This window comes from Streptomyces sp. NPDC003032 (assembly GCF_053591415.1).
The window spans coordinates 1-56301 of record NZ_JBSFTT010000007.1; the positions used below are offsets into that span (position 1 = coordinate 1).

The following is a 56301-nucleotide window of genomic DNA, read 5'->3' on the forward strand; positions in this document are numbered from 1 at the left end:
ATCAACGACGCCGAAGGCACCATCACCTACTTCGACGCCGAGAACATCGGCATCGCCGTGGACGCCGAGAAGGGCCTGATGACCCCGGTCATCAAGGGCGCGGGCGACCTCAACATCGCCGGCATCTCCAAGAAGACCGCCGAGCTGGCCGGCAAGGCCCGCGGCGGCGGCCTCACCCCGGACGACATGTCCGGCGCCACCTTCACCATCTCCAACACCGGCTCGCGCGGCGCCCTGTTCGACACGGTCATCGTGCCGCCCAACCAGGCCGCCATCCTCGGCATCGGCGCCACGGTCAAGCGCCCGGTCGTCATCAACCACCCCGACCTCGGCGAGACCATCGCCGTGCGGGACATGACGTACCTCTCGCTCTCCTACGACCACCGCCTGGTGGACGGCGCCGACGCCGCCCGCTACCTCACCGCCGTCAAGGCGATCCTGGAGGCCGGCGAGTTCGAGGTCGAGCTCGGCCTGTAGTCGCAGCGCTCTGTGCGGCTGTAACACTCGTCTCATCAGCGCGTACGCCCCCGTCCGGAGTCTTCCGGGCGGGGGCGTCGCCGTATTGTCTAGGGGTCACACGCCCTTGGGGCCCGCAGCCCCTGCCGGAGGAGCTCTCATGACCGCGCCCGTCGTTCACTCGCTGCGCGAACAGATCCGCGAGCACATCGTGGAAGGGATCGTCAGCGGGCGCTGGAAGCCGGGCGAGCGCATCGTGGAGCGGCGGATCGCCGTGGAGCTGGAGGTCTCGCAGACCCCGGTCAGGGAGGCGCTGCGGGAGCTGGAGACGCTGCGGCTCATCGAGTCCGCGCCCAACAAGGGCGTACGTGTACGGAACTTGACCGCCGCGGACCTGGAGGAGAGCTACCCGGTGCGGGCGGGGCTCGAAGCCATCGCCGCGGAGCTGGCGGCGGGGCGGCTCGCGGAGGACTGCTCGGCCCTGGAGCCCCATGTCGCCGCCCTCTACGAGGCGGACCGGGCCGCCGACGGCACCGGGCAGGTGCGGCACACCGTCGCCTTCCACCGGGAGCTGGTGCGGGCCGCGGACAACTCCGTCCTCCTCCACACCTGGGAGGGCCTGGGCATCGAGGTCTTCACCGCGCTCTCCATCCGCTGGCTGGGCACGGTGCAGCAGTCGTACGCCGAGGAGCACGAGGCGCTGGTCTCCGCCTTCCGGCGGCGGGACCCCGCGATCGCGGAGCTGGTCAAGTCGCACGTCCTCGGCTGCGCCCCGCGGGCCTGAGCCCGCGATCCTCTCGCTCGTTCTGCGGACAGTGCGCTCAGACGTGCCCCGACCTGCGCAAACCCTTCAATTCGAAGGCACCGCGTGCCCCTGCGGCTGGCACCGGATGCCGACTTTTCCGATCTGAAGAAGTTTTACCCGGAACGCTTTGATCGATCATCGATCAGGGGCTTACAGTCGACGACGGGCCGGTGCCGAGCCGCACAAACGACTCCGCGCCTGAGCCCCACGCCCTGTCCTGCCAAGACACCGGGCACCCCCACCCCTTACCGAACAGGGGACCCCCTCCGACTCAGGAAGGCGGCGCAATGACCGACCCCTCCGCAATCCAGCCGAGCGAGCTCGACCAGCTCCCGGACCGCGACCCCGAGGAGACCGCCGAATGGCAGGCCTCCCTGGACGCCGTTACACAGGCGGCCGGGCCGCACCGTGCCGCGTACCTGATGCGCCGCACGCTGGAGCGCGCCGAGGGCGCGGGCCTGGCGCTGCCGAAGCTCCTCGAGACCGACTACGTCAACACGATCCCCACCTCCGCCGAGCCGTCCATCGACGGCGACGAGGAGATGGAGCGGAAGATCACGGCGTGGAACCGCTGGAACGCCGCCGCCATGGTGACGCGCGGCTCCAAGTACGGCGTCGGCGGCCACATCGCCACCTTCGCCTCCGCCGCCTGGCTGTACGAGACCGGCTTCAACCACTTCTTCAAGGGCAAGGAGTCCGGCGAGGCCGCCGGCTCCGGTGACCAGCTCTACATCCAGGGTCACGCCTCCCCCGGCATCTACGCCCGCGCCTTCCTCGACGGCCGTCTCAACGAGGCGCAGCTCGACAACTTCCGGCGGGAGGCGGGCGGCGACGGCCTGCCCTCCTACCCCCACCCGCGCCGCCTGCCCTGGCTGTGGGAGTTCCCGACGGTGTCGATGGGCCTCGGCCCGCTGTCGGCGATATACCAGGCGCGCTTCAACCGCTACCTCACCAACCGCGGCATCAAGGACGTCTCCGCCTCGCACGTGTGGGCGTTCCTCGGTGACGGCGAGATGGACGAGCCGGAGTCGACGGCGGCCCTCGCACTGGCCGCGCGTGAGGGTCTCGACAACCTCACGTACGTCATCAACTGCAACCTGCAGCGCCTCGACGGCCCGGTCCGCGCCAACTTCCGCGTGGTCCAGGAGCTGGAGGCCCAGTTCCGCGGCGCCGGCTGGAACGTCATCAAGGTCCTGTGGGGCAACGCCTGGGACGAGCTGTTCCAGCTCGACACCACGGGCGCCCTGGTGCGCCGCCTGCGCGAGGTGCCGGACGCGCAGTTCCAGACGTACGCGACGCGCGACGCCTCGTACATCCGCGAGCACTTCTTCGGCGCCGAGCCCGCGCTCGTCGAACTCGCCAAGCTGCTGAGCGACGACAAGATCAGCGAGTGCTTCCACCTCTCGCGCGGCGGCCACGAGGCCCGCAAGGTCTACGCGGCCTACCGCGCGGCGCTCACCCACAAGGGCGCGCCGACGGTGATCCTCGCGCAGACGGTCAAGGGCTTCACGCTCGGCAAGGGCTTCGAGTCCAAGAACGCCAACCACCAGATGAAGAAGCTGACGGTGGACGAGTTCAAGGACATGCGGGACCTGCTCGGTCTCCCGATCCCGGACAGCGCGTTCACCGACGGCCAGGTGCCCTACGGCCACCCCGGCGCCGACTCCCCCGAGGTCCGCTACCTCCAGGAGCGCCGCGCGGCCCTCGGCGGCCCCGCCCCGGCCCGCCGCACGCAGCCGCTCGCCCCGCTGCCCGCCCCGGCCGACAAGTCGTTCGCGGCCTTCGACAAGGGTTCCGGTTCGCAGTCGATGGCGACGACCATGGCCTTCGTACGCCTGGTCAAGGATCTCGTACGCGACAAGGAGACCGGCAAGCGCTGGGTGCCGATCGTCCCCGACGAGGCGCGCACCTTCGGCATGGAGTCGCTCTTCCCGTCCCTCGGCATCTACTCCCCCAAGGGGCAGACGTACGAGCCGGTCGACCGCGACCAGCTGATGTACTACAAGGAGGCCAAGAACGGCCAGATCCTCAACGAGGGGATCACCGAGGCCGGTTCCATGGCGGACTTCATCGCCGCGTCCACGTCGTACGCGACGCACGGCGAAGCGATGATCCCCTTCTACATCTTCTACTCCATGTTCGGCTGGCAGCGCACCGCCGACCAGATGTGGCAGCTCGGCGACCAGCTGGGCCGCGGCTTCCTCGTCGGCGCGACGGCCGGTCGTACGACGCTGACGGGCGAGGGCCTCCAGCACGCGGACGGCCACTCTCCGGTGATCGCCGCGACGAACCCTGCCGCGCTCTCCTACGACCCGGCGTTCGCGTACGAGATCGCGGCGATCGTCAAGGACGGTCTGCGCCGGATGTACGGCGAGGCGGCCCCCGGTGAGGACCAGAACGTCTTCTACTACCTCACCGTCTACAACGAGCCGATGCCGCAGCCCGCGAAGCCCGCGGGCGTCGACGAGGGCATCCTGCGCGGCCTCTACCGCTTCAACACGGCGGAGTCGGCCGGGCTCTCCCCCGCGGCCAACGCCGCGCGCATCCAGCTGCTCGGTTCGGGCACGGCCATCCACTGGACGCTCGCCGCCCAGAAGATGCTGGCCGAGGAGTGGGGCGTGGCCGCCGACGTGTGGTCGGCGACGTCCTGGACCGAGCTGCGGCGTGACGCCCTGGAGGCGGACGAGGCGATCCTGCGCGGCGAGGAGCGTACGCCGTACGTGCGTACGGCACTTGAGGGCGCCCAGGGTCCTGTCCTCGCTGTCTCCGACTACATGCGGCAGGTGCCGGACCAGATCGCCCAGTGGGTCGAGCAGGACTACTCGTCCCTGGGCGCGGACGGCTTCGGCCTCTCCGACACGCGTGACGCGGCGCGGCGCCACTTCGGCATCGACGCGGAGTCGATCGTCGTCGCGTCCCTCGCCCAGCTCGCCCGCCGGGGCGAGGTGCCGGCCTCGGCGGTGAAGGAGGCTCGGGCCAAGTACGGTCTGTAGCCCTACGGGTCCCTGTGCCGCCGCTGCGCGGCGGATGCGTCTCCCACCCACCCATCCGTTCACCCCGCATCGAGGGGTCGACGGGTGGGTGGGCGCGTTTCAGGGGATAACGCGGGGCGCAGCGGCACGGCAGGAGCCCGGCATGATGGACGTATGCGTGCTGCACGCCTCATCAAGATGGTGCTTCTGCTCCAGGCCCGCCCCTCCATGACCGCCGCCGAACTCGCCACCGAACTGGAAGTCTCCGAGCGGACCATCACAAGGGACGCGCAGGCCCTGTCGGAGGCAGGCGTCCCCGTCTACGCCGACCGGGGCAGAACCGGCGGCTACCGCCTCATCGGCGGCTACCGCACACGCCTGACGGGCCTGGCCCGCAGCGAGGCCGAGGCCCTGTTCCTGTCCGGAGTGCCGGGCGCGCTGAGGGAGATGGGCCTGGCGGACGCGGCGTCGGCGGCCCGCCTGAAGGTGTCGGCGGCGCTCATGCCCTCCCTGAGGGACGCTCCGCGGAGCGCCGCCCAGCGTTTCCACCTGGACGCGCCGGGCTGGTTCAAGGAGATCCCCGCCCCCGAGCTGCTGCCCGCCGTCGCGGACGCGGTGTGGGACGACCGCCGGGTCACCGCCCGCTACCGCCGCGAGGAGACCGAGGTGGAGCGGGAGTTGGAGCCGTACGGGCTCGTGCTGAAGGCGGGCGTCTGGTACGTGTGCGCGCGGGTGCCCGACTCGGGAACGTACCGGGTGTACCGCATGGACCGTTTCACCGCCGTGGCCGTCGGCGAGGAACGCTTCGTACGCGACGAGGAGTTCGACCTGCCGGGCTTCTGGGAGGAGCGGGCGGCGCAGTTCGCGCGGGCGATCCTGCGGGCCGAGGTCGTGGTGCGGCTCTCGGCGACGGGCGTACGGCAGCTTCCGTACGCCACCGATCCCGCGGTCGCGCGCGAGGCGATGGAGTCGGCGGGCCGGCCGGACGCGTCGGGCAGGGTGACGGTCACCCTGCCCGTGGAGAACGAGGACGTGGCGTACACCCAGCTGATGGCGCTGGGCCCGGAGGCGGAGGTGGTGGAGCCCGCCGGGCTGCGCGAGCGGTTCGCGGAAGCGGCGGCGCGCTCAGCGGCGCTCTACGGGCGCCCGCGGAGTTCTACCGGTAGCCAGTGACGTCCGCGACCTTGCTCTCCTGGTCGACCTCCGTGATGTAACGCCACGCGTCGGGCGCCGATCCGTCCACGTCCGTGAAGCCGTACTCCTTGGCGAGTCCGCCGCTGGAGAGCGACGCGCCGTTCCAGCGGGCCACGTCGGGATCGGCGGCGAGGGCGACGAGCGCCCGGCCCACGAAGGTGGGCGTCTCGGAGATGGCGAAGTGCGGGTTCTGCCCGCAGCCCGCCGTCCAGTTCTCCTCGGTCACCTTGAAGTGGGTGTCGAGCATGGCCTCGGAGCGCAGCCAGCCGGGGGTGAGACAGAGCGCCGTACAGCCGTACTCCTCGACCTCCTCGGCGAGGTCGCGCGCCATGCGCAGGGGGGCGGCCTTGGCGAGGTCGTAGTAGAAGGGCTTGCGGTAGTTCGGACCGTTGTACTCCTCGGTGCCGTCGGTGACCTCGACGACCAGGCCGCCGGGGTTCTTGAGGAGGAGCGGCAGCGCGTAGCGGCTCGTGATGATATGTGTCTCGATGCCCAGGCGCAGGATGCGCAGCCCTTTGCGGAGGTCGTGCTCCCACATCTTCCTGTCCCACTCGACGTGGATGTCACCGCCCCAGATGTCGTTGACGAGGATGTCCAGGCGGCCCTGCTCGCGGTCGATCCGCTCGACGAGGGCCTCGACCTGCTCGGGTTCCAGGTGGTCGGTGGGTACGGCGATGCCCGTGCCGCCCGCCGCGTCGACCAGCTCGGCGGTCCCCTCGATGGTCTCGGTGGTCCGGCCGGTCTCGCTGACGTGCTCGCGCGTGGTGCGTCCGGTCACGTACACGGTGGCTCCGGCGCGGCCCAGTTCCACGGCCATGGCGCGGCCCGCGCCCCGGGTGGCACCTGCGACGAGTGCGATCTTCCCGGTCAGGCTCCCGGTCGTCCTGCCGGTGAGAGGCGGTGCGGTGGCGGTCGCGTGCTCTGTGGTGTCCATGTCTTTGAGGTTTCCACCGAAAGACGACAACCCCTGTCGGTTTTTCCATCGGCATGTGCGCGCATAACGAGACAGTCGCATTCCGGCGCACTCCGCGTGCGCCCCCACTCCGCAGGACCGATGCTGGACCCGTGATGGACGAGACGGAGTTCTGGGAGATCGTGGACAGCACCCGTGAGGCCGCCGGGGGCGACCCCGAGGACCACGCCGAGCTGCTGGTCGAGAGACTGCTCCGGTCCGACCCGGACGCCGTCCTCGACTTCGCCCGCCACTTCGAGGCCCGCTACAACCGCGCCTACCGCTGGGACCTGTGGGGCGCGGCCTGGGTGCTGCTCGGCGGCGCGAGCGACGACGCCTTCGACTACTTCCGGTGCTGGCTGATCGGCCAGGGCCGGGAGGTCTTCGAGGGCGCGGTGCACGACCCCGACGCGCTCGCCGATCTCCTGGACGACTTCGACGAGGAGCTCGACGGCGACGGCGAGGAGCTGGGTTACGCCGCGGACGAGGCGTACGAGCAGCTCACCGGCGTCGTCGCACCGGACCTCGGCATCCTTCCCGCCCCACCGGAGCCGGAGGGCACGCCGCTCGACTTCGAGGACGACGCGGTGATGGCGCAGCGCTACCCGAAGCTGTGGGACCGCTTCATGGCGGACTGAGGACCAGGGACCGGACGACCAGGGACCAAGGGACGGGCGCGACCCGCCCGACTTCGGCGCCTCAGCCGCCGCGTGCCGCCTCGCTCGGTGGGTGGCCGTGGGCCCGGCGGAAGGCGGTGCTGAACGCGAACGGGTCCTGGTAGCCGACCCGCCGCGCGACCCCCTCGACCGTCGCCCCCGGGTCGCGCAGCAGCCCGGCGGCGCGGCTCATGCGCAGCTCCGAGAGGTACGTCAGCGGAGGCTGCCCCACCCGTTCCCTGAAGTGGCGGTAGAACGTCGCCCGTGACACCCCGGCCAGCGCGGCGAGGGCGTCCGCCGTCCAGGCGCGGGCCGGGTCCGCGTGGACGGCGCGCAGGGCCGGGCCCGCGACGGGGTCGCCGAGCGCCCCGTACCAGCCGGGGGCGGCGGTGCCCGGCCCGTCGAACCAGGCCTTGAGCGTGCGTACGAGCAGCAGGTCGAGCAGCCGGTCGACGCCGGGCCGCCGGCCTGCCGCGCCCGCGTCGGTCCGGTCGGCCGGAGCCGCCTCGGTCTCCTCGTCGAGCAGCCCGAGGACGGCGGGCGACGCGCCCGTCGGCGCGGGGACGGTGAGCAGCGCGGGCAGGGCGTCGAGGAGGCTGCCGCCGATCTCGTCCCTGGCCTGGTAGGCCCCGGCGAAGAGAACCGTCCCGTCGCCGGCCCGCGGCGCGGGGAGTGCCGTCCGCGGCGGGCGCAGCGGCACGCAGTGGCGGGCGGCGTGGATGCGGACCTGCGGCGGCGTGTGCGGGGCGTCGGAGACGGTGTGCGGGTGCGGGCCGCGCACCAGCGCGGTGTCGCCGGGCCGCAGCCACGCGGACAGCACGGCGTGGGCGGAACCGTCCGCGGGGTCTTCCAGCGCGTCCCGCACCGCGAGCGAGGCAGAGCCGCGCAGCACCGCGTAGAGAGTCAGCGGGGCGGCCTCATCACTCACCCACGACCACGGAGGCACCCGGTCGGCCCGCCACAGCACGGCACCCCGCGCGCGGACGCTCCCCAGCAGCCCGTCGAGCACCTCGTCCTGCCCTTCCATCCCCGCCTGCCGCCTTCCGCTCCGTACGCCTTCGCCCCGCCGCCCCGTGAGACGGGCGCGAAGGGACATGATCCGCCGGCCCATGGAGCATGCGCCCGGCACGGGCTTGGCTTGCGGACATGACACCTGCAGACCCGGCTACAGACCCGGCACCTTCGGATACGGCACCTACAGACATGCCGCCCGCACACACGACACACACCTGCGCCGCATCCGCATCCCCGCACGCCTCCCCTCTCGTACTCGTCCTCGGCGCCACCGGCAAGACCGGCTCCCTGGTCGCCGACGGCCTCCGCGCTCGCGGCGTCGCCGTGCGGCGCGCGGCCCGGTCGCTGCCCGACGGCCCCGGCACCGCCCGCTTCGACTGGCATCGCCCCGCCACCTGGGGCCCGGCGTTGGCGGGCGCCACCGCGCTGTACGTCGTCACGCCGATGGAACCCGCCTTCCCCGCCCGCCTCGTCGACGGTCTGGTCGACCGGGCGACGGCCGAGGGCGTGCGCCGCGTCGTCCTGCTCTCCGGCCTCAGCGCGGGCTACGGGAGCCCCGTGCTGCTCGACCGCGAACGCCCCGTCCGCGCCTCGGCGCTGGAGTGGACCGTGCTGCGCCCTGGCGGCTTCAGCCAGAACTTCTCCGCGGAGCCGCATGTCTCGGCCGTGCTCGGCGGCGAGCTGCGGCTCCCGCTGGGGCCCGGACCGGGCGCCGCCAGCGCCTTCATCGACGTACGCGATATCGCCGATGTCGCCGTCGCAACGCTCGTCGAGCCGGGCCACAACGGGCTGACGCACCTGCTGACGGGCCCGCGCGCCCTCACCTTCGGCGCGGCGATGTCCCTGATCGGCGAGGCGACGGGGCGCCATGTCCGGTACGTGGACGTCCCCTTGGGGCTGTGGACGGCCGAACAGCGGGCCGCCGGCGTGCCCGACGATGCCGTGGCCTGGTCCCTGGAGACCTTCGCTGCGATGCGGCGCGGCGCGTACGCCGAGGTCCATGACGGCGTGCGTCGTGTGCTCGGCCGGGAGCCGCGCGGCTTCGAGGCCTATGTGCGGGACGGGGTCCGGACCGCCGGGCAGGACGCCTAAACCGCTCGGGACGCGTCGGGGGCGGCTCATCGGGGGGCGGCTCAGAAGTGCGTGCCGCCGTCCACGCGGACCTCCGTGCCCGTGATGAAGCGGCCGTCGTCCGAGGCGAGCATCGCGACGACGGACGCGACGGTCTCGGGGCCGGCGAAGCCCTGGCCGAGGGCGGGCGCGAGCTTCACGAACAGGCTCATGTCGGCGTCCTCGGGCAGGCCGGGACCGACGCTCCGCCTGCTCGCGCCGGAGCCGTCGGTCATCCCGGAGGAGATGGAGCCGGGCTGCACGGCGGTGAACCGGATGCCCTGCTTGCCGTACTCACTGGCCAGCGCGTGCGTCATGGACTGGATGCCGCCCTTGCTCGCCGCGTACGCCGCCATGTACGGGTGGGCGAACATCGCGGAGGTGGAGCTGAAGTTGACGACGGCGGCGCCCTCGCCCCGGAGCAGCGCCGGTATCGCCTCGCGGATCATCAGGAAGGTGCCGGTGAGGTTGACGGCGATGACCTGGTTGAAGGCGTCGAGGGTGGTCTCGTGGGTGTGTGAGGAGCGCAGGATGCCCGCGGCGTTCACCAGGACGTCCAGGCCGCCGAGCGCCGTCGTGGCGGCGGCGACGCCCGCGCGGACCGAGGCCTCGTCGGCGATGTCCACGATGACGGTGGTGAGGCGCTCCGCGTCCGCGCCCGCCTTGGTGACGGTGTCCTTCAGGCCGTCCTCGCTGACGTCGGCGGCGACGACCCGGCCGCCCTCCGCCAGCATGCGCAGCACGGTGGCCTGCCCGATGCCGGAGCCACCGCCGGTGACCAGGGCGCGGCGTCCCTCGTAACGGTTCAGGGTCTGCATGACGTACTCCCGCTCTGAAGATCTCGATCGGCGCTTGTTTCGTTTGTTTCCCAAGCGTGGATTACACAGTATGCCCAGCTGGCACAATGTGCCAGCCAGGCTGGGCATGCCATTTGAACCGCGCGGGCCGCGTAGGCTGCGGCGAGTGAGCACCGAGTCGTCCACCCCGCCCTTGACGCTGACCGAGCGCCGCAAGCTCGCCACCCAGCTGGAGATCGCGCGCGCAGCGGCCGAGCTCTTCGTCGCGCACGGGCCCGACGGCACCACGGCCGAGGCCATCGCGAGCCGGGCCGGCGTCGCGCTGCGCACCTTCTACCGGTACTTCCGCGGCAAGCAGGACGCCGTCGCCCCGCTGCTCGCCGTCGGCGGCCGGCGCTGGCGCGCGCTGCTGGCGGCGACGGAGCCGGGGGCCGACCTGCACGAGACCCTGCGGGACGCGGTCCAAGAGGCGCTCGCCGCCCCGGACGAGGCCGCGGCGGACGGCCTGCGCCAGGCCCGCGGCCTGCTGCGCGCCGCCGCCGGGGACGCGGCGCTGCGTGCGGTCTGGTACCGCGTGAACCAGGAGTCCGAGGAGAAACTGCGGCCCGTCGTGGCCGAACTCGCCGGCGAGGGAGCGGAGCCCCTTCGCGTCCGCCTCGCCGCGGCCGCCGCGACCGACGCGATCCGGATCGCCCTGGAGACCTGGGCGGAGACGGACGCGGACGTCACGGGCCCCGGCTCACCGGCGGACCTCGCGGTGCGGTGCCTGGCGGAGCTCATGGGCGGGGCGCGAACACCATCATCGTCACGTCGTCCCGCACCGTCCCCGCGTACCGCACCAGATCCGCCCACAGCCGCTCCGTGAGCTCCGCCGGGTCGTCCAGAATCCCCGGGGCGGACTTGATCAGCTCGGTGAGCCGGTCGGCCAGCGGGTAGAACGTGCCGGACGCGTCCCGCGCCTCGCTCACCCCGTCGGTCAGGCCGAGCACCCGGTCCCCGGCGAGCAGCGGCACCGTCAGCTGCTCGGGCGGGGTCACGCCCGCGATGCCGAGGCCTAGCGGGGCGCCCGCCGTCACCGCCAGCTCGGTGACCTCGGGGCCGCGCAGCAGCAGCGGCGGCGGATGGCCGCAGGAGACGACGCGCACGGAGTCGTGGTCGTCGGGGAACTCCAGGAGCACCGCCGTGGCGAACAGCTCGGCGTTCTCGTCGTCCGCCGAGTCCACGACGAGCCTGCGGTCCAGGCGCGCCGCGACGCCCACCAGGTCGGGCTGGTCGAGGACCGCCTCGCGGAAGGCGCCGAGCAGCGCGGTGACCGTGCCGACGGCCGCGAGCCCGTGCCCCTGCACATCGCCGATCAGGGCGCGTACGGCTCCCGGCGCCCTGCGTACGTCGAAGAAGTCGCCGCCGACCAGCGACTCGTGCTCGGCCGCCTGGTACAGGCCGGCGAACCGCACCCGGCCGACCCGTTCCGGCAGCGGGGGCAGCACCGCGAGCTGGGCCGCCTCGGCGACGGTGCGGACCGTGACGAGCTGGGCCTCTCGGCGGCCGCGCACCCACGCGAAGACCACGCTGAGCAGCGCGACGAAGGCGATCGTCAGTTCGTCGCTGCTGCCGCGGTGGCCGAGCCCGAAGTCCGGCAGGACGAGCAGCGTGACCACGACGCCGCCGAACAGCGCGGTGGCGGCCGGCCCGTACGACAGGGCGGCCAGCGGCGGGACGGCCGCGACGAGGAAGCTGAGGTCCAGCGTCTTCGGCGTGATCAGCTGGACGAGGACGATCGCGAGGAGGAGCAGCGCCGGGGGCCAGCGCACCCACGGCGGAGGCGGCGTGCCGCGCAGCAGCCAGTCGCGCTGCTCCGCGTCGCGACGCCTGGCCGCACCCCTGATCATCCCTTCACGCTCCTACGCGCGCGGGGACACCGCACGCCGGGCCGGTCCGTCGGGTGCCGGGTCCCCGCCTGCCGTGCGGAGACGAGGGGAGTTCACAGGAGGCGGCCCATGAGTACGTCGTCGACGTACGCGCCGTCCAGCAGGAACTCGCCGGGCAGCACGCCCTCGATCACGAAGCCCTCCGCTTCGTAGAGCTTGCGGGCCGGCGTGTTGTGCCCGAGGACCCGCAGGGTGATGCGGACCGCGCCCTGGCGGCGCGCCTCGTCCATGGCCGCCCTCAGCAGCCGCTTGCCGATCCCCTTGCCGCGCGCCTCCTCGGCGACGACGAAGCCCTGGATCTGGCGTACGTGCGCGTTGGCGAGGAGCGGGGTGGGGTAACCGAGCTTCACATAGCCGACCATGCGCCCGTCCGACTCGGCGAGGAGGTGGTCGCGGGGGCCGAAACGGTCGTCGAAGAAGGGGTCGTAGGGAGGCTGGGGGCGGGGCTGGACCGCGTGCAGCGTGGACCACGTGGCGCGGTCGAGACGGGCGAGGGCGTCGTCGTCCTCCGGGAGCGCGATACGTATGTGCAGGTCCGTCATGGCGCCACTGTACGGCGATCACACCACCTCGCCGGGGCATTTCACCCCAGGCCGCCGCCGGGCACGGGGCAGGATGGACCCCATGGAACCGGACCCGATGGAACCCACCCGGCCGAAGCGCTCCCCGCACCCCTCCCGCGTGGCCGTCGCCGGCGCCTCCGGGCTCATCGGCACGGCGCTCACGCGCTCCCTCACCGAGGACGGGTACGAGGTGCTGCGGCTGGTGCGCGGAGCACCCCGCGCCAGGGACGAGGTGCGCTGGGATCCCAAGGAGGGGTACGTCGACACGGCGGGCCTCGCGGGCTGCTCCGCGGTCGTCAACCTCGCGGGCGCGGGCATCGGCGACCACCGCTGGACGGCGGCGTACAAGCGGGAGCTGCGCGACAGCCGGGTCCTCGGCACCGCCGCGCTCGCCGCCGCCGCGGCCTCGCTCGACGAACCGCCGCGGGTCTTCCTGAACGCGAGCGCGATCGGCTACTACGGAGACACCGGTCAGCGGGCGGTGGACGAGAGCGCCCCCGCGGGCCGCGGCTTCCTGCCGTCGCTGTGCGTCGAGTGGGAGGAGGCCACCGCCGCCGCCGAGGAGGCGGGCATCCGCACCGTCATCGCCCGCACCGGCCTCGTGGTGGCCCGCGGGGGCGGCGCCTGGGGGCGCCTCTTCCCGCTCTTCAAGGCGGGGCTCGGCGGCCGCCTCGGCGACGGCCGGCAGTACTGGAGCCACATCTCCCTGCACGACGAGGTGGCCGCGCTGCGTCATCTCCTGGACACGGAGACGCTGTCGGGCCCGTACAACCTCACGGCGCCCGATCCGTCCACCAACCGTGAGGTGACGGCCGCGATGGGGCGGGTCCTGAAGCGGCCCACGCTCCTGACGGCACCCGCGCCCGCGCTCCGTGTGGTTCTCGGCGAGATGGCCGGTGACGTCCTCGCCAGCCAGCGGGTACTGCCGAGGCGCCTCTTGGAGTCCGGCTTCGCCTTCGCGTTCCCGGGCATCGAGGAGACGGTCAGGGCGGCCCTGAGGTAACGGGCCGCCCGCGTGCGACCCGTGTGCGACCGTGCCCGGTCCATGCGCGACTGTCTCCGACCGGCCACACTCCTACCCTCGTGCCGAATCGGGGATTCCGTGGCCCCGTCGGGGGCATCAGCCCCCCAGCAGCCGCCCGACCTCTGGGAGGGGCACGTGTCAGAGCCTGCGCACCATGCGGATGTCGTCATCGTGGGGGCCGGGGCCGCGGGGCTCTCGGCCGCGCATCGGCTGACCAGCGCCGGTGTAACGACCGTTGTCCTGGAAGCCGCCCCTTACGTCGGCGGACGCATGTCGACCGAGAAGGTCGACGGGTTCCGGCTCGACAGGATCGGCCAACTGCTCACCACCTCCTACCCGGAGCTGCGCCGCACGCCGGGCCTCGACTCGCTCGTCCTGCGTCCCTTCGCGGCCGGCCTGCTGGTGCACAGAGATGGTCGCCACCATCGCGCCGCGGAGCCCACGGCCGGACGGAGCGCGAGGGGCGCACTCACTGCCGCACGCGCCCTCGCGAGCGCCCCCCGTGCCCCCCGGGGGCCGCGGCCCGCGCGCACCGCCCCCGGTGCCGCCCCGCGCGGCACCGCTCCCCTCGGCGCTCCCCTGGGCGGCCCGATCGACCAGGCCCGGCTCGGCGCCGCGCTGGCCCGCATCGCCGCGACCCCCGTCGAGCGGCTCCTGGCCCGCCCCGAACTCCCGGCGGCGCACGCCCTCTTCGCGCGCGGGCTGCCCTCCCGCACCGTCGAGGGCTTCGTACGCCCCCTGCTCGCCGCGCTGCTCTGCGACCCCGGCCTGACCACCTCCAGCCGGTGCGCGGACCTGGCCCTGCACGCCTTCGCGCGCGGGCGGCTCTGCTTACCGCAGGGCGGCGCCGAGGTCCTTCCCGAGCTGCTCGCCGCCGCGCTGCCGCCGGGCACGGTCCGCACCGGCGTCCGTGTCACGGCGGTCTCCACCACGTCCGTCACCACCGCCGACCACGGCGAGATCACCTGCCGTGCCGTGCTGCTCGCCACCGACGCCCGCGCCGCCGCCGAACTGCTCCCCGGCCTGCGCGTCCCGCCGTTCCACGAGCTGACGGTGGTCCACCACACCGCTCCCGAACCGCCCCTCGACGGACCCGCGCTGCTCCTGGACGCCGACCGCGCGGGCCCGGTCGCCCACACGGCCGTCATCAGCCACGTCGACCCGTCGCGCGCGCCCGTCGGCGGCATCCTGGTCTCCTCGACAGTCCTCGGCCCTCCGCCGGACGAGCGGACCGTCCGCGCGCACCTCGCCACGCTGTACGGCACGCCGACCGACCGCTGGGAACTCCTCGCCGTCCACCACACCCGCGAGGCCGTGCCCGCCATGCCGCCGCCGCACGACCTGCGCCGCCCGGTCCGTCTGCTCTCCGGGCTCTACGTCTGCGGGGACCACCGGGACACCAGCACCGTGCAGGGCGCGCTGCACTCGGGGCGGCGCGCGGCGCACGCGGTGCTCACGGACTTCGGCATCGCACCGGCGTACGCCCAGGAGTCACTGCCCGCCGCGGCGTGACCCCCGGCCCGGCCGTCCGTTCCACCACGACCCATCCGCCCCCTGGTCCAGCTCCCCCAGGAGCCCCCGCGCCCCCCACGCGGGGGCTCCCTCCACACGGCGCCGCCGAGGTCAGCCGAGAGCCGCCACCTTGTCCCGGTAACCCCGTACCGGCGCCGCGTCCCGGTACGGTTCGAGGCGGCGCTCGAATTCGCGTACGTACTCGTGGGCCCGGACCGACCGCATCTCACCCGCCGCCTGCGCCGCCTCGGCACCGAGCTGGCAGGCCTGCTCCAGTTCGCCGAGGCCCAGCCGCGCCGTGGCGAGCACCACCCGGCAGAACAGGCGGCTGCGCGCGAACCCGGGGGCGCGCAGCTGCAGGGAGCGCTCGGCGTGCTGGGCGGCGACGCGGTACTGCTGGAGGTCGCGGTAGCTGTGCCCGAACTCGTCCGCCAGCTGCGCCTCGTCGAAGAACCGTGCCCAGTACGGCACTTCGTCCCCGGGCCGCGCCGATTCGAGCGACCGCTCGGCCCGCACCAGGGAGGCCGCGCAGGCCCGCGCCTCACCGAGCACCCCGTGCCCGCGCGCCTCGGCGGCGTACAGCAGCGACTGCACTACGGGCGGCGCCGAGGAGCCGACGCCCTGCTGGGCGACGCGAGCCAGCTGCACGGCCTCGCGACCGTGCCCGAGGTAGACGGCCTGGCGGCTCATGGTGACCAGGACGTAGGAGCCGTACGCGCGGTCGCCCGCCGCCTGCGAGAGGCGCAGCGCCTGCACGTAGTACCGCTGGGCGAGCCCGTGGGCCGCGATGTCGTACGACGTCCAGCCCGCGAGCCGGGTCAGGTCGGCGGCGGCCGCGAAGAGCCGCCGCCCGGCCTGCTCGCCGTAGGTGCCGCGGAGCATCGGCTCGGCCTCGTGCTCCAGATAGCGGACGAGGGCCTGCCGGGCGTGCCCGCCCCCGTAGGCGTTGTCGAGGGCGCGGAACAGCTCGCCGACGGAGCGCAGCGCCGCGATGTCGCCGTTGGTGACGCGCTGCCCGGGGCCGCGGTCGGACTCCCTGCGCTGGCGGGGCACCGCGGGACGCCCCTGGGTGGGCACGCGCGGGTGCCCGGGATCGGTCTCGCCGCGCCCCACGCGTTCGTCGGGCCGGCCGATCAGCCAGTCCCGGCTCGGCACGACGAGCCCGGCCGGGGTGAACGCGATCTTCCGCAGCTCCGCGTGGCTGCCGGAGTCCTTGCGCCACAGGCCGCCGACGATGTCGACGGCTTCCTCGGGCGTGGCCGCGAATTCGAGCCCCGCGTACACCGGCGCGCAGGCGTCGAGCCCTAGATCCTGGGCCGAGAGACGCCGCCCGAGCCGTCTGGTGAAGACCTCGGCGATCAGTGCGGGTGTGGTGCCTCTGGGCTGCTGGCCGCGCAGCCAGCGGGTCACGGACGTCTTGTCGTAGCGCAGATCGAGGCCGTGTTCGAGCCCGAGCTGATCGACACGGCGCGCGAGGCCCGCATTGGAGAACCCGGCTTCCGAGATGAGCGCGGCTAGCTGGCGGTTGGGAGTGCGCTGCGGGGGTCGTTCCGTCATCGGCTGTGCGGTCTCCTGCCTTCCGGGCCTGCCTTGAGCAGCCCTTATGGCCTCGTGAACGGCGCGAATGTAACGGCCATCACAGCTCGCGGACGTACCTTCCCCCAGCATTCATCCGATCGTGTGAGGAACCCGGGCCGAGGTTGCCGGTCCAGGGGGCCCGTACAGTGGCAGGGGCGCGATATGTGCACGGTGAACGTTCAGGGAGGCACCTGCCGTGAGTAAGTTTCGGTTCGTCCGACTGGGCTTCGGCCCGGACGCCGTGGAGTACCAGGAGGCGTGGGACGAGCAGCGCCGCGTACACGCCGCCCGCTTCGCCGACGAGGTCCCGGACACCTGCCTGCTCCTGGAGCATCCGCCGGTCTACACCGCGGGCCGCCGGACCGAGGACAGCGAGCGCCCGCTGGACGGCACGCCCGTCGTCGACGTGGACCGCGGTGGCAAGATCACCTGGCACGGTCCCGGTCAGCTCGTGGGCTATCCGATCCAGAAGCTGCCGCGTCCGGTGGACGTCGTAGCACATGTGCGGCGCCTGGAAGAGGCTCTTATCCGTACGTGTGCGGAGTTCGGTCTGGAGACCTCGCGCGTCGAGGGCCGCAGCGGGGTGTGGGTCCTCGGCGACCCGGTGGAGCAGCGCCCGGCGCTCGGCGGCCTGTCGCTGGACTTCGACCCGCGTCTCCGGGACGACGAGTTCGACGCCCGGTTCAACGGTCCGGAGTACGCCCCGTCCAACGCGGGCCAGCGCCGCGAGGACCGCAAGATCGCCGCGATCGGCATCCGCGTCGCCAAGGGCGTGACGATGCACGGCTTCTCGTTCAACGTGAACCCGGACAACACCTGGTTCGACCGGATCATCCCGTGCGGCATCCGCGACGCGGGCGTCACGTCCCTCGCGTACGAGCTGGACCGCGAGGTCACCATCGCGGACGTACTGCCGGTCGCCGAGCGGCATCTGCGGGACGTGCTGGAGAACGCGGAGCTGAAGCCGCGGATCGTCGAGAAGCCGGTCACCGAACCGGCCGCCGAGCCCGTCACCGAACCGGTCACCGCCTAGCGGCACCGCCGACTGGCGACAACCGGGGCCCGGTCGGGGGAATGCACCCCGTTGGCCAGAGGTTGGCCGGAAGTAAGCCCAACGACATCACGGGCGTACCCTGGTGTGCGCCGAAGAATCGAAGCTACAGGGAGCCGATGTGTCCGCAGTCGCACCCGACGGACGCAAGATGCTGCGCCTGGAGGTCCGGAACGCCCAGACCCCCATCGAGCGCAAGCCCGAGTGGATCAAGACTCGGGCGAAAATGGGCCCCGAGTACAACGCCCTGCAGAAGCTCGTGAAGAGCGAGGGCCTGCACACGGTCTGCCAGGAGGCGGGCTGTCCGAACATCTACGAGTGCTGGGAAGACCGCGAGGCCACGTTCCTCATCGGCGGCGACCAGTGCACGCGGCGCTGCGACTTCTGCCAGATCGACACCGGCAAGCCGCAGGCCCTCGACCGCGACGAGCCGCGCCGCGTCGGCGAGTCCGTCGTCACGATGGACCTGAACTACGCCACGATCACCGGCGTCGCCCGCGACGACCTGGACGACGGCGGCGCCTGGCTGTACGCGGAGACCGTGCGCCGGATCCACGCCATGACGGCGGACCGCGCCGAGGGCCAGACCAAGGTCGAGCTGCTCATCCCGGACTTCAACGCCGACCCCGACCAGCTGGCCGAGGTCTTCTCCTCGCGCCCCGAGGTCCTCGGGCACAACGTGGAGACCGTGCCGCGCATCTTCAAGCGGATCCGTCCCGGCTTCCGCTTCGAGCGCTCGCTGGAGGTCATCACGCGGGCGCGTGAGGCGGGCCTGGTCACGAAGTCCAACCTCATCCTCGGCATGGGCGAGGAGCGCGAGGAGATCAGCGAGGCGCTGCACGCGCTGCACGAGGCGGGCTGCGAACTCATCACGATCACGCAGTACCTGCGTCCGACGCCGCGGCACCACCCCGTGGAACGCTGGGCCAAGCCCGCGGAGTTCGTGGAGCTGAAGGAGGAGGCCGAGGAGATCGGCTTCTCGGGCGTCATGTCCGGCCCGCTGGTCCGCTCCTCGTACCGCGCCGGCCGCCTCTACCAGATGGCGATCGAGAAGCGTGGCGCGTACGTCGCCTCGCAGGCCGTGTGAGTCAGCGTGTGAATCGGCGCACAAGCAGCTACTAGCCAGTACTGGCCGTGATGGCGCGGTCCGTGCGATCCCCGCAGGTGAAAGGGGCCGTACGGGCCGCGTCGGCGTTTTAGGCCAAAGCGTCAAGGTTTCACCGGCGTTTGACCGCCGAGTCACGTCCTGGTAACACCAATCAGTGACCCTGGAATTACGGCACGTACAGCCGTACCCAGAGCCTTACCCGGTCTTACCCCCCGCATTACCCAGCCTTACCCACCAGCCGCTCCTCCCCCGAGTCGCTCCCCAGGAGGGCCCCATCATGCAGGCCGCGCCCGTACGCGCCACCGCCATCCCGTCCGTCACCGACGCCCTGCGCGCCGTCGAGTCGCTGTTGATGAGCGGCGGCCAGCGCACCGCACGCCGTAACGCCTGGACCTCCGTGCTGGAGGACCGGCGCCGCGCCAAGGACCGGGTCGAGGCGCTGCGGGTCTTCGAGGAGACCGTGGCAACCCGCACGTCGTAGTCGCTTCCGGGGCCACGTAGACTTCACACATGGCGAGGAAGGAATCCACCGCGGCGGATACGGCCGCGGAGCCAGGGCGACTCAAGCAGATCGCTCTGACCTACAAGATGACCCGACGGGCCGACTCAAAAATCGGCCTGATCATCGCGGCAGTGGGAATCGTCACCTTTGGTGTCGTCCTCGCGATCGGCTTCTTGATCGGTCACCCGGTCTATCTGGGCATTCTCGGCTTCCTGCTCGCCTTCCTCGCGATGGCGATCGTCTTCGGACGCAGGGCCGAGCGTGCCGCCTTCGGACAGATGGAGGGCCAGCCCGGTGCGGCGGCCGCGGTGCTCGACAAGATCGGCCGCGGCTGGACGACGACCCCCGCGGTCGCGATGAACCGCAGCCAGGACGTGGTGCACCGCACCGTCGGCAAGGCCGGCATCGTCCTGGTGGCCGAGGGCAACCCGAACCGCGTGAAGGGCCTGCTGGCCGCCGAGAAGAAGAAGATGGCGCGCATCGTGGCGGACGTTCCCGTCCACGACGTCATCGTCGGCACCACCGAGGACACGGTGTCCCTGAAGAAGCTGCGCACGACGCTTCTGAAACTGCCCCGCGTCCTCACCGGCCCGCAGGTCACGGCGACGAACGACCGGTTGCGGGCGATGGGTGACCTTATGTCCAATATGCCACTGCCCAAGGGGCCGATGCCCAAGGGCATGCGGATGCCGCGCGGCGGCCCGAAGGCGAAGTAGCCCTTCTCTCCCACCTACGAGGTTGAAGGGCCCCGGAACCGATTCGGTTCCGGGGCCCTTCAACGTCGTAGGCCAGGATCCAAAGGCCAGGATCCGAATCCGAGCTAGATCCGAATCTGGACGGCGCGGGCGAGGCGGTCGTGGAGGCCGCGGCCGTCACGGTCCCAGATCAGGGCGGGGAGGGCGACACACAGCAGGACACTGCGGGCCAGCACGCGCCCGATGCCGAGCCGGCCGCCGCCCTCCGCGACGACGCGCAGCCTGAAGAGCGCCTTGCCCGGCGTGCAGCCGACCGTGCCGACGGTGAGCACGCTCAGGACGAAGAAGATGCCGAGGGACCAGTTGCCCATCGCCTGCTGGTCACCGCGGGCGAACAGGCCGTATGCGATCAGCAGGCACAGGCCCCAGTCCACGGCGATGGCGCCGATGCGGCGGCCCGGACGCGCGATCGATCCCGGCCCCTCCTCGGGCAGGCCGAGCTGCTCGCCCCGGTATCCGAAGTCGACACCGGCGTCCTCCGCGGCCGCGCGCGGGCCGGACAGCCACGATCCGATTACTTGCCTGTTGTCCACCCGTCCACGGTACTGCGCCCCGTTCCGTACGGAGGCGGGCGGGGTCGGCCCGTACAGGGGCGGGCGGGGTCGGTCGCACCCGGGCCGGTTAACTTCGGCGAAACAAATGGGTCACGCTTGAGAAATCCCCCGTCCCTATGGTCGGGTCCCAGCGTGTGCCACCGCACTGGCCGCACCACGAGTCACAACCCCGTCCCGCCCCGGGCGGGAGTAGGAGGAGTTGGATGTTGTTCCAGAACGCCGACGACGCGAAGAAGTACATCGCGGACGAGGACGTCAAGTTCATCGACGTCCGATTCTGCGACCTGCCCGGTGTCATGCAGCACTTCACGATCCCGGCGGCGGCGTTCGACCCGGACGAGGAGCTGGCCTTCGACGGTTCGTCGATCCGTGGCTTCCAGGCCATCCACGAGTCCGACATGGCACTGCGCGCGGACCTGTCGACGGCTCGCGTGGACCCCTTCCGCCGCGACAAGACCGTCAACATCAACTTCTTCATCCACGACCCGATCACGGGCGAGCAGTACAGCCGTGACCCGCGGAACGTCGCGAAGAAGGCGGAGGCCTACCTGGCCTCGACCGGCATCGCGGACACGGCCTACTTCGGCCCCGAGGCGGAGTTCTACGTCTTCGACAACGTCCGCTTCCAGACGTCGGCGAACGAGAGCTTCTACCACATCGACTCCGAGGCCGGCGCCTGGAACACCGGTGCGGTCGAGAACAACCGCGGCTACAAGGTCCGCTACAAGGGCGGCTACTTCCCGGCCCCGCCGGTCGACCACTTCGCGGACCTCCGCGCGGAGATCTCCCTCGAACTGGACAAGAACGGCCTCCAGGTCGAGCGCCAGCACCACGAGGTGGGCACGGCGGGCCAGGCCGAGATCAACTACAAGTTCAACACGCTGCTGGCCGCGGCCGACGACCTGATGCTCTTCAAGTACATCGTGAAGAACGTCGCCTGGCGCAACGAGAAGACCGCGACCTTCATGCCGAAGCCGATCTTCGGCGACAACGGCTCGGGCATGCACGTCCACCAGTCCCTCTGGTCCAACGGCGTCCCGCTCTTCTACGACGAGCAGGGCTACGCGGGCCTCTCGGACACCGCGCGCTACTACATCGGCGGCATCCTCAAGCACGCGCCGTCGCTCCTCGCCTTCACCAACCCGACGGTGAACTCCTACCACCGCCTGGTCCCCGGCTTCGAGGCCCCGGTCAACCTGGTCTACTCCCAGCGCAACCGCTCCGCGGCGATGCGTATCCCGATCACGGGCTCGAACCCGAAGGCCAAGCGGGTCGAGTTCCGCGCGCCGGACCCGTCCTCGAACCCGTACCTGGCGTTCTCGGCGCTCCTCCTCGCGGGCCTCGACGGCGTCAAGAACAAGATCGAGCCGGCCGAGCCGATCGACAAGGACCTCTACGAGCTGGCCCCCGAGGAGCACGCGAGCGTCCCCCAGGTCCCGACCTCCCTCCCCGCGGTCCTCGAAGCCCTGGAAGCGGACAACGAGTACCTCCAGGCGGGCGGCGTCTTCACGTCCGACCTGATCGAGACGTGGATCGACTACAAGCGGACGCACGAGATCGCCCCGATCCAGCTGCGGCCGCATCCGCATGAGTTCGAGCTGTACTTCGACATCTAAGAGGCCGGTCGGGTGACATGACCGACCGTCGCTTCGACAATGAGGGCCGCCATCTTCCACGGAGGAGATGGCGGCCCTCACTTGTACAGCGCCCGATCCCGACGGTCAGGGCTCCGAGGAGCTCCTTAACGCGCCACGCGGTAGCGGACGTAGACGACTCTCGAGTTGAAGGTGCGGGTCTCGACGAGTTCGAGATCCAGTCGGCGCTCGCGCTGGGGAAAGAACGGAATACCACCGCCGACCAGCACCGGATAGACCCTGGCCCGGTACTCGTCGATCAGACCCGACGCGGCCGCCTCGGCGGCAAGAGTCGCGCCGCCGATCGCGATGTCGCCCTCGCCCGGCTCGGCCCGCAACCGCTCGATCTCCTCCGCCAAGCTGCGGGAGGCCAGGCGGGCCCATCGCTCGACTACTCAACGCTTGAGTTTGCCGAGGGCTGGTCGGCGGTCTCCCAGTACAGCATCGTCTCGTACAGCCGTCGTCCCAACAGGTGGACGCCGAGCCCTCGCACCTCGTCGGTGGCGAGGCGAAAGACGTCCTCGTCGGGCGCCGTCCAGTCGAAGTCGTCGTCCGGCCCGACGATGTAACCGTCAAGTGAGACGCTCATCGAATAGGTCACGCTGCGCATCAGAAGTCCTCCTCGGGCCGAGTCATCTCACGAGATCATTTCGTTGAGAGGGTGGTTGTGGTGTGAGTGGAGGGAGAGGTGCGTGGTGCTGTGGGTGGCCTTGGAACCGGGTGGGCAGGGGTGGGTGCAGGCCGGGGAGTTCGGGGTGGCTTTTCTGTTGTCCAGTGTCATCGGGCTGGAACGGGAGATCCGGCAGAAGGCCGCGGGGCTGCGGACGTACACGATTGTCGGGGTCGGTGCCGCTCTGTTCACGCTCGTGAGCAAGTACGGGTTCAGTGATGTGCTGCACTCCGGGACCGTCGCCCTGGATCCCTCCCGTATGGCCGCGCAGATCGTCTCCGGGCTCGGCTTCATCGGGGCCGGTGTCATCTTCGTGCAGCGCGGGTCGGTGCAGGGGCTCACCACCGCGGCGACCATCTGGCTCACGGCCGCGGTGGGGTCGGCGGCCGCCGCGGGGCTGCCGTTGCTCGCGGTTCTCGCGACCGCCGCCTACTTTCTCGTCTCCTATGGAGTGCGGCCCCTGGCCCACCGGCTGCCCGCGCTGCGGTCCGTGCCCGCCGGCTATCGGATCACCTATGTGCAGCGCCCCCGGCTCCTGCATGACCTACTCGAACAGTGCGAAGCCGCCGGGTTCGTCGTCGACGGGCTGCGGACCGTCGCCTCGGACGGCGCGAGCGGCGGTCCGCAGGCCACTGCCGATGTGCTCATCTCCGTCGTGGGGCGCGGGGACCTCGGGGGCCTGACCGTTCGGTTCGCCGATGTTCCCGGCGTGGTGGCCTGCCGGCGCGACAGCTCCGGGGAGGAGTGACGGGTCAGGGGCCTCAGTCGAGGGGGACGAGGACTGGGCGGTAGTGCGTTGTCAGGCGGCCCTCGGGGGTCAGGGCGTGGAAGGCCAGCGCCGGGGGCAGGTCCCTGTGTACGTGGTGGGTCGCGGTGATTTGGGGTTCCCAGGGGAGGCGGAGAGTCGAGACCACGCCGGGGGCGACCAGGAGGGGCCTTCCCGCGAACGTGGTCGCCGCGGGCGTGTGGGCGTGGCCGGCCAGGAACGCCGTCACGTTCGGGTGGCGGGCCGTCAGTTCGGCCAGGCGGTCCTCGTCGAACTGGCGGATCTCGTCGACGTACGGCGTGTGCAGGGGCACGGGCGGGTGGTGGAAGGCGATCAACGCGGGCAGCTCGGGCGGGGCCTCCGCCAGGGTGTCCTCCAGCCAGGTCAGGGTCTCTTCGTCGAGTCTGCCGTGGTGCTTGCCGGGGACCGACGTGTCGCACAGCGCCAGCGTGAAGCGGTCCGTCCTGTACGACTGGTTGATCGGGGCCGTTCCCGGGGCGTCGCCCAGCAGGTGCTCGCGGAACGCGGCGCGATCGTCGTGGTTGCCGGGGCAGGCCAGCAGTGGGTGGCGGGACGTGAGGAGCTTGCGGGCCTCCTCGTACTCCGCCGGGGCCGCGTGGTCGGCTATGTCGCCCGTGACGATGACCGCGTCCAGGTCGTACGGGAGGTCGTTCAGGTACTCCATGACGGCGCGGGTGCGGTCGATGCTGCGGCCGCCGTCCTCCTCGCGCGTGACGATGTGGGTGTCACTCACGTGGGCGATCAGTGATGTTGGCGCTGGCGCTGACGTTGTCTGTGTCTGTGACTGTGACTGTGACTTCGGCGGGTTCGGTGAGTTCGGGCGGTTCGGGCGGTTCGGTGGCATCTGTGTGTGGCTCTCCTTGCGCGCTCACGATCTTCCGGTGCGAACCTACGGCCGCGGGCAGCCGTGCGTTAAGAGCCAGTCGTACGTGTCTGGACTGGTGCGGCGAGGCTTCGCAGGAAGCGGACCGACAGTGTCGGTGGGCGGCCGCCGTCCAGGTGGTCCGGCTCCCCCGGTGTGACCACCGCTCGTACCCCGTAGACCTCCGCGATCAGTTCCTCCGTGATCACTTCGGCCGGGGCGCCCGCCGCGTACGCCGTGCCCTCCTTCAGGATCAGCACGTGGTCGCAGAACATCGCCGCCAGGTTGAGGTCGTGCAGGGCGATGACGCTGGTGACGGGGAGTTCGGCGACCAGGGAGAGGAGGTCCAGCTGGTGCTGGATGTCCAGGTGGTTGGTGGGCTCGTCCAGGAGGAGTTCGCGGGGGTCCTGCGCCAGAGCGCGGGCGATCTGGACGCGCTGGCGTTCGCCGCCGGAGAGCGTGTGCCAGGACTGGGCGGCGCGCTCGGTGAGGCCGGTGCGCTCCAGGGCCTCGCGTACGGCACGTTCGTCGTGGGGCGTGGGCGGCGACCATGCGCGACGGTACGGGATGCGACCCAGGCGTACGACATCTCGTACGGTCAACTCGACCTGTGTGTCGGCGTGTTGGTCGACCACGGCGATGCGGCGCGCCACCTCGCGGCGGGGCGTGTCGGCGAGCGGGCGGCCGTCCAGGGTGACCACCCCGGCGGCGGGGGCGAGGACGCCCGCGAGGATGCGCAGGAGCGTGGACTTGCCGGAGCCGTTGGGGCCGAGCAGGCCGACGGTGGCGCCGGGCGGCGGGGCGAGGCTGACGCCGTCCACGATGAGACGGCCGCCGGCCTCACGGGCGACCCGCTCGGCGCGCAGGCCGTCCTTGGCTCCGGCCACTTCTTCGCGGCGCCTCGTCTGGTACGTCATGTCATCGCTCTCCGCGTCCGGTACAGCACCGCCACGAACGCCGGTACGCCGATGAGTGACGTCACCACGCCCACCGGGACCTCCTGGGGGTCCAGGGCCGTGCGGGCCAAGGTGTCGACCCAGATCAGGAAGACCGCCCCGGCGAGCGCCGTGACGGGGAGGAGCCGGGCGTGGCCCGAGCCGACGAACGCGCGGGCCGCGTGCGGCAGGACCAGGCCCACGAAGCCGATCGCGCCCGCCGAGCTGACCAGCGCGGCCGTCAGCAGCGCCGTCACGCAGAGCAGGACGAGCCGGGTGCGCGCCACCCGTACGCCCAGTGTCGCCGCCGCCTCCTGGCCGAACGCGAAGGCGTCGAGCGTACGGGCGTGGCCGAGGCATACCGTCAGCGTCACGGCGAGGACCGCGGCGCACAGCCATACGTCCGTCCAGCCCGCCCCGCTCAGCGAGCCGAGCAGCCAGAACAGCACGCCTCGGGCGGTCTCCGCGTCGCCCGCGGTGAGGACCACGAAGGAGGTCAGGGCGGAGAAGAGCTGCATCGCGGCGACCCCGGACAGCACCACCCGGTCCGTCGTGCCGCCGAGCGTGTGGCTCAGGAACAGGACGAGGGCGAACGAGCAGAGCGCGCCCACGAAGGCGCCCGCCGAGACCGACAGCGCTCCGCCGCCGACGCCGAGAACGAGGACCGCGACCGCTCCCGTGGACGCCCCGGACGACACCCCGAGGACGAAGGGGTCCGCGAGGGGGTTGCGGAGCAGGGACTGCATGACCGCGCCGCAGACCGCGAGGCCCGCGCCGCAGACGGCGGCTAGCAGGGTGCGGGGCATCCGCAGGTTCCAGACGATGCCGTCCCTGAGAGGGGTGAGCCGTGGCTCGCCCCAGCCGAGGTGCGCGGCGAGCGCCGACCACACGTCGGGGACCGAGATGTCGGCGGGGCCGATGGTGACGGCGACCGCGACGGAGAGCGCGAGCGCGGCGCCTGCCGCCAGCCACCGCAGCCCCTGCCGGGCGGGGGCGGCCAGGCTCACTTGGCGAGCCCGAACTTCCGCAGTCCGGCGGCCACTTGCTCGATGCCGTCGACCGTGCGGATCGTCGGGTTCATGGCCTGGCCGCTGAGCAGGACGTACCGCTTCTTCTTCACGGCGGTCAGGTTCTTGGTCGCCGGGTTCGACTCCAGGAACCTGATCTTCGCCGCGGCGCTCTCGGCGGACTGCGACTTGCGGGTGAGGTCGCCGATGACGAGGACGTCGGGGTCGCGGTCGGCGACGGTCTCCCAGTTGATCTGGGGCCACTCCTCGCGGGTGTCGTCGAAGACGTTCTTCGCGCCGAGTTCACGGGTGATGATGCCGGGGGCGCCGCAGCAGCCCGCCATGTACGGGGCGTCGGAGTTGGCGAACCAGTACAGGAGCGTGGTGTCGGAGGCGGCGGCCTTGTCGATGTCCTTGGTGGCGTTCGTGACCCGGCGCTTCATGTCGGCGATCAGTTTCTCGCCGCGCTGCTCGACGTCGAACACCTTCGCCAGGTCGCGTACCTCGCCGTAGACGGTGTCCATGGTGAGGGTCTTGACGCGCTTGCCGTCGCCGCCGCCGTCGTTGTCCTTGCCCGCGCAGTCGGTGGGCGAGACGTAGACGGGGACGCCGAGTTCGGTGAACTCCGTACGGTCGGCGACGCCGCCCTTGCCGACGGTGTAGAGGAAGGAGGCGCTGACGAAGTCCGGTTCCTTGGCGAGGACCTTCTCCATGGACGGGTAGCGGTCGGCCAGCCGCTCCACCTTCGCGTTGTCCTTCTTCAGGTTCTTCAGGACCGGGTCGGTCCAGGTGCCGGTGCCGACCATGCGGTCGGCGAGGCCGAGGGAGAGCAGGATCTCCGTGGAGCCCTGGTCGAGCGAGACGGCCCGCCGGGGCGGGGCCTCGGCCTTCGCCTCCTTGCCGCAGGAGGCGACCGTCACCGGGTAGCCGCCGGTGCTCTTGCCCGCGGGGGCGGCGGACTTCTGGGCGGAGCCGTCGCCGCAGGCGGTGAGCGTGAGCGCTCCGGCCGCGAGTGCTCCGGCCGCGAGCATTGCGGTACGGCGCGGGACGGGTGTGCGGCGCGGGGCAGGCAGGGACGGGGCGGGTGTGCGGCGCGGGGCGGATATACGGACTGTCGAGGACACGCGATCCCTTGAGTGTCACGGCTCATACGCGGAGCCTGGTCTGCGTCACGACCTCCGCCGCCCGGTGTGCGAGCGGAGGCGCCAGCAGGTCTTCGGACTCGGGATCGGCCGGGCGGGGCGCCTTCCCGGGCGTCGCGAGACGCCCAGTGGCCGTGGCCCCGCCCGTCCCCCTCACCGCTGCGCGTCAGTTCCGGATTCGCACCGGATTCCCTGGCCCAGGTGTGGGTTTGACTGGCTTGCGCAAGTTATCACGCGGCGTTTTTTCGGCGCCTGCCGCTTGCCGGCCGCCGGGCGTGGGGCTCGCGGTGCCTTCAGGCTCCGCCCGGCCCCGGGCCTACGTTGCCTTCAGGCCACCGCCTGGCCTCGGGCTTGTCGTGCTCTCAGGCTCCGTCCGGCCCCGGCTCGCGTGCCCTCGGGCTTACGTTGCCTTCAGGCCGCCGCCCGGCCTCGGGCTCGCGTCACTTTCGGGCCCCGCCCGGCCCCGGGCTTACGTTGCCTTCAGCTCCGCCCGGCCTCGGGCTCGCGGTGGCCTCAGCTCCGCCCGGCCTCGGGCTCGCCGTGCCCTCGGGCTTACCTTGCCTTCAGGCTCCCCCCGGCCCTGGGCTCGCGTACCCTCAGGCCCCGCCCCGCCCCGCCCCGCCCCGGGCTCACCGTGCCCTCAGGCCCCGCCCGGCCTCCGCTCGCCGCGATAGGTTCCGAAGAACCAGCGGTTTCCCTCGGGGTCCGCGATGCCGAACTCGCGGCTGCCGTACGGCTTGTCCTCGATTTCGCCGATGATCTTTACGCCGGCCGCGGTGAGACGGGCGTACAGGGCGTCGACCTGGTCGGTCACGACGTAGGCGCCGGAGGTGCCCGGCTCTCCGCAGGTATCGGCGCCGGCCGACGACTCGGGGTCGTACGAGCCGAGCATGATGCCGCCGCCCTCGGGCCAGTCGAGCTGGGCGTGGGCGACGCGGTCACCGTCCTCGTGGACGGCGGTGCGCAGGAAGCCGACGGTGCCGACGAGGAAGTCGATCAGCGCGGGAGCGTCCTGGGCCTGCAGGGCCGGCCAGACGGCGGGCTCCCGCAGGGTCGAAGGGGTGCTGGTGCTGAGCTGCTGCTTCTCGGTGGTGTTCATGCCTCCCACTCTTCGCCCCCGCCGTGCGCCCCGGCTTGGATATTCCGGCACTCCTCGGCCAGCCAGCGGGTGGGGCTCGCCCCCGTGTACTGCCGGAAGTCGCGTACGAGGTGCGAGTGGTCGTAGTAACCGGTGTCGGCGGCGACCCGGGCGAGGTCCGGCGGGCCGCCCGCCGCGACCGCGCGGACCACGGCGGCCTTGGCGTGCTGGAAGCGCATGAGGCGCGCCGCCTGCTTGGGGCTCAGCCCGGTCTCGGCGCGGAAGAGCGCGGTCAGGCGGCGCTCGCTCAGCGCGACGTGCCGGGACAGGCCGCCCAGGGTACCCGCGCCGCGGTGCCGCGCCAGCCAGGCCCAGGCCTCGGCGACCTCGGGGCGTACGGGACCCGGGGTCCGGTCCGCGTCCGCGCACCGCCGCCGCAGGTAGGCGGACAGGGCCGCGAAGCGGTCCTCCCAGCGGTCCAGCTCGCACAGCCGCTCGCGGACCTCGGCGGCGCGGGCGCCGAACACGTCCGTGCCGCCGGTGACGAGCTGCCCGCTCAGCGCGCCGGCGTGCAGGCCGAGCAGGGCGCGGGCCGCCAGCGGGTGCACGGCCAGCTGGATGCCCGCCTCGTGCTCGGGCTGGACGACGTACGCGGGGCTCTGGTGCAGGCCGCCCACGACGATGTCGGTGCGGACCGCGTCCGCGCCGGTCGCCTGGGCGGGCGTGCCGCCGCTGGCGATGGGCCCGTCCAGCGAGAAGATCACCGTCAGATACGGCGAAGGCAGACCCCGGTGCAGAGCGGGCCGCTGCCCTGCGGTGCGGTAACCGACCGCGGACACGACCATGCCGTCGAGCCGGGGAACGGCCCGGACGAACTCACGGGAGCCCATGCAGTCCAGTATGCGCGCGGTGGGCGCGGGCGGGCCGCCGGGGCGAGGGGCGGCGTCCCGCTCTCCGCTACCCGCGTCCGCCTCCCCCACACCCCCCGGGCACGGTGACTTCGATCATGGGAAACGGGCGCCCCTGCCCATAGCATTGCGCGCCGCTCCGGATGGGGCCGCGCATCGCTATCAGGAACGGCGGGACACGAAAGACATGGCAGCAGTACGAGAGAAGAAGAAGCTGGGCCTCATCGGCGCCACGGGGGCCCTCGCCGCCGCCGTCCTCGCGGGCGGCGCGCTGTGGCCGACGAGTGAGGCGACCGCCGCCGACACCTCGGTCGCCACCGCCCGCGAGCTGTCGCACTGGCCGAAGCCGGTCGCGAAGAAGCTCGGCAAGGTCATCGCCGCCAACGACCACAAGGGCGCGTACGCCGTCTTCGACGCGGACAACACGACGTACCGCAACGACCTGGAGGAGTCGCTGCTGCCCTTCCTGGAGATGAAGGGCGTACTGACCCGCAAGACCATGGACCCGTCCCTGAAGACCATCCCCTTCAAGGACACGGCCACGCACAAGGAGAGCCTCTACAGCTACTACAACCGGCTCTGCGAGGTGGACGACCAGCTCTGTTACCCCTGGGTCGCGCAGATCTTCTCCGGCTTCACGCTGAAGGAGCTCAAGGGGTACGTCGATGAGCTGCTGGCGTACAAGAAGCCGATACCCGCCGAGTACTACGAGGACGGGAAGCTCACCAAGACCGAGGTGAAGCCGCCCGAGTTCTCCGACGGCATGCGCCAGCTCTACAAGACGCTGCGCTCCCACGGCATCGAGGTGTACGTCGTCAGCGCGGCCAGCGAGGACCTGGTGCGCATGGTCCTCGCCGACCCGAAGTACGGGTACGGCGTGAAGCCGCAGAACGTCATCGGCGTATCCATGCAGCTCAAGGACCGCAAGACCGGTGAGGTGACCAGTTCCCGCAAGGAGATCGCCGAGGGCCGCTTCGGCGAGAAGGACCGCGAGAGGCTCGCGGGGCGGGAGCTGACGCCGAACCTGTGGGCGCCGCTCACCTGGTACGAGGGCAAGCCCGCGGCGATCAACACGTACATCGACGAGTGGAGGAAGCCGGTCCTCGTGGCCGGTGACACGCCGGTCAGCGACGGGCCGATGCTGTTCCACTCCGCCGATGTGGAGCACGGCGGCGTACGGGTCTGGGTCAACCGCAAGGACTCGTACATGAAGCAGCTCGACGGGATGAAGAAGAAGAACGCCGACCGGCAGCGCGAGCTGGGCCAGAAGGTGACCGCCGACAAGCGGTGGCTGACGGTCACCCCGGACCAGATCCGCTGACCCGGATCCGCTGACCCGGAACCCGCTGACCCGGAACCCGCTGGCCCGAATCCGCTAGCCGGTCGGCCGACGACCGGTCAGCCGGCCGTCGTCCACGCCGCCACCTGCTTGGCGAGCGCGCCGCCCGCCTTCGTCCACGCGAAGTGGTCGAGGCGGCCGCCCGCCTCCCGTTCGGTGTAGTGGCGCCGGGTGAGGCGGGCCCGGGGCACCTTGCCGAGCAGGTGGTCGAGGGCGGAGGCGGGGGCGAGGGTGTCGTGGTCGACGGAGACCGCGAGCACGGGCAGCTCCAGGGCGGCGAGGGCCGCTTCGTAGTCGAGCGTGGAGCCCTTGGCGGTGTAGCGGCCCGTACGCCCCTGCCGCGCCCAGTCCCGCATGACGCCCTTGGGCTGGTCGCCGCCGAAGCCGAGCCGGGTGCCGGGCCAGCGGCCGAGCACGGTCGCCGTCGCGGCGATGAGCAGCTCGCCGATGAGCAGACCGGGGGCGCGCAGTGGGCCGTACGCGCGGAACCAGACGGATCCCGTGGCGACGAGCGCCACGCCGTCGACGCCGGGGCCCGCCCTCAAAGCCGCGTACAGCAGGCCGAGTTGGCCGCCGAGGCTGTGGCCCAGGAGATACAGGGGCGGCTCGGAGCCCAGCTCGGCGCGGATCGCCGCGAGGACCGCGGGGAGGTCCTCCTCGACGATCGCGCGGTAGCCGTGGTCGTGCGCCTGGCGGTCGGTGGCGCGCGGCGTCGCCTCGCCCTGCCCGCGCAGGTCGGCGGTGAGCACGGTGAGGCCCTCGTCGTGCAGCCGGCGCGCGAAGTGGCGGTAGAAGCGGGCGGGAGTACCCATGGCCGGGAGGATGAGCACCGCGGGCGCCGGGGGCGGTCCAGGCGCCGGCCCGGAACCGGACGGAAGGAAGCGTTCGGGCACGGGGGCGCGCAGAGCACGCACCGGCACGCGGGCGCCGTCCGGGAGTTCCGCGGTCGTCAGAAGTGGCAGTTCGTCGGCGGGGCCGGCCTTGGCCATGCCGACGGGTTCCGGCTGGGTCATGGTGCACAGCATGTCTCATCGCACATGTGACCGCACGGGATCGCGCGGGATCGCGCGGGATCGTGAGACCCCCCGGAGTGAGCGCGGGGCCCGCAAGGCCACGAAAACGCCCTGCGGGCCCCGCACTTCCGCTCTCCGGCCGCTCAGCGGCTGTACCGCATCAGCGCACGCACCATGTGACAGGTGACGTCGGACGGTGGGTGGATCCCGATCTCCTCCGCCATCGCCCGTATCGTGCTGTTCTTCGCCTGGTTCGGCAGCCAGACGCCCGAGTCGAGCAGGGCGATGGCCAGGCGCATGGCCTTGAGGCGGCGGTTGTGGTTGACGTACCACTCGCGCGGCCGGCCGGCGGGCAGCGCCTTCTTCTCCAGCGGTGCGTACGGCAGGTCAAAAAGGACGGGCTTGGACACGGGCTTTGTTGTCAGTGCGGCAGCGGGCACAGGCATCCTCCTGTCGCGGTCAGGACCCCCCGTCGGGCGCCCTCGAACACTACTGTGATTCTACTGCGAGGCACTGACAATCGCCGCTGGCCAGAGGGGCTTTGGGGTGTTCGAACAGGGCCGCACCACACACCCTGGGACGGGTGTTTCGGAGGTAGCGTGTGCGGCATGGAGATCTGGATCAACCCCGCCTGTTCGAAGTGCCGCAGCGCCCTCACGCTGCTCGACGCGGAGGGCGCCGACTACACCGTGCGCCGCTACCTGGACGACGTACCGACCGAGGACGAGATCCGTGCCGTGCTGGAGCGTCTCGGCCTCGAACCCTGGGACATCACCAGGACCCAGGAGCAGGCCGCCAAGGACCTGAACCTCAAGGACCGCGAGGCCTGGCCACGCGACGCCTCGGGCCGCGCCCGCTGGATCAAGGCCCTCGCCGAGCACCCGAAGCTGATCCAGCGCCCCATCATCACGGCGGACGACGGCACGGCCGTCGTGGCTCGGACCGAGGAGGCGGTACGGGACGCGGTGTCCCGCGGATGACCGCCGCGGCATGACGTAAGGCGTATGACGTACGGCGTATGACGTACGGCGTATGACGTATGACGTATGACGTATACGGAACGTGGCCGTGACGTGAACCACACCCGGCCCAGGTAACACGGGGTTCACACAAGAGCAACGGTCGGGAAATCGCCGGTTGCGAGGCTGCCGCTCATCACCACGGCACCGCAGCACCCGCACGTTCTGCGCCGTACCGAACGTTTTAAGGATGAGGCCCCGTGACCTTCAAGGCTGAGTACATCTGGATCGACGGCACCGCGCCGACCGCCAAGCTCCGTTCGAAGACGAAGATCCTCGCCGACGACGCGAAGGGCGCCGAGCTGCCGCTCTGGGGCTTCGACGGATCCAGCACGAACCAGGCCAAGGGTCACGCCTCGGACCGCGTACTGAAGCCCGTCTTCACCTGCCCGGACCCGCTCCGCGGCGGCGACGACGTGCTCGTGCTGTGCGAGGTCCTCAACACGGACATGACGCCGCACGAGTCCAACACCCGCGCCGAGCTGGCCGAGGTCGAGGCCCGCTTCGGCGCGCAGGAGCCGATCTTCGGCATCGAGCAGGAGTACACCTTCTTCGAGGGCGACCGCCCGCTCGGCTTCCCCGTCGGCGGTTTCCCCGCCGCGCAGGGCGGCTACTACTGCGGCGTCGGCTCGGACGAGATCTTCGGCCGTGACGTCGTCGAGGCGCACCTGGAGAACTGTCTCAAGGCGGGCCTCGGCATCTCCGGCATCAACGCCGAGGTCATGCCCGGCCAGTGGGAGTTCCAGGTCGGCCCGCTCGCCCCGCTGGAGGTCTCCGACCAGCTGTGGATCGCCCGCTGGCTGCTCTACCGCACCGCCGAGGACTTCAAGGTCTCCGCGACCCTGGACCCGAAGCCGGTCAAGGGCGACTGGAACGGCGCGGGCGCGCACACCAACTTCTCCACCAAGGCGATGCGCGAGGGCTACGCGCCGATCATCACCGCCTGCGAGGCCCTCGGTGAGGGCTCGAAGCCGCTGGACCACGTCAAGAACTACGGCGCCGGCATCGACGACCGGCTGACCGGTCTGCACGAGACCGCCCCGTGGGACGAGTACAAGTACGGCGTCTCCGACCGCGGCGCGTCGGTCCGCATCCCGTGGCAGGTCGAGGTGGAGCAGAAGGGCTACATCGAGGACCGCCGCCCGAACGCGAACGTCGACCCGTACGTCGTGACGCGGCTGCTCGTCGACACGTGCTGCACCGCCCTGGAGAAGGCCGGGCAGGTCTGATTCCGCCTGGTTCATCCGCATGACGACGGGGGCGCCCACCGATCTCGCGGTGGGCGTCCCCGTCGTCGTCGGCGTCCCGTCTGCTTCAATGGGGGCATGGGCAGCAGCTACCGGAACACCGCGACGGGTCGTCATGACCTCGAGCCTTTCTGGCCCTCCCGGCAGCATCACGACTTCGACCGGATGTGTTGCCGCGCGATGAACGCGCGGGCCCTTTAAAGCCGTTCACCCGGCCTTCGCCTGACGCGCACGACGTACGTCTCGTTCTCGACGACTCCTTCTTCGCGCGAAAGAGCTGACTTCACATGGCGAACTCCCGTACCTTCACTGCCGCTTCCGCTGCGGCCTCCGTCTCCGCCGCCCGGGGGCGCCTGCGGGCCGTCGACCCGGACGAGGTGGTGCAGATCGCCGACTTCCTGCCGCCGGGCGCCCAGTGGCTGCCCGCGCCGCAGCACACCCTGCCGAGCCTGCCGGGGCAGCCACCGATGGTCGGCTATCTCGTCCTCGTACCGGCCGGGCAGCAGTCGGTCGAGCCCGAGGCACCGACCACGGGGCCGGTCAGGGTCGACGCCGTACAGCGCTCCGCCGAGGTCGACGGGCGGCCGCTCGACCTCACGTACCTGGAGTTCGAACTGCTCGCGCACCTCGTCGCGCACCCTCACCGGGTGCACACCCGGGACCAGTTGGTGACCACGGTGTGGGGGTACGGGCATGTGGGCGACGGGCGCACCGTGGACGTCCATGTCGCGCGGCTGCGGCGCAAGCTCGGCGCCGAGCACCGCGGGACGATCCAGACGGTGCGGCGGGTCGGCTACAAGTACGTCCCGCCGGCGCCTCGCTGAGCGTCGGCTCCCCCACCCCGGCGCTCGCGCTCTCTGCTTGGAGCAGAAGGCAGTTCCCCTGACCCCCCTCACCAAGGCAGAGTCGTCCCCATGAGACTTCTGATACTGGGTGGTACTGAGTTCGTGGGCCGCGCCGTCACCGAGGCGGCGCTCGCCCGGGGCTGGGAGGTGACCGTCTTCCACCGCGGCCGCCACGCGGCGCCCGAGGGGGCCCGCGCCATCCACGGTGACCGCACGGCCGAGGGCGGCCTCGCGGGGCTCGCCGAGGGCGAGTGGGACGTGGTGGTCGACACCTGGTCGGCCGCGCCGCACGTCGTACGGGACGCGGCGCGGCTGCTCGCCGGGCGGGCCGGGCGGTACGTCTATGTGTCCAGCGGTTCCGTGTACCGCTACCCGGGCGAGGCGGGGTCCGACGAGAGCTTCCCCGTGGTGGACGGCGACCCGGACGCGGAGGCGACGGCGTACGCGCAGGACAAGCGGGGCGGGGAGCTGGCCGCGATCGCCGGGTTCGGGGCCGAGCGGACGGTGCTCGCGCGGGCGGGGCTGATCCTCGGCCCCTACGAGAACATCGGCCGGCTGCCGTGGTGGCTGAACCGGGTCGCGCGGGGCGGTCCCGTCCTCGCCCCCGGGCCGCGGGACCTGGAGATCCAGTACGTCGACGTGCGGGACCTCGCGGAGTGGGTGCTCGACGCGGCCGTGGCGGAACTGCACGGTGCGTACAACCTGATCAGCCCCATGGGGCAGTTCACGATGGGCGAGCTGCTCGACGCGTGCGTCGAGGTGGCGGGCGGCAATGACGTGTCGCTCCGCTGGACGGCGCCCGAGGTGGTGCTTGAGGCGGGCATCGAGCAGTGGATGGAGCTGCCGGTGTGGCTGGCGCCCGGGGAGCTGTACGACACGATGCACCGGACCTCTTCGGAGAAGGCCGTCGCCGCGGGGCTGGGGACCCGGCCCGTCGCGGCCACGGTCCGCGACACGTGGGAGTGGCTCCAGTCCATCGGCGGTACACCGCCGCAGCGCCCCGACCGCCCGGTGGTGGGGCTCGCCCCCGAGAAGGAGGCGAAGGCGCTCGGCCTGTGACGTGACGTGACGTGGCCCCGGCGCGTTTTCCCTCTCGCGCCGGGGCCACGTCACGTATACGGGCGTCTCGTCAACGTCCCGTATACGAGCGTCTCGTCAACGCCCGCTCGACACCGGGACGTCGTGCCGTCCGGCCCGGGGCGGGGTGGCGGGCCCCTCCTCCTCGTGGGAGATCCGCGGCAGCCACCTCAGATACCGCGGCGTGTGCCAGTTCCGCTCCCCCAGCAGCGTCATCACGGACGGCAGCAGGATCATGCGGACCACCGTGGCGTCCAGCAGGACCGCGACACCGAGGCCCACGCCCATCTGCTGCATGTCCTGCATGGACAGCGTCCCGAAGACCGCGAAGACCGCCACCATGATCACGGCCGCGCCCGTCACCGCGCCCGCCGTGCGCGTGATGCCCTCATGGATCGCCGAGCGGTTGTCCATGCCCCTGTCCCGGGCCTCCCGGATCCGGGAGACCACGAACACGTGGTAGTCCATCGACAGGCCGAAGAGGACGACGAGGACGAACAGCGGCATCCAGTTCTCGATCGCGCCGACCTGCTCCGAGCCGATCAGCTCCGCGCCCCAGCCGTGCTGGAAGACGGCGGTCATGACGCCGTAGGCCGCGCCCACCGACAGGAGGTTGAGGAGGATCGACGTCACCGCGACGACCACGGAGCGGAAGCTGAAGAGCATCAGCAGGAAGGTCACGGCGGCGATGAAGCCGAAGACGGGCACGATGCCCTTGGCGAGCTGGTCGCCGAAGTCCTCGGAGGAGGCCAGGTCGCCGCCCACGTACGCCGTCGCTTCCACGCCCTCGAAGGCCGCGGGAACCGTGTCGTCGCGCAGCTCGCCGAGCGCCTTCTTGGCCTCGGCGTCGGTGCCGTCGCCCGGCAGCGGCACCGCGATCTCGGCGACGCCGGCCGCCCGGTGGACGGTGAGTTCGGCGCCGTCGCCCGCCTTCTTCGTCAGGGTGTCCAGGGCGTCCCGCACCTGCCGCGCGTCGATGTCGTCCGCCTCGACGACGATCCGGGCCGGGGCGGGGCCGCCGGGGAACTCCTCGGTGATCTTCTTGTACGAGATGGAGAGCGGGGCGTCGGAGCCGAACTGCTTCTCCAGGCCGAGCTGTTCGGTCTTCATGCCGAGCGCGGGCGCGGCCAGCGCGAGGAGCAGGACCGCCGCGCCGACGGCGAAGAACTTCGGGCGGGCGAGTACGGGCCGCAGGAGCTTGCCCGCGATGCCGCCGCTCGGTCGCGTGCCCCTCTTCGAGGTCTTCGAAGCGCGGTTCAGGAACGGGACGCGGCCCGCGTCGATCCGGTCGCCGAGCCCCGCGAGCAGCGCCGGCAGGACCGTGACGGAGCCGATCATCGCCACGCACACGACCAGGATCGTGGCGACGGCGAAGCCCTTGAAGAGGAGCAGCCCGGACAGGAACATGCCCGCCATCGCGACCATCACCGTCAGACCGGAGACCAGGACGGCGCGCCCGCTGGTGGCCGCGGCGATCCGCAGCGCGGTCTCCGCGTCCCGGCCGGCCGCCCGCTCGTCGCGCTCGCGGCGCAGATAGAACAGGCAGTAGTCGACGCCGACCGCGAGGCCCATCAGGAACATCACGGAGTACGTCGTGTCGAAGAGGTGCAGCTGATGGCTGGCGAGGGAGAGCAGCCCGAACGCCGCCACGCACGCCGTGAGCGCGAGGCCGACCGGAAGGAGGGCCGCGACCACGGCGCCGAAGGCGACCAGGAGGATGCCGAGCGCGAGCGGCACCGCGGTGAACTCGGCCTTCTTCAAGTCGTCGGAGAGCAGGTCGGACAGTTGCTTCTCGGAGCTGGCGTCGCCGAACTGGTGGAGGGTGATGCCATGCGCCGCGCCGTCCTCCCGCGCCTTCGCCACGGCGTCGAGCACCGGCTGGACGCGGTCGGCCGCCTCGTCCGACGCGCCCTTGATCTCGAAGCGGAGCAGCGCGTCCTTGCCGTCCTCGGAGGGCAGCGGCGCCTGGACGTCCCGCACGTCGCCGGTCGCGGTCAGCGCCTTCGACAGGTCGGCCGCCGCGTCGCGCCAGCCGTCGGCGGTCCGCGCGGTGACCATGACGAGTTCGCCCGCGGGCTCGTCGACGCCGGCGTTTTTGAGGATCTCGGCGGCCCTGCCCGAGTCGCCGACCCCCATTTCGTCGTCGGACGCGGTGACCATGCCGCAGGCCCCGCCGAGGACCGTGGCGAGGACCACGAAGACGAGCCAGCCGAGTACGGCCGTCTTGCGGTGGTGTGCGCTCCACACCCCGAGTCGTGCCGCGAGGTTCCGCCTCATGGCGATTTCGCCCCCATCAGTCTGCGTGAGTGAACGTCGAACAAGACGTGACCACGCTAGAAATCGGGGAGTTGCCGCCCCAGCCGTCGAGCACCCCTCCGTGTGAAGCACAGGGCGAGGTCAGGGGGTGTCGTCAGGTACACCCCCCGCTCGGGTGGAGGACCCAATGACCTGGGCCCGCGCCACCCGCGAGACTGTGACGGTGCCGTACGCACGGAACGCGGCGGGCCACCCGTGCACCGCCCGTGCTCGACGAGAGGGATGGATGACCATGACGAGGCTGAAGGACGCACTGATCGCGGGGGCCCGGGGCCTCTATCTGGCGATCGTCTCGTTGGTGGGCTCGATCGTCCTCTTCGTGTTCTCGGTCGTCTCGATCGCGTTGATCCTGGTCGGGATCGGCGTCTTCACCACGCCGGCCGTCCTGATGGGCGTACGCAAGTACGCCGACGCGCAGCGCATACGGGCCGGTGAGTGGTCCGGCGTACAGATCCCGGTTCCGTACCGCACTCCGCCGGCCGGTGGGCGGTCCGGTGTCGCCGGGCAGGTGGAGCGCTGCTCGCTGATGCTGAAGGACCCGGCGACCTGGCGCGACCTCCAGTGGCTCCTGGTGAACATGACGGCGGGCTTCGTCGTCGCGATCTTCGCCCCGGCGCTGCCGCTCTACATGCTGTACGGCTGGGTTCTCGCCTTCGGCGTATGGGAGCCGATCCACAACGCGGGCGGCGGCGAGTGGTACGCCTTCATCCACGTCACCTCGCAGTCCACCGCCAACCAGGCGGCCGCGCTCGGCGTGGGCTTCTTCGCGCTGGGCGTCCTCGTCAACACCTCGCTCGTACGCGCCCACTTCCTCCTCGCCCGTACGTTCCTGGCGCCCACTTCGGCCATGCGGGAGCGCGAACTGGCCCACCGAGTCGACCGGTTGACCGAGACGCGGCACGACGCCGTGGACAACTCCGCCGCCGAGCTGCGCCGCATCGAGCGCGATCTGCACGACGGCGCGCAGGCCCGCCTGGTGGCCATGGGCATGGACCTCGGCACCATCGAGGCGCTCGTCGAGACGGACCCGGCCAAGGCCAAGCAGCTGCTCGCCAAGGCCCGGCAGAACTCCGGCGAGGCGCTGACGGAGCTGCGCGACCTGGTCCGCGGCATCCACCCGCCGGTCCTCGCCGAGCGCGGCCTCGGGGACGCGGTGAAGGCCCTCGCGCTGCGCCTGCCGATCTCCACCGAGGTCGATGTGGAGCTGCCGGGCCGGGCCGAGGCCCCGGTCGAGTCGGCGGCGTACTTCGCGGTGAGCGAGTCGCTGACCAACGCTATCAAGCACTCGGGCGCCGACCGCCTCTGGGTGGACATGCACCACGGCGACGGCATGCTGCGCATCGCCGTCACCGACAACGGCAAGGGCGGCGCGGCCGTCGGCGCGGGGTCCGGACTGAGCGGAATCGAACGCCGACTCGGTACATTCGACGGCGTACTGGCCGTCAGCAGTCCCGCGGGCGGCCCGACCATGGTGACCATGGAGATCCCTTGCGCGTTGTCCTAGCCGAAGACCTCTTCCTGCTGCGCGACGGTCTGGTGCGGATGCTGGAGGCATTCGACTTCGAGATCGCGGCGGCCGTGGAGAGCGGGCCGGAACTGACCAAGGCCCTCGCCGAGTTGCGGCCGGACGTCGCCGTCGTCGACGTCCGGCTTCCGCCGTCCCACACCGACGAGGGCCTCCAGTGCGCGCTGGCGGCCCGCCGCGCCAGGCCGGGGCTGCCCGTGCTCGTCCTCTCGCAGCATGTGGAGCAGTTGTACGCGCGTGAGCTGCTGGCCGACGGCACCGGCGGCGTCGGGTATCTCCTCAAGGACCGGGTGTTCGACGCCGCGCAGTTCATCGACGCCGTACGCAGGGTCGCGGCGGGCGGGACCGCCATGGACCCGCAGGTGATCCAGCAGCTCCTCTCGCGGCGCTCCAGCGACCAGCCGCTCGGCGCGCTCACCCCGCGCGAGCGGGAGGTGCTCGAACTCATGGCGCAGGGAAGGTCGAACGCGGCGATCGCGTCCCAACTCGTGGTCACGGAGCGGGCGATCGCCAAGCACACGTCCAATATCTTCGGAAAACTCGATCTTCCGGTCTCCGACGACGACAATCGGCGCGTGCTCGCGGTATTGGCGTATCTCGACCGAGGGCGCTGAACACGCCGGGCGGTTGATGCGTATGTAGCCCCATGGGACGCACATCACGAAAACGATCAAAGCTGGCCGGACGGATGATCGCCGCGTCGGCGGCCCTGCTCATGGGCGGCGGCGGTCTCGTCGCGGTGAATGTCTACGCGAACGCCGAAGAAGGCACGGATCAGCCCCCTCCACAGAGCGCCGGGCAACAGGCATCGACCATCAGCTGCCCGGACGTGGCCAATCAGCTGCCCGAGGTGCCCGAACCGGCGCGCGGCACGGTGGACCGCCGGCTCGCCGAACTGGACAGCCAGATCACCCGTGCCTACGCGGAGTTCACCGAGGCCGAGGAGAAGGAATCCGTGCTCGGCCCGCTGGAGGAGCGGCGGCGCGGCACGCTCGGTGAGATCGCGGACGCCATGGACCGGGCCGGTGGGCGGCCGGAGGGAATCGACGGCATGGCGCCCTGTACGTTACGGGCCGACGACCAGGCACAGGGCGAGGGACAGGGCGAGGAGCAGGGCGAAGGGCGGGACGGGGGGCAGAGCAGTAATGGGCCCGAAGCCGGTGACTTCGTCGAGATCGAGTCCGTACGGCCCAACGTCAACCGCCCCCGCAATCAGCGCGGCGCCTCCCGCGGGACCTTCACCACGAAGTGCGGGCGGAACGAGAACGGCAAGTTCAATCCCGACAATGTCATCGTCGCACCCGGTGTGAGCAATGGCGCTCACCATATGCACGATTACGTGGGCAATCAGGCGACGGACGCGTTCTCCAGCGATGACGATCTCGCCGACGGCGAGACCAGTTGCCGCAATCAGGGCGACAAGTCGACGTATTACTGGCCCGTGCTGCGCCTCCAGAACGGAAAGGACGAGAACGACGCCCAGGCGGACGGCGGCGGCAAGGACCAGAACGTCGGCGAGATCCAGACACCGGCCTCCGTCACCCTGAAATTCGCCGGGAATCCGACGGGCAAGGTCGTCGCGATGCCGCGCTTCCTGCGCGTCATCACCGGCGACGCCAAGGCGTTCACGAACGGCGACGCCAATGCCAACGCCTCCTGGAGCTGCACCGGATTCGAGAACCGCCAGCTCAGGGACAAGTACCCGATCTGCCCCGAGGGCAGCAAGGTCGTCCGGACGTTCAACTTCCAGAGCTGCTGGGACGGGCGCAACACCGACAGCGCCAACCACCGCACCCATGTCGCCTTCGCCGATCAGCGGACCGGCGCCTGCCCCCGGGGCTTCCGGGCCATCCCGCAGCTGGTGCAGCGCGTGGTGTACGACGTACCGCCGGGGCCCGGCTTCGCCGTCGACTCGTTCCCCGAACAGCTGCACAAACCCGTCACCGACCACGGTGACTTCATCAACGTATTCGACGAGCGGCTGATGCGGCGCGTGACGAGCTGCGTCAACTCCGGGCAGCGCTGCACCTGACCCCCCCCGGCCCGCTCAGCCCCCGTGGCGGACCCGTCCGTTCATCCCCCGTGGCGGCCGTGGTGGCTCCCGCCGTGCCTCCCCGCGGCGTCCACCACGGTCCCGCCGAGCCGCTCGCGCAGCGCCGAGATGTCGGCGGGGCCGCCGACCGCGACCCAGCTGCCGCCGACGAGGTACGTGCCGCCGTAGTCGTCCGCCTCGTCGAGCCATTCGGCCTGGCCACGCGCGTTTGTAAAGGTTACGAGGATGTAGCGCCGGGCACCGTTCTCACAGGTGGCCTGGCGCAGGTCGGCCGCGTCCGTCTGGATGTCGGCCCTGCATCTCGCCCTGGCCGCCAGCTGCTCCAGGCTGCCGCTCGCCGTGCTCGGTGTGTCGTCACCCCCCGAGCCGCATCCCACGATCACCGAGCCGCATCCCACCATCGCGAGCAGAAGGCCCACGCCCCTGCCCGAAAGCACGATCCGTGCTGCCTTCATCGCCCCACCAACCTCTTCCGGCGAGCCGAACCCGCCTGTCTCGTATGCACCTTTGAGGGGAGTCGGCCGCGCGGATACCGTGCGCCGCAGCCTTCACCTCAGGGGGTACACATGTCCGAACCGTCCCGTCGTACCGTGCTCGGCACCGCCGGTGCCCTCGGCCTCGGCGCCGCCATCGGCGCAGTGCCGCTGCCGGCCCGCGCCGCCGAGGGGTCCGAGAAGGCCCCCGCCTTCGATACGGATTCCGCGCGCTCGGCGCTCAACAGACTTCTGCCGCGTCACGCGGAGCAGATCCGGCTCAGACTCCTGCCCGCGCGGGGCCGCGAGGACCGCTTCCGGGTCACCGGGGCCACCGGGCGGATCGAGGTGTCCGGCACGACACCCGCGGTGCTCCTCACCGGCGTCCACTGGTACCTGAAGTACGTGTGCGGCGCCCACATCACCTGGAACGGCGACCAGCTGGACCTGCCACGCAGACTGCCCGCGCCCGCCAGGCCGCTGGAGCGGTCCACCGGGCTCCCCCACCGGTTCGCCCTGAACGACACCAACGACGGGTACACCGCGCCGTACGCCGACTGGACGTACTGGGAGCGGATGATCGACGTACTCGCCCTGCACGGCTGCAACGAAGTCCTCGTGGTGGCGGGCGCCGAGGCCGTCTACCACCGGGTCCTCCAGGAGTTCGGCTACTCCGACGCCGAGGCCAGGGCGTGGCTGCCCGCGCCCTCGCACCAGCCGTGGTGGCTGCTGCAGAACCTCTCCGGGTACGGAGGTCCGCTCACCGCCGAACTCATTGCGGACCGCGCCGCGTTGGGGCGCAAGATCACCGACCGGCTGCGCGCGCTCGGCATCGCGCCCGTGCTGCCCGGCTACTACGGGCACGTGCCCGACGGGTTCGTCGAGCGCAACGGCGGCGACGCGCGGGTCGTACCGCAGGGCGTCTGGCACGGCTTCGAGCGGCCCGACTGGCTCGATCCGCGCACCTCGGCCTTCGCGAAGGTCGCCGCGTCCTTCTACCGGCACCAGGAGCGGCTCCTCGGCCCCGCCGACCTGTTCAAGATGGACCTGCTGCACGAGGGCGGCACCGCCGGTGACGTGCCCGTGCCCGCCGCCGCCCGGGGCGTGGAAGCCGCCCTGCGCACGGCGCGGCCCGGCGCGACGTGGGTGATCCTCGGCTGGGAGGCCAATCCGCTGCCCGCGCTGCTCGACGCCGTCGACAAGAAGCGGATGCTGATCGTCGACGGCGTCTCGGACCGGTACACGAGCGTCACCGACCGGGAGAGGGACTGGGGCGGCACGCCGTACGCCTTCGGCACCATCCCCAACTTCGGCGGGCGCACGACGATCGGTGCCCGCACGCACCTGTGGAACGAGAAGTTCTTCGCCTGGCGTGACAAGCCGAACAGCGCGCTGGTGGGCACCGCCTTCATGCCGGAGGCCACGGACCGCGACCCGGCCGCCTTCGAGCTGTTCTCCGAGCTGGCCTGGGCCGAGGGGCCGGTGGACCGGGCTTCGTGGTTCTCCTCGTACGCCGACTTCCGGTACGGCGGGCGCGACCGCGACGCGCGGGCCGCCTGGCGGGCGCTGCACGACACCGCCTACCGGCACACCGCCGTGGAGCGCAGCGACCCCCACGACTCCCTGTTCGCCGCCCGCCCCGACCTCGCGGCCGGCCGCGCCGCCGAGTACGCGCCGCGCGCCCTGACCTATGACCCGGCCCGCTTCGACGCCGCGCTCACCGGGCTGCTGGGGGTGGCGGGCGGGCTGCGGGGCAGCGCCGCCTACCGCTACGACCTGGTGGACGTGGCACGCCAGGCCCTCGCACACCGCAGCCGGCAGCTCCTGCCGCAGCTGCGGGCGGCGTACCGGCGCGGTGACCAGGCAGCCTTCCGGGCCCTTTCCACGCTGTGGCTGCGGCTGATGCGGCTCTCGGACGAGGTCACCGGGACCGACCCCGCGTTCCTGCTCGGGCCCTGGGTCGAGGCGGCCCGGCGCATGGCGACGACCGAGGCCGAGCGCGCCGAGTTCGAGCGGACCGCCAAGGTACTGATCACCGTCTGGGGCGACCGCGCCACCGCCGACGGCGGCAGGCTCCACGAGTACGGCAACCGCGAGTGGCACGGGCTGATGAGCGACTTCTACGTGCCCCGCTGGCAGCGGTGGCTCGACGAGCTCGCGGACGCGATGGCGGCGGGGCGCGAGCCGAAGCCGGTGGACTGGTACGCGGTGGAGGAGCCGTGGACGCGGTCGCGCGAGGACTATCCACTGCGGCCGGTCGGCGACCCGTACCGCACCGCCTCGCGGGTGCGGGGCGTCCTCGCGCGGGCGCCCTACCAGGGTCTGGTGGAGGTCACCGCGGAACCGCCCGCCTTCCCGCCGGGCGGCCACGCGCGCGTGACGGCCGTCTTCCGCAACGTCAACGGGCTGCGTGCCACGGGCCGCGTCGACTTCGCGTTGACCGGCATCGAGGCGGAGCCGACGGGACCGGTGTCCCTGCCGAGGGTCGGGCCCGGGGGCACGGGCCAGGTGACGTGGCGGGCCAGTGCGCCGGACACGCCGCTGGACCGGCCGCTGCGTCCGCTGCCGTACGAGATCGCCGTGCGGTACGGGCCGGCCGGCGAGCGGCGGGTGCGGCACGTCCACGAAGGGACGCTGTTCGAGGCGGGGCCGGTGGGCGGCGACTGGAAGACGTACTCCAACAACGGCGCCGTCTTCGGCGAGTTGGAGGGGCGGTACGCGATCGACGGGGGCGGGGCCGACCTGTGGAAGGGCACCACCGAGTTCGGCACGCTCTACCGTGCCGGGGCGTTGCGCGACGGGGTCTCGGTGACGGTCCGGGTCGACGCGCAGGCGGCGACGGGGCCGTGGGCGCGGGCGGGGATCATCGCCCGCAACTCGATGGCCACGGTGGGCTCTCCTGGCATCGTGAACCTCGCCGTCACTCCGGGGAACGGGGTCGTGCTGTCTTACGACACGAACGGGGACGGCACGTTGGACACGTACAAGCGGGTTACGGGGGTCAGGGCGCCGGTGCTGCTGCGGCTCGCTCGGGTCGGGGGTGCGGTTACGGGGGCCCTTTCCACGGACGGGGGTGGTGCTTGGCGGGAGGTGGCGACGGTCGGCGTGCCGCCGGGCGCTGCGGCTGTGCAGGACGTGGGGATGTTCATGAGCGCCACTCATGGGGGTGACGGCGCGCGGGGGACGGTGTCGTTCAGTGGGTGGCACCTGGGGTAACGGTCGCTGGCGGGGGCGCCTTGCACTGGCGGGGCGCCTTGAGCGGGGTCTCGCCTTCTCTCCGTCTGTGGGGCGGGGCCGCGGGGGTATGTGCGTGCTCGCCATCTTGGTGCGGGCGTTGATTTGCTGCTGGGCCAGTTGCCCTACTGTGCTCCGCTCGCACATACCCCCACGTCCCCTCGGGAGCGCTCGCGACTGCGGGTGGGTGGGGGTGGCCCGCCCGGGGCCGCGTAGGCCCATGTCCTCTCGGAAGCGCTCGCGGCTGCGGGCCGTCGCGGCTTCCCAACTCCCACGCCCACCTCAACAGCTCCGGGGTCCCCGCCCGCCCTGTGTTCCCACACCCACCCTCGCAGCGCGGGAGTTCCCCACCTGCCCGCCCTGTGTTCCTACGCCCACCCCGCAACGCGGGGTAAACGGGCGGGTGGGTGGGAGACATCCGCCGCGGAGCGGCGGGGCAGGGGTTATGCGGGGCAACGCATATACGGGGAGGGGAAGTTGGCGGTGGCCGCATCTGCCGCGCTACCAGCGAGCCATGGGCGCTTACGCCCGCGCACTCGTGGAGCCCGGCCAGTCATGAGGTGACCAACCGACGATTCGCTCGTTTTGCTGAACGTGTCGTCGAATGTGCAGTCCCCGCAGTCGCAGTCCCCGAGCGTCACCGGCCCCGCCCCCGTCGTCGACGTGGAGCAGGCCGAGGCCGCCCTCGTCGAGCACTACCCGCGGCTCGTCCGGCTCGCCTACCTGGTGCTGCCACCCAGCCTCGGCCGCAACCGCCGCGTCCTGACCGCCCACTCCCTCACCCAGCGTGCCCTGCCGCGCCGCCGCACGTCCGGCGCGGCGGCCGTCATCCCCGCGCAGCAGGGCGGCGGGGGCGGTGGTCATCAGCGGGGGCCCGGATACGCGTACGTACGTCTCCAGGTTCTGCGCGGCGCGCTCGACGCCGGGCTCCCCCTGACGTGGCGTGCCTGGCCCAGGAGGGCGCAGCTTCCGCCGCTGCTGCCGCAGGTCAGAGGGCTGCGGCTCTTCCCGCGTTCCGGTGGCGCCGACGAACTCGCCCTGGACCAGCGGCTGGCCCAGCTCTCCGGCGCCGCCCGTGCCGCGTATGTGCTGCGCGGCCTGGAGGCGCTCGACGACTCCGGGGTGCGCACGGTGCTGGCGGGCGCCGGCTGCGTCGACCCGGGCGCCGCCCTCGACGAGGCGGACGACGTCGAGGCGCGCTACGCCCTGCTCGCCTCCTCCGAGTTCGACCCGTGCTCCCTGCAGGCCAGACCCCCCGACCTGATGCGGCGCAGGCAGCACATGAAGGCCGCGGGCGTCGCCGCCGTCGCCACGCTGGTGTGCGGGGCGCTCCTCGGTCTGCCGGGCGGCGGCTGGGGGCCCGACGGCGCCGCCGCTCCCCCGTACGCGCAGAACCCGGCCGGGCAGGCCGCCCTCGACCCGGAGCAGTTGACGGTGATCGGCGCCGGGGCGTGGAAACGTTCCGCCCGTACCGACTTCTCCGTCTGGCCCGCGCGCGGCAACCTCACCGGGGACAAGGAGCTGCTGCGCCGCGCCCTCGCCGTCTGGGCGCGGCCCGGCGAATCCGTCCAGGTCTCCGCCACCCCGGGCACCGCCGCCGGGGCGCCCCCCGGGCCCGCCCAGCTCCTCTTCGCCGGGGACATCGACGACGCCCGCGTGGTGCTGCTCCACGACGGTCTGCGCGTCGTGCGCTACGCCGAGCCGAGGGAGGGCACGAGCGGCGCCGCGCTGGACCTCGCGCGCGTGGACGGCGCCACCGGCCCCGAGGCGAACGCCGTCGTCGTCAACCGCGCGGACGGCAACATCCGCTACTTGACGGCCCCCTGGGTCCGCGCCGCCGCGGTCCACGACCTGGTCAAGCCCGCTGGTAAGGCCCTCCCCCTGGACCGCGACGAGGAAGGCGTCACCGACCCCTTCGCCGGTCCCGCGCAGACCGGCCGGTGCACGTCGTGGAACGCGCTGCGGCTGCGCGACAACTCCGGTGCCGTGCGGATGTCGACCGACCTCGGTGAGCTGACCCCCGCCCGGCTGACCGCGGGCCGCCCCGAGGCGCCGCGCGAGGCCGCCCCCGCCGACTGGGCCAAGTCCGCCTGCTCCCTCGCGTCGGTGCGCTCCCACGGCGTGCGGTCCGTGAACTCCTGGGCGTACGCCCGTCAGGCCCTCCCCGAGGTCAACGGCGTCGCCCAGTGGGTCTGCACGCGCGCCGAGACCTGGCGGGGCGGCGGCAGCAGGACCCTCGCCCAGTTCCAGACCGCGGGCGGCCCCGCGGGCGCGGTGGCCGCCAAGGCCGAGGACTCCCCCGCGTGCGGCGCCCGCGACCCCCGGATCCTCGCGGGCGTCCTGTGGAAGTCCCGGGCCGGGAACTGGTACCTCCTCGGCGCGGGCAGCAAGAACGTCACGTCCCTGACCACGTCCGGCGGCCACCGGGTCCAGGGCAACGTCCTCGCGCTCAGGACGGAGCGCACCGCCCGCGCCCGCCTGACCGGCACCCTTGCGGACGGCACGAAGGTGACGACGTTGCGGTAGGGGGATCCCCCTGCCACTGCGGCAGGGGGTTCTCGGCCGACCTGATTTTCGTCGCCCACCCCTGTACCGCCCCACCTACCCATCAGTACATTGACGCCATGTCTAATACGCAGAGCCGGGGGCCCGAGCCCGTCGCGTCCGAGCACACGGCGCTCAAGGCACGCAACGTCTCCTTCTCCTGGGAGAACACCCCGCTCCACTGGCTCCCGAACGACCCGTTCACCACGCACACCATCAACGTGCTGCATCTGCTGCTGCCCGCCGGTGAGCGGTGGTTCGTACACGTCTACAAGCAGGTCCTGCCGCACATACGTGACGAGCGGCTGCGCGAGGACGTCATCGGGTTCATCGGCCAGGAGGCGATGCACTCGCAGGCCCACGACGAGGTCCTGCCGCACCTCAGGGAGCAGGGGCTCGACCCGACGCCGTACACCGCCCAGGTCGACTGGCTCTTCGAGAAGCTGCTCGGGGACCGGACGCTGCCGCCGGGCAGGCCCCGCCACTGGTGGCTGATGGAGCGCGTCGCGATGATCGCGGCCATCGAGCACTACACCGCCTTCCTCGGCGACTGGGTCCTCAACGCCGAGGAGCTGGACCTCAGGGGCGCCGACCCGACCATGCTGGACCTGCTGCGCTGGCACGGCGCCGAGGAGGTCGAGCACCGGTCCGTGGCCTTCGACCTCTTCATGCACGTCGACGGCGGCTACGGGCGCCGCGCGCGGACCTGGGCGACCGCCTTCACCGCCCTGGTCTTCCTCTGGCAGCGCGGGGCGCGGTTCTTCATGGAGAACGACCCGACGCTCGTCGGCGGCAAGGCGAGCTTCAAGGACTTCCACCGCAGCGGACGCGCGGGCACGCTGCCCTCCACGGGCGACATGATCCGCTCCATCCCCCGCTACCTGAGCCGCACTTACCACCCTTCGCAGGAGGGCAGCACGGCACAGGCCGTCGCCTATCTCGCCTCCTCGCCGGCCGCCGTCGCCGCCGCCGCCGAGAAGGCCGGTGCCCAGCAGTCGAACGGGGGTGTCTGACATGCCCCGCGTCCGCACCCTCGCCCTCGTCGCGGGCGGCGCCCTGCTCGCCCGGCGGGCCATGCGCCGCCGCATCGCCGCCTCCCCGCTGTGGCCACTGCCCGCCCTGGAGGAGCCGGTGTCCGGGCAGCCGCGCTCCCGGGCGCTGCGGCTGCGCGTGACGCGGCACGAGCGCGTGGCCGACGGTGTGGTCCAAGTGCGTTTGGAGGGCGTGGACTTGCCTCCGTGGCGGCCCGGCGCCCATCTCGATCTGGTGCTCCCCTCGGGGCTGGTACGCCAGTACTCGCTCTGCGGCGACCCCGAGGACTCCTCCTCGTACACCGTCGCGACCCGGCTGATCGGCGCCGAGCAGGGCGGCAGGGGCGGCTCGCGCGAGGTGCACGAACGGTTGCGGGAGGGCGTCGAGGTGGAGGTGCGGGGGCCGCGCAACCGCTTCCCGCTCGCCGACGCCCCGTCGTACGTCTTCGTGGCCGGGGGCATCGGCATCACGCCGGTCCTGCCGATGCTGCGGGCCGTCGACGCCTCGGGCGCGCCGTGGCGGCTGCTGTACGGGGGGCGTACGCGTGCCTCCATGCCGTTCCTCGAAGAGGTCGGGAAGCTCGGCGGGGCGCGCGAGGGGCGGGTCACCGTCGTCGCCGAGGACGAGGACGGGCTGCCGGACGTGGCCGCCTTCCTGGACGGCACGCCGGAGGGCGCCGCCGTTCACGTATGCGGGCCGGAAGCGCTGCTGGACGCGGTCGGTGCCGCGCTGCCCGAGGGGTGCTCGCTGCACCTGGAGCGGTTCTCGCCCCGCGCCTCCACCGGGGGCGGTACCTCCTTCGAGGTCGAACTGCGCCGCAGTGGACGCACGGTGGCGGTCGCGGCGGACAGTACGGTGCTCGCCGCGGTCCGCGCCGAGCTGCCGAACACGGCGTACTCCTGCGAGCAGGGATTCTGCGGAACGTGCCAACAGCGCGTCCTGGAAGGGGAGATCGAGCACCGCGACGAGCTGCTGAAGGACGACGAGCGGGCCCGTTCCATGCTCATCTGCGTCTCGCGGGCGCGCGGTGAGCGGCTCGTCCTCGACATGTGAACGGCCCCGGCGGACCGGCCCGCGGAAGGCCGGTTCCGCTCGGTAAGGTGTTCGCATGACAACCGGGGTGCGCCGCAGGATGGGTGTCGAGGAGCGGCGGCAGCAGTTGATCGGGGTCGCGCTCGACCTGTTCAGCCACCGCTCGCCCGACGACGTCTCGATCGACGAGATAGCAGCGGCCGCGGGCATCTCGCGTCCGCTGGTCTACCACTACTTCCCCGGCAAACTCAGCCTGTACGAGGCGGCGTTGCGGCGGGCGGCCGAGGATCTGGCCGAGCGGTTCGTGGAGCCGCGCGAGGGCCCGCTCGGGACGCGGCTGCTGAAGGTGATGGGCCGCTTCCTGTCCTTCGTCGACGAGCACGGGCCCGGCTTCTCCGCGCTGATGCGGGGCGGTCCCGCGGTCTCGGCGGGCGGCGCCTGCCCGGTGGGGACGGCGTCGACGACCAACGCGCTGATCGACTCGGTGCGGCAGGCGGCGTACGACCAGATCCTCGCGCACCTGGGCGTCACCGAGCCGCCCGCCCGGCTCGAACTCGTCGTGCGGTCCTGGATCTCGCTGGCGGAGTCCACGGCGCTGCTCTGGCTGGACGGGCGGCGCGTTCCGCGCGGGGAGCTGGAACTGCAGCTGGTGCACGACTTCGCGGCGCTGACCGCGGTGAGCGCCGCCTACGACGAGGAGATGGCGGCGCTGCTGCGCTCCATCCTCGCCAGGGAGCCGGCCGACGGTCCGTTCGCCGAGCTGATCGTCCGCCTTGTCGCGCTGGCGCCTCAGGCGTCCGACGACTTGCGGTAGGACTCGTCCAGGTCGCGGATCTCGGCCGAGGCGTGCAGGACGAGCCCGCCGACGGGCTTCACGTACTGCCGCACGAGGTCCAGCGTGCCTTCGGTGACCCGCGCCTTGGTCCGCGCCGAACGGCCGGGCAGCAGCCCGATCATGACGTGCACGATGCCGTCGTCGCCGGTCCCGCCGCCCACCACGCTGTCCTCGGTCCGCACGAAGCGGGTCTTGCAGGCGTCCGCCTCGGCGTCGGCGACGTCGACGAGCAGCGGGTGCAGGGCGAGCGCGAACCCCCTGCGGTCGAAGTCCTCGGCGAGCCGCTCGGAGTAGTCGACAGTGATCTGCGGCATGGCCACACCCCTCATAGGTCCGATGTCATGCCCACCTTTACGGTGATCGCCATGACGGCGCAACTGACCATCCGCAGTGCGGACGAGACCGACACGACCACCCTCGCGAATCTCTACGACGGTGCGGCCCGCTGGATGCTGGAGCACGGCATCGACCAGTGGAAGCCGGGCGACAAAGACGAACGGCACTTCCGCCGGCTGATCACCTCGGGCGCGGAGGAGGTGTGGCTCGCCCACGAGGGGGACGAGGTCGTCGGGGCGTACGAGGTGTGGTGGGACGACGTGGCCGCCTGGGGCGTGCGGGAGCCGGACGCGGGCTATGTGCACCGGCTGATGGTGCGGCGCGGGGCGCGGCCCGGGACGGGGCGGGCGATGCTCGCGCGGGCCGAGCGGCGGATTGCCGAGGCGGGGCGCGAACTGTGCCGTCTGGATTGCGTGTCGGCCAATCCGCGGCTGCGCGCGTACTACGAGGGGGCCGGGTACACGGTCGTCGGGGAGCTGACGGGGAAGGTCGCCGCCGACGGGAGTACGTACGGCGTGACGCTTCTGGAGAAGCGGCTCACCGGCGCCCGCTAGGCGGGACCAGGCCTAACGCTCACCGGTCAGGCGCAGGGCGAGGAGCGCGATGTCGTCGTCGCTGTCGTGGCCGAAGCAGGCGAGCAGTGTGTCGCAGAGGGCGTCGACGCCGAGCGGTGCGTCGCCCGCGACGGTGCGCAGGTGTTCCATGGAGACCACGAGGTCGGTGCCGCGGGTCTCGATGAGCCCGTCGGTGACCATGAGGAGCCGGTCGTTGGGGCGCAGGAGCGTCTCGGTGGGCGTGGGCCTGTCCAGGCCGAGGCCGAGCAGCGGGCCGCACGCCTTGAGGTAGTCGGCGCTGCCGGTGTCGTTGACGACGAGGGGCGGGATGTGCCCGGCGTTGGCGACGCGGGTGCGGCCGGTGCCGGGGTCGACGAGCGCGAGGCAGAGGGTGGCCGTCACGTCGGGGTGGTAGCGCTGGAGCATCTTGTCGAGGCGGTGGGCGAGCGCCCGGGGGTCGGGTTCGTCGACGCAGTAGGCGCGCAGGGCGTGCCGGATCTCGACCATCACGGTGGCGGCGTCCAGGGAGTGGCCGACGACGTCGCCGATGGCGGTGAGGACGCCCGCCGAGGTGGGCAGCGCGGCGTAGAAGTCGCCGCCGATCTCCGTGTCGCGGGAGGCGGGTTCGTAGCGCACGACGACTTCCGTGCCGGGCATCTGCGGTACGTGCGCGGGCAGGAAGCTGCGCTGGAGGGTGAGGGCGATGTGGCGTTCCATCTCGTACATGAGCAGTCGCTCCGCGGCGAGCGCGGTGGCGTGGGCGAGCCGCCCCACGAGACGCCCGGTGTCGGGGATGGATCCTCGGGCGAACGTGGGTGTGGCGAGGCAGACGGGTGCGCAGCCCTCGCGGCTGCGGGCCAGGGCGAGCCGGGCGCCGTCGGGCGGTCCAAAGCCGCCGGGCGGTTCGGCCTGGAAGAAGCCGGGCGGCCACAGCGGGGTGGGCGCGATGATGCTGCGCACGCCGACGTGGCCGGACATGATGCGCAGGACGAGGCGGGCCACCGCTTCGTGCGCGCCGTCGTCGGGCAGCGAGGCGGGGGTCCTGCGCCGGGACAGGCCGCGGTGCAGGGCGCCGTCGTCGCCGACGATGAACGCGGCGGCGGGGCTCCGGGTGAGGCGGTCGGTGCCCGCGGCGGCGGCGTCGGCCAGTTCGCGCGGGCAGCGGGCGGACTGCACGTCGAGGATGGTCTCGGCGAGCCGCGTCAGATGGCCGGCCTGTGCCTCGGCGTCGCTGCGGTGGCGGGCGCCGCGGGCGACGGCGCGGACGACGGCCTGGATCTCCTCCGGTTCGGCGGGCACCGTCAGATAGGCCTCGCCGCCCGCGTCGAGGCCGCGGCACCGGTCGGCGGGGGCGACGCGGGCCGCCGAGAAGTGGACGATGGGCAGGGCGGCGGCCCATGGTGATTCCTTGAGGCGGCGGCAGAGTTCGAAGCCGCTCATGTCGGGCAGGCCGACATCGACGAGCGCCACGTCGGGCAGTGCGCCCGCGCGGTGGCGCGCTTCGAGTTCGCTGAGGGCCTCGCCGGCACTGGCGACGAGGATGACGCGGTGCCCGTCCCGGCGCAGGACGGCGCCCAGCGCGTACCGACTGGCGGCGACGTCGTCGACCACCAGGACCGTGGTGCCTGCCTTGCCGTTGCTGCTCAAGCTGGCCCCTTTGGGGCTGTTCGGAGGGGGTGTCGGTGGGGCAGGCCGCCTCATGCCTGCCCCACCAAGTTAGCGCCCTAGTGCCCGCGCCGGGAGAAGACGGCGACGGTCCGACCAGGAACGGTGAAGATCCCCGAACCCGCTTCATACGAAGCGGATTTCACGATATCGTCTGCGCCCTTTGCCTGGACGGGGTGCAGTGCGTACGTCTTCCCGGCGGCGGCCGGCACCTGTTGTCTCCGCGCCTCGGGGGTGGCGTTGAAGACGACGACGAGGCCGCCGGCGCGCAGGGTGATGACGCCGGGCGTCTCGGTGCGGCCCGACAGAGGGAAGGAGAGCGTCCGCTGCACGTCGGCGGCGGTGCGCTGTCCGAAGGCCGGTTCGGTCGTACGGATCTCCAGCAGGTCACGGTAGGCGGCCGAGGTCGCCTCGATGTCCGGGCAGCCCACGCGGACCGACGTCAGCAAGGGCTTGGCGTAGGGCCACTTGGGCCTGTTGTCGGCGGCCGGGGGCAGCCCGCGGCCGAAGCCGTTGCCGTCGCGGCAGTCCCAGTGCAGGGCGTTGAACCAGTCGCCGCTGTCGTAGGAGTTGCGGTCCAGCGACTTGGAGCGCAGCCGGTCGCTGCCCGCCTGGGAGAGCGCGGGGCCCTGGGAGAGCGCGGCGGTGGCCATCGCGAGGACCTGCATGCGCGAACGGGCGGCCGGAGTGGTCGTCCTGGGCAGTTTGAAGGCGAGGGCGTCGAAGAGGGTTTCGTTGTCGTGCGCGTCGGCGTAGGCGAGGGCGTCGCCGGGGGCGGCCGCGTAGCCGGCGGGCGCGCCGTTGTAGTCGACGTCGGAGCCCTTGACCTCGCGGCCCGTGGAGGCGGTGAAGGTGTAGTCGGCGAGGTTGCCGGTGAGGCCGACCTTGATCAGGTCCTGGTAGTGCAGGAGCCGGGCCTTCTGCTCGGCGGGGCTGCCGTTGGCCCGGGAGGCGTTGGGGTCGGTGTAGAGGCCGCTGGCGAAGCCCTGGACGCCGGGGTCCTCGTCGAAGGGGCCGCCGCCGCGCACCGCGTCGCGGGCGCGGTCGGAGAAGGTGGCGATGCCGGTGCCGGCCATGTTCTTCTGGGTGGCCTGGACGAAGCGGGCGTCGTCGGCGGCCTCGCCGAAGTTCCAGCCCTCGCCGTAGAGGATGATCCGCTCGCCGTCGACACCGTCCTTCTCGGGGGTGAGGGCGTTGAGGGCCTTGCGGGCGGCCAGGATGTTGGCCTTGGGGTGGTGGCCCATCAGGTCGAAGCGGAAGCCGTCGACCTTGTACTGCCGGGCCCAGGTGACCAGGGAGTCGACGACGAGCTTGCCCATCATGGCGTTCTCGGTCGCGGTGCCCGCGCAGCAGGTGGAGGTCGCGACGGTGCCGTCGTCGAGCAGCCGGTGGTAGTAGCCGGGCACGATTCTGTCGAGTACGGACTTGGGGTCCTGGCCGCTCGCGGCGGTGTGGTTGTAGACGACGTCCATGACGACGCGCAGCCCGTCGCCGTTGAGGGCCTTGACCATCTCGCGGAACTCGCGGGTGCGGCGGGTCCCTTCGGGGTCGGTGGCGTACGAGCCTTCGGGCACGGTGTAGTGGAAGGGGTCGTAGCCCCAGTTGTACGCGTCGTCGGCGGCGACGGCGGCCACGCACTCCTGCTGCTTCTCGGAGTCGGCGGCGAAGGAGGCGAGGTCGCAGTCGGGCCTCTTCTGGTCGGCCTTGTGCTCGGGGATGGTCGCGATGTCGAAGGCGGGCAGGAGATGGACGTACGACGTTCCGGCCTTCGCCAGCTTCCTCAGGTGCCGTGAGCCCTTGCTGCGGGTGTCGGTGAAGGCGAGGTAGGTGCCGCGGTGGCGGGCCTTCGCCGTCCGGTCGGTGGCGGAGAAGTCCCGGATGTGCAGCTCCTGGATCTGCGCGTTCCGCAGCGGCACGGCCTTCGGCTTCTTCAGGGCCGTCCAGCCCTTGGGCGCGAGGGACCTGGCGTCGAGGTCGACGACGACGCTGTGGGTGGAGTCGGCGGTCAGGGCGAGCGAGTAGGGGTCGGTGACCTTGTTGGTGACGACCGCGCGGGCGCCCGGGGACCAGACCTTGACGACGTACCGGTAGGGCTGGCCCGTCCACTGCTTCGGCCCGGTCGCGGACCAGACGCCGCTGGCGCCGTCGCGCCGCATCGGCACGCGCTCGCCGCCGAGTTCGAGGACGACGGAGTGAGCGGTGGGGGCCCACACGGAGAGCGTGACCCGGCCCTCGCGGAAGACCGGGCCGAGCCGCGCCTTCGTGGCGCGGGAGGCGTACAGGTCGTCGAGGACGCCCTGGGTCTGGACGCCGGTGGCGGTGAGCAGGGTGCCGTCGGGCGACTGCTGGGTGAGGATCACCTGGCCGGTGAGGTCGTCGGGTGTGTGTTCGCGGTCGCGGGGGGCCACTTCGTAGGCCGCGTACCGGGCGAGGTGCGGGAACTTGGCGCGCTGGGCGGCGGTGAGGCCGCCGGGGACCTTGCGCAGGGTGGACTCGCGTCCGGTGCCGTTGAGTTCGCCGTCCTCCACGGCGAGCCGTCCGTCGTGGTCGGCGACGAGCTTGGTGGTGGTGGCCGCGGTCCCGCTGTCGTCCTTGACGGCGACGGTGG

Annotated in this window: 49 protein-coding genes, 1 pseudogene and 1 riboswitch (1 of these 51 only partly in view); of the genes and pseudogenes, 29 read left to right on the forward strand and 21 right to left on the reverse strand. The window is 72.0% G+C overall.

Annotation, left to right across the window (positions count from 1 at the left end; translation table 11 throughout):
- From ACWDZ7_RS11870 to ACWDZ7_RS11885, 4 genes are all read left to right on the forward strand, one after another.
- Nucleotides 1-477 (forward strand): 2-oxo acid dehydrogenase subunit E2 (locus ACWDZ7_RS11870; protein ID WP_451796537.1); only part of this gene is annotated, 477 nt, incomplete at its 5' end.
- 139 nt (nt 478-616) lie between these two features.
- Nucleotides 617-1240, forward strand: coding sequence for a GntR family transcriptional regulator (locus tag ACWDZ7_RS11875; protein ID WP_451519252.1), 624 nt, complete (start codon nt 617-619; stop codon nt 1238-1240).
- Between the two features lie 308 nt (nt 1241-1548).
- On the forward strand, nt 1549-4254 hold the full coding sequence (gene aceE / locus ACWDZ7_RS11880) for a pyruvate dehydrogenase (acetyl-transferring), homodimeric type (RefSeq protein ID WP_451796538.1): 2706 nt from the start codon (nt 1549-1551) through the stop codon (nt 4252-4254).
- 153 nt (nt 4255-4407) lie between these two features.
- Nucleotides 4408-5406: a helix-turn-helix transcriptional regulator gene (locus ACWDZ7_RS11885; protein WP_451796539.1), complete on the forward strand. Its 999-nt coding sequence runs from the start codon at nt 4408-4410 to the stop codon at nt 5404-5406.
- Here ACWDZ7_RS11885 and ACWDZ7_RS11890 read toward each other — a convergent pair.
- On the reverse strand, nt 5390-6361 hold the full coding sequence (locus ACWDZ7_RS11890; RefSeq protein WP_451796540.1) for an SDR family oxidoreductase: 972 nt from the start codon (nt 6359-6361) through the stop codon (nt 5390-5392). The two genes, ACWDZ7_RS11885 and ACWDZ7_RS11890, sit on opposite strands and share 17 nt — an antisense overlap.
- A gap of 134 nt (nt 6362-6495) precedes the next feature.
- Here ACWDZ7_RS11890 and ACWDZ7_RS11895 point away from each other — a divergent pair, with 134 nt between their 5' ends.
- Nucleotides 6496-7017 carry a DUF4240 domain-containing protein gene (locus ACWDZ7_RS11895; RefSeq protein WP_451796777.1) on the forward strand — a complete coding sequence of 174 codons (522 nt, stop codon included), beginning with the start codon at nt 6496-6498 and terminating at the stop codon, nt 7015-7017.
- A gap of 61 nt (nt 7018-7078) precedes the next feature.
- On the opposite strand, the gene ACWDZ7_RS11900 is transcribed toward ACWDZ7_RS11895, so the two are convergent.
- Nucleotides 7079-8062 carry an AraC family transcriptional regulator gene (locus ACWDZ7_RS11900; RefSeq protein ID WP_451796541.1) on the reverse strand — a complete coding sequence of 328 codons (984 nt, stop codon included), beginning with the start codon at nt 8060-8062 and terminating at the stop codon, nt 7079-7081.
- Nucleotides 8063-8238: 176 nt separating this feature from the next.
- On the opposite strand from ACWDZ7_RS11900, the gene ACWDZ7_RS11905 reads away from it, so the two are divergent.
- On the forward strand, nt 8239-9141 hold the full coding sequence (locus ACWDZ7_RS11905; RefSeq protein ID WP_451796542.1) for an NAD(P)H-binding protein: 903 nt from the start codon (nt 8239-8241) through the stop codon (nt 9139-9141).
- Nucleotides 9142-9182: 41 nt separating this feature from the next.
- On the opposite strand, the gene ACWDZ7_RS11910 is transcribed toward ACWDZ7_RS11905, so the two are convergent.
- Complete coding sequence (locus ACWDZ7_RS11910; protein ID WP_451796543.1) at nt 9183-9977, reverse strand: SDR family NAD(P)-dependent oxidoreductase; 795 nt, start codon at nt 9975-9977, stop codon at nt 9183-9185.
- Between the two features lie 145 nt (nt 9978-10122).
- On the opposite strand from ACWDZ7_RS11910, the gene ACWDZ7_RS11915 reads away from it, so the two are divergent.
- Nucleotides 10123-10821, forward strand: a complete 699-nt coding sequence (locus ACWDZ7_RS11915) for a TetR/AcrR family transcriptional regulator (RefSeq protein ID WP_451796544.1) — start codon at nt 10123-10125, stop codon at nt 10819-10821.
- Here ACWDZ7_RS11915 and ACWDZ7_RS11920 read toward each other — a convergent pair.
- Complete coding sequence (locus ACWDZ7_RS11920) at nt 10733-11845, reverse strand: PP2C family protein-serine/threonine phosphatase (protein ID WP_451796545.1); 1113 nt, start codon at nt 11843-11845, stop codon at nt 10733-10735. The two genes, ACWDZ7_RS11915 and ACWDZ7_RS11920, sit on opposite strands and share 89 nt — an antisense overlap.
- A 92-nt stretch (nt 11846-11937) precedes the next feature.
- The gene (locus tag ACWDZ7_RS11925) at nt 11938-12426 is read right to left on the reverse strand and encodes an N-acetyltransferase family protein (protein ID WP_451796546.1); all 489 of its coding nucleotides are present in this window, start codon (nt 12424-12426) and stop codon (nt 11938-11940) included.
- 73 nt (nt 12427-12499) lie between these two features.
- Here ACWDZ7_RS11925 and ACWDZ7_RS11930 point away from each other — a divergent pair, with 73 nt between their 5' ends.
- Nucleotides 12500-13450, forward strand: coding sequence for a TIGR01777 family oxidoreductase (locus ACWDZ7_RS11930; protein WP_451796547.1), 951 nt, complete (start codon nt 12500-12502; stop codon nt 13448-13450).
- A gap of 156 nt (nt 13451-13606) precedes the next feature.
- On the forward strand, nt 13607-14983 hold the full coding sequence (locus tag ACWDZ7_RS11935; RefSeq protein ID WP_451796548.1) for an NAD(P)/FAD-dependent oxidoreductase: 1377 nt from the start codon (nt 13607-13609) through the stop codon (nt 14981-14983).
- A 111-nt stretch (nt 14984-15094) separates the two neighbouring features.
- Here the strand turns inward: ACWDZ7_RS11935 and ACWDZ7_RS11940 are convergent, their stop codons facing one another.
- Nucleotides 15095-16540 (reverse strand): regulator, encoded by a 1446-nt coding sequence (locus tag ACWDZ7_RS11940; protein WP_451796549.1) that lies wholly within the window; start codon nt 16538-16540, stop codon nt 15095-15097.
- Between the two features lie 217 nt (nt 16541-16757).
- Here ACWDZ7_RS11940 and lipB point away from each other — a divergent pair, with 217 nt between their 5' ends.
- The 4 genes from lipB to ACWDZ7_RS11960 all read left to right on the forward strand — a co-directional run bounded on the left by lipB (nt 16758) and on the right by ACWDZ7_RS11960 (nt 19938).
- Nucleotides 16758-17594, forward strand: a complete 837-nt coding sequence (lipB, locus tag ACWDZ7_RS11945) for a lipoyl(octanoyl) transferase LipB (protein WP_451796550.1) — start codon at nt 16758-16760, stop codon at nt 17592-17594.
- A 139-nt stretch (nt 17595-17733) separates the two neighbouring features.
- Nucleotides 17734-18699: a lipoyl synthase gene (locus tag ACWDZ7_RS11950; RefSeq protein WP_451796551.1), complete on the forward strand. Its 966-nt coding sequence runs from the start codon at nt 17734-17736 to the stop codon at nt 18697-18699.
- A gap of 298 nt (nt 18700-18997) precedes the next feature.
- Nucleotides 18998-19201, forward strand: coding sequence for an SCO2195 family GlnR-regulated protein (locus ACWDZ7_RS11955; protein WP_451519240.1), 204 nt, complete (start codon nt 18998-19000; stop codon nt 19199-19201).
- 29 nt (nt 19202-19230) lie between these two features.
- Nucleotides 19231-19938 carry a DUF4191 domain-containing protein gene (locus ACWDZ7_RS11960; RefSeq protein WP_451796552.1) on the forward strand — a complete coding sequence of 236 codons (708 nt, stop codon included), beginning with the start codon at nt 19231-19233 and terminating at the stop codon, nt 19936-19938.
- 104 nt (nt 19939-20042) lie between these two features.
- Here the strand turns inward: ACWDZ7_RS11960 and ACWDZ7_RS11965 are convergent, their stop codons facing one another.
- On the reverse strand, nt 20043-20510 hold the full coding sequence (locus ACWDZ7_RS11965; protein WP_451796553.1) for an RDD family protein: 468 nt from the start codon (nt 20508-20510) through the stop codon (nt 20043-20045).
- A gap of 227 nt (nt 20511-20737) precedes the next feature.
- On the opposite strand from ACWDZ7_RS11965, the gene glnA reads away from it, so the two are divergent.
- Nucleotides 20738-22147: a type I glutamate--ammonia ligase gene (glnA, locus tag ACWDZ7_RS11970; protein ID WP_451796778.1), complete on the forward strand. Its 1410-nt coding sequence runs from the start codon at nt 20738-20740 to the stop codon at nt 22145-22147.
- 125 nt (nt 22148-22272) lie between these two features.
- Here glnA and ACWDZ7_RS11975 read toward each other — a convergent pair.
- Nucleotides 22273-22775, reverse strand: a pseudogene (locus tag ACWDZ7_RS11975) (dihydrofolate reductase family protein).
- Between the two features lie 145 nt (nt 22776-22920).
- On the opposite strand from ACWDZ7_RS11975, the gene ACWDZ7_RS11980 reads away from it, so the two are divergent.
- Nucleotides 22921-23583 carry an MgtC/SapB family protein gene (locus ACWDZ7_RS11980; protein ID WP_451796554.1) on the forward strand — a complete coding sequence of 221 codons (663 nt, stop codon included), beginning with the start codon at nt 22921-22923 and terminating at the stop codon, nt 23581-23583.
- Nucleotides 23584-23596: 13 nt separating this feature from the next.
- Here the strand turns inward: ACWDZ7_RS11980 and ACWDZ7_RS11985 are convergent, their stop codons facing one another.
- The 6 genes from ACWDZ7_RS11985 to ACWDZ7_RS12010 all read right to left on the reverse strand — a co-directional run bounded on the left by ACWDZ7_RS11985 (nt 23597) and on the right by ACWDZ7_RS12010 (nt 29536).
- Nucleotides 23597-24355, reverse strand: coding sequence for a metallophosphoesterase (locus ACWDZ7_RS11985; protein ID WP_451796555.1), 759 nt, complete (start codon nt 24353-24355; stop codon nt 23597-23599).
- Nucleotides 24356-24534: 179 nt separating this feature from the next.
- A complete protein-coding gene (locus tag ACWDZ7_RS11990) occupies nt 24535-25401 on the reverse strand; it encodes an ABC transporter ATP-binding protein (RefSeq protein WP_451796556.1) in 867 nt (288 codons plus the stop codon).
- Complete coding sequence (locus ACWDZ7_RS11995) at nt 25398-26420, reverse strand: FecCD family ABC transporter permease (protein ID WP_451796779.1); 1023 nt, start codon at nt 26418-26420, stop codon at nt 25398-25400. Before ACWDZ7_RS11995 ends, ACWDZ7_RS11990 begins: the two co-directional genes overlap by 4 nt.
- A 2-nt stretch (nt 26421-26422) precedes the next feature.
- A complete protein-coding gene (locus tag ACWDZ7_RS12000; protein ID WP_451796780.1) occupies nt 26423-27457 on the reverse strand; it encodes an ABC transporter substrate-binding protein in 1035 nt (344 codons plus the stop codon).
- 159 nt (nt 27458-27616) lie between these two features.
- Nucleotides 27617-27801, reverse strand: a riboswitch (cobalamin riboswitch).
- A gap of 407 nt (nt 27802-28208) precedes the next feature.
- Nucleotides 28209-28667, reverse strand: a complete 459-nt coding sequence (locus tag ACWDZ7_RS12005; RefSeq protein ID WP_451796557.1) for a VOC family protein — start codon at nt 28665-28667, stop codon at nt 28209-28211.
- Nucleotides 28664-29536: a helix-turn-helix domain-containing protein gene (locus ACWDZ7_RS12010; RefSeq protein WP_451796558.1), complete on the reverse strand. Its 873-nt coding sequence runs from the start codon at nt 29534-29536 to the stop codon at nt 28664-28666. Before ACWDZ7_RS12010 ends, ACWDZ7_RS12005 begins: the two co-directional genes overlap by 4 nt.
- A gap of 205 nt (nt 29537-29741) precedes the next feature.
- Between ACWDZ7_RS12010 and ACWDZ7_RS12015 the strand changes: the two genes are divergently transcribed.
- A complete protein-coding gene (locus ACWDZ7_RS12015; protein WP_451796559.1) occupies nt 29742-30875 on the forward strand; it encodes a haloacid dehalogenase-like hydrolase in 1134 nt (377 codons plus the stop codon).
- Nucleotides 30876-30952: 77 nt separating this feature from the next.
- Here ACWDZ7_RS12015 and ACWDZ7_RS12020 read toward each other — a convergent pair whose 3' ends face one another.
- Nucleotides 30953-31906 carry an alpha/beta hydrolase family protein gene (locus tag ACWDZ7_RS12020; protein WP_451796560.1) on the reverse strand — a complete coding sequence of 318 codons (954 nt, stop codon included), beginning with the start codon at nt 31904-31906 and terminating at the stop codon, nt 30953-30955.
- A 143-nt stretch (nt 31907-32049) separates the two neighbouring features.
- Complete coding sequence (locus ACWDZ7_RS12025) at nt 32050-32346, reverse strand: hypothetical protein (protein WP_451514463.1); 297 nt, start codon at nt 32344-32346, stop codon at nt 32050-32052.
- 168 nt (nt 32347-32514) lie between these two features.
- Here ACWDZ7_RS12025 and ACWDZ7_RS12030 point away from each other — a divergent pair, with 168 nt between their 5' ends.
- The 4 genes from ACWDZ7_RS12030 to ACWDZ7_RS12045 all read left to right on the forward strand — a co-directional run bounded on the left by ACWDZ7_RS12030 (nt 32515) and on the right by ACWDZ7_RS12045 (nt 36076).
- Nucleotides 32515-32886: an arsenate reductase family protein gene (locus tag ACWDZ7_RS12030; protein WP_451796561.1), complete on the forward strand. Its 372-nt coding sequence runs from the start codon at nt 32515-32517 to the stop codon at nt 32884-32886.
- Between the two features lie 239 nt (nt 32887-33125).
- On the forward strand, nt 33126-34154 hold the full coding sequence (glnII, locus tag ACWDZ7_RS12035) for a glutamine synthetase (RefSeq protein WP_451796562.1): 1029 nt from the start codon (nt 33126-33128) through the stop codon (nt 34152-34154).
- Between the two features lie 305 nt (nt 34155-34459).
- Entirely contained in the window at nt 34460-34996 is a 537-nt protein-coding gene (locus ACWDZ7_RS12040) for a winged helix-turn-helix domain-containing protein (protein ID WP_451796563.1), read from the forward strand.
- A 90-nt stretch (nt 34997-35086) separates the two neighbouring features.
- The gene (locus ACWDZ7_RS12045; protein WP_451796564.1) at nt 35087-36076 is read left to right on the forward strand and encodes an NAD-dependent epimerase/dehydratase family protein; all 990 of its coding nucleotides are present in this window, start codon (nt 35087-35089) and stop codon (nt 36074-36076) included.
- A gap of 96 nt (nt 36077-36172) precedes the next feature.
- On the opposite strand, the gene ACWDZ7_RS12050 is transcribed toward ACWDZ7_RS12045, so the two are convergent.
- A complete protein-coding gene (locus ACWDZ7_RS12050) occupies nt 36173-38371 on the reverse strand; it encodes an MMPL family transporter (RefSeq protein ID WP_451796565.1) in 2199 nt (732 codons plus the stop codon).
- Between the two features lie 271 nt (nt 38372-38642).
- Here ACWDZ7_RS12050 and ACWDZ7_RS12055 point away from each other — a divergent pair, with 271 nt between their 5' ends.
- The 3 genes from ACWDZ7_RS12055 to ACWDZ7_RS12065 are packed head-to-tail and all read left to right on the forward strand — an operon-like array spanning nt 38643 to nt 41967.
- Entirely contained in the window at nt 38643-39914 is a 1272-nt protein-coding gene (locus ACWDZ7_RS12055) for a sensor histidine kinase (RefSeq protein ID WP_451796566.1), read from the forward strand.
- Nucleotides 39899-40549, forward strand: coding sequence for a LuxR C-terminal-related transcriptional regulator (locus ACWDZ7_RS12060; protein ID WP_451796567.1), 651 nt, complete (start codon nt 39899-39901; stop codon nt 40547-40549). The genes ACWDZ7_RS12055 and ACWDZ7_RS12060 overlap by 16 nt, the downstream gene beginning before the upstream one ends.
- 32 nt (nt 40550-40581) lie before the next feature.
- Nucleotides 40582-41967, forward strand: a complete 1386-nt coding sequence (locus ACWDZ7_RS12065) for a DUF1996 domain-containing protein (protein WP_451796568.1) — start codon at nt 40582-40584, stop codon at nt 41965-41967.
- A 41-nt stretch (nt 41968-42008) separates the two neighbouring features.
- On the opposite strand, the gene ACWDZ7_RS12070 is transcribed toward ACWDZ7_RS12065, so the two are convergent.
- Nucleotides 42009-42443: a hypothetical protein gene (locus tag ACWDZ7_RS12070; RefSeq protein ID WP_451796569.1), complete on the reverse strand. Its 435-nt coding sequence runs from the start codon at nt 42441-42443 to the stop codon at nt 42009-42011.
- A gap of 111 nt (nt 42444-42554) precedes the next feature.
- On the opposite strand from ACWDZ7_RS12070, the gene ACWDZ7_RS12075 reads away from it, so the two are divergent.
- From ACWDZ7_RS12075 to ACWDZ7_RS12095, 5 genes are all read left to right on the forward strand, one after another.
- On the forward strand, nt 42555-45677 hold the full coding sequence (locus ACWDZ7_RS12075; RefSeq protein WP_451796570.1) for an alpha-N-acetylglucosaminidase: 3123 nt from the start codon (nt 42555-42557) through the stop codon (nt 45675-45677).
- A gap of 624 nt (nt 45678-46301) precedes the next feature.
- Nucleotides 46302-48221: a hypothetical protein gene (locus ACWDZ7_RS12080; RefSeq protein WP_451796571.1), complete on the forward strand. Its 1920-nt coding sequence runs from the start codon at nt 46302-46304 to the stop codon at nt 48219-48221.
- Between the two features lie 98 nt (nt 48222-48319).
- Nucleotides 48320-49252, forward strand: a complete 933-nt coding sequence (locus ACWDZ7_RS12085) for a metal-dependent hydrolase (protein WP_451796572.1) — start codon at nt 48320-48322, stop codon at nt 49250-49252.
- Between the two features lies 1 nt (nt 49253).
- Nucleotides 49254-50324: a PDR/VanB family oxidoreductase gene (locus ACWDZ7_RS12090; RefSeq protein ID WP_451796573.1), complete on the forward strand. Its 1071-nt coding sequence runs from the start codon at nt 49254-49256 to the stop codon at nt 50322-50324.
- Between the two features lie 55 nt (nt 50325-50379).
- The gene (locus tag ACWDZ7_RS12095) at nt 50380-51117 is read left to right on the forward strand and encodes a TetR/AcrR family transcriptional regulator (protein ID WP_451796574.1); all 738 of its coding nucleotides are present in this window, start codon (nt 50380-50382) and stop codon (nt 51115-51117) included.
- Here the strand turns inward: ACWDZ7_RS12095 and ACWDZ7_RS12100 are convergent.
- Nucleotides 51093-51452 carry a 5-carboxymethyl-2-hydroxymuconate Delta-isomerase gene (locus tag ACWDZ7_RS12100; RefSeq protein WP_451796575.1) on the reverse strand — a complete coding sequence of 120 codons (360 nt, stop codon included), beginning with the start codon at nt 51450-51452 and terminating at the stop codon, nt 51093-51095. The two genes, ACWDZ7_RS12095 and ACWDZ7_RS12100, sit on opposite strands and share 25 nt — an antisense overlap.
- A 51-nt stretch (nt 51453-51503) precedes the next feature.
- Between ACWDZ7_RS12100 and ACWDZ7_RS12105 the strand changes: the two genes are divergently transcribed.
- Nucleotides 51504-52028 carry a GNAT family N-acetyltransferase gene (locus ACWDZ7_RS12105; RefSeq protein ID WP_451796576.1) on the forward strand — a complete coding sequence of 175 codons (525 nt, stop codon included), beginning with the start codon at nt 51504-51506 and terminating at the stop codon, nt 52026-52028.
- Nucleotides 52029-52040: 12 nt separating this feature from the next.
- Here the strand turns inward: ACWDZ7_RS12105 and ACWDZ7_RS12110 are convergent, their stop codons facing one another.
- The gene (locus ACWDZ7_RS12110; protein WP_451796577.1) at nt 52041-53675 is read right to left on the reverse strand and encodes a SpoIIE family protein phosphatase; all 1635 of its coding nucleotides are present in this window, start codon (nt 53673-53675) and stop codon (nt 52041-52043) included.
- Between the two features lie 77 nt (nt 53676-53752).
- A protein-coding gene (gene pulA, locus ACWDZ7_RS12115; RefSeq protein ID WP_451796578.1) for a pullulanase-type alpha-1,6-glucosidase crosses the window boundary here: on the reverse strand, nt 53753-56301 show its 3' portion. 157 nt of this gene lie beyond the right edge of the window; only the last 2549 of its 2706 coding nucleotides appear in the window; the start codon falls outside the window, past its right edge; its stop codon occupies nt 53753-53755.

What these genes read in the sequence shown, in the direction of transcription:
- ACWDZ7_RS11960 (WP_451796552.1), top strand. Translation starts at nt 19,231, where the DNA reads ATGGCGAGGAAGGAATCCACCGCGGCGGATACGGCCGCGGAGCCAGGG.
- ACWDZ7_RS12050 (WP_451796565.1), bottom strand. Translation starts at nt 38,371, where the DNA reads ATGAGGCGGAACCTCGCGGCACGACTCGGGGTGTGGAGCGCACACCAC.
- ACWDZ7_RS11925 (WP_451796546.1), bottom strand. Translation starts at nt 12,426, where the DNA reads ATGACGGACCTGCACATACGTATCGCGCTCCCGGAGGACGACGACGCC.
- ACWDZ7_RS12105 (WP_451796576.1), top strand. Translation starts at nt 51,504, where the DNA reads ATGACGGCGCAACTGACCATCCGCAGTGCGGACGAGACCGACACGACC.
- ACWDZ7_RS12085 (WP_451796572.1), top strand. Translation starts at nt 48,320, where the DNA reads ATGTCTAATACGCAGAGCCGGGGGCCCGAGCCCGTCGCGTCCGAGCAC.
- ACWDZ7_RS12040 (WP_451796563.1), top strand. Translation starts at nt 34,460, where the DNA reads ATGGCGAACTCCCGTACCTTCACTGCCGCTTCCGCTGCGGCCTCCGTC.
- ACWDZ7_RS12065 (WP_451796568.1), top strand. Translation starts at nt 40,582, where the DNA reads ATGGGACGCACATCACGAAAACGATCAAAGCTGGCCGGACGGATGATC.
- ACWDZ7_RS12070 (WP_451796569.1), bottom strand. Translation starts at nt 42,443, where the DNA reads ATGAAGGCAGCACGGATCGTGCTTTCGGGCAGGGGCGTGGGCCTTCTG.
- ACWDZ7_RS12010 (WP_451796558.1), bottom strand. Translation starts at nt 29,536, where the DNA reads ATGGGCTCCCGTGAGTTCGTCCGGGCCGTTCCCCGGCTCGACGGCATG.
- ACWDZ7_RS12045 (WP_451796564.1), top strand. Translation starts at nt 35,087, where the DNA reads ATGAGACTTCTGATACTGGGTGGTACTGAGTTCGTGGGCCGCGCCGTC.
- ACWDZ7_RS11875 (WP_451519252.1), top strand. Translation starts at nt 617, where the DNA reads ATGACCGCGCCCGTCGTTCACTCGCTGCGCGAACAGATCCGCGAGCAC.
- ACWDZ7_RS12090 (WP_451796573.1), top strand. Translation starts at nt 49,254, where the DNA reads ATGCCCCGCGTCCGCACCCTCGCCCTCGTCGCGGGCGGCGCCCTGCTC.
- ACWDZ7_RS11955 (WP_451519240.1), top strand. Translation starts at nt 18,998, where the DNA reads ATGCAGGCCGCGCCCGTACGCGCCACCGCCATCCCGTCCGTCACCGAC.
- ACWDZ7_RS12100 (WP_451796575.1), bottom strand. Translation starts at nt 51,452, where the DNA reads ATGCCGCAGATCACTGTCGACTACTCCGAGCGGCTCGCCGAGGACTTC.
- ACWDZ7_RS11900 (WP_451796541.1), bottom strand. Translation starts at nt 8,062, where the DNA reads ATGGAAGGGCAGGACGAGGTGCTCGACGGGCTGCTGGGGAGCGTCCGC.
- ACWDZ7_RS12005 (WP_451796557.1), bottom strand. Translation starts at nt 28,667, where the DNA reads ATGAACACCACCGAGAAGCAGCAGCTCAGCACCAGCACCCCTTCGACC.
- ACWDZ7_RS12030 (WP_451796561.1), top strand. Translation starts at nt 32,515, where the DNA reads ATGGAGATCTGGATCAACCCCGCCTGTTCGAAGTGCCGCAGCGCCCTC.
- ACWDZ7_RS11990 (WP_451796556.1), bottom strand. Translation starts at nt 25,401, where the DNA reads ATGACGTACCAGACGAGGCGCCGCGAAGAAGTGGCCGGAGCCAAGGAC.
- aceE (WP_451796538.1), top strand. Translation starts at nt 1,549, where the DNA reads ATGACCGACCCCTCCGCAATCCAGCCGAGCGAGCTCGACCAGCTCCCG.
- ACWDZ7_RS12055 (WP_451796566.1), top strand. Translation starts at nt 38,643, where the DNA reads ATGACGAGGCTGAAGGACGCACTGATCGCGGGGGCCCGGGGCCTCTAT.
- ACWDZ7_RS11905 (WP_451796542.1), top strand. Translation starts at nt 8,239, where the DNA reads ATGCCGCCCGCACACACGACACACACCTGCGCCGCATCCGCATCCCCG.
- ACWDZ7_RS12095 (WP_451796574.1), top strand. Translation starts at nt 50,380, where the DNA reads ATGACAACCGGGGTGCGCCGCAGGATGGGTGTCGAGGAGCGGCGGCAG.
- ACWDZ7_RS12020 (WP_451796560.1), bottom strand. Translation starts at nt 31,906, where the DNA reads ATGACCCAGCCGGAACCCGTCGGCATGGCCAAGGCCGGCCCCGCCGAC.
- ACWDZ7_RS12000 (WP_451796780.1), bottom strand. Translation starts at nt 27,457, where the DNA reads ATGCTCGCGGCCGGAGCACTCGCGGCCGGAGCGCTCACGCTCACCGCC.
- ACWDZ7_RS11885 (WP_451796539.1), top strand. Translation starts at nt 4,408, where the DNA reads ATGCGTGCTGCACGCCTCATCAAGATGGTGCTTCTGCTCCAGGCCCGC.
- ACWDZ7_RS11910 (WP_451796543.1), bottom strand. Translation starts at nt 9,977, where the DNA reads ATGCAGACCCTGAACCGTTACGAGGGACGCCGCGCCCTGGTCACCGGC.
- ACWDZ7_RS11930 (WP_451796547.1), top strand. Translation starts at nt 12,500, where the DNA reads ATGGACCCCATGGAACCGGACCCGATGGAACCCACCCGGCCGAAGCGC.
- ACWDZ7_RS11890 (WP_451796540.1), bottom strand. Translation starts at nt 6,361, where the DNA reads ATGGACACCACAGAGCACGCGACCGCCACCGCACCGCCTCTCACCGGC.
- ACWDZ7_RS12015 (WP_451796559.1), top strand. Translation starts at nt 29,742, where the DNA reads ATGGCAGCAGTACGAGAGAAGAAGAAGCTGGGCCTCATCGGCGCCACG.
- ACWDZ7_RS11920 (WP_451796545.1), bottom strand. Translation starts at nt 11,845, where the DNA reads ATGATCAGGGGTGCGGCCAGGCGTCGCGACGCGGAGCAGCGCGACTGG.
- ACWDZ7_RS11895 (WP_451796777.1), top strand. Translation starts at nt 6,496, where the DNA reads ATGGACGAGACGGAGTTCTGGGAGATCGTGGACAGCACCCGTGAGGCC.
- ACWDZ7_RS11940 (WP_451796549.1), bottom strand. Translation starts at nt 16,540, where the DNA reads ATGACGGAACGACCCCCGCAGCGCACTCCCAACCGCCAGCTAGCCGCG.
- ACWDZ7_RS12075 (WP_451796570.1), top strand. Translation starts at nt 42,555, where the DNA reads ATGTCCGAACCGTCCCGTCGTACCGTGCTCGGCACCGCCGGTGCCCTC.